Origin of the sequence: Subtercola vilae, assembly GCF_004923255.1 — a bacterium.
GTDB classification, from domain to species: domain Bacteria; phylum Actinomycetota; class Actinomycetes; order Actinomycetales; family Microbacteriaceae; genus Subtercola; species Subtercola vilae.
This window is the reverse complement of the sequence record NZ_QYRT01000025.1, coordinates 1-54436: the sequence shown is the minus strand read 5'-3', so window position 1 is coordinate 54436 and position 54436 is coordinate 1. Positions and strand designations below refer to the sequence as shown.

Here is a 54436-nt window from a genome sequence, read left to right as displayed (position 1 = left end):
GGATGGCGGGGGAGGGTCTCAGGCGGAGGGCCAGGCGGCGCGCTCGTACTGGGCGGGCCAGTAGTCGAGGGTGACGCCGAGTTCGTGCGCGGCGCGCAGCACGAAGTGCGGGTCGCGCAGAAACTCGCGCGCCATCATGACGGCGTCGGCACGGCCCGACTCAAGCACCGATGCGGCTTCGGCCGAGGTCGTGATGAGCCCCACGGCGCTGACGGGCAGCCCGGTGGTCGCCTTGATCTCGGCGGCGAGCTCCACCTGGTACAGCGGCCCGACGGGAATGTGCACCCCTGTAACGTTTCCACCGCTCGACACGTCGAAGAAGTCGGCCCCGGCATCGTGCGCCCACTGGGCCACCTCAGCCGTCTGCTCCACGTTCCACTCGTTTGTCGGCGACCAGTCGGTGGCCGAGAAGCGAACGAAGATCGGGATGCCCGCCCCCACCTCCTCGCGCAACGCCGCCACCACGCGCAGGGTCAGCCGCGCCCGGTTCTCGAGGCTGCCGCCGTACTCGTCGGTGCGGTCGTTGCTGAGCGGGGAGAGAAACTGGTGCAGAAGGTATCCGTGTGCTGCGTGCACCTCGATCACGTCGAACCCGGCGTCGACCGCCCGCCGGCCCGCGGCGCGAAAGTCGGCCACAACGTCGTCGATGCCGGCGAGCGTCAGCTCGACGGGGGCCTCGTAGCCGGGAAAGGGCACGGGCGACGGACCCACGGTCATCCAGCCCCCCTCGCTCACAGGAACGGTACCGCGCTGCCCTGCCCACGGTTTGAATGTCGAGGCCTTGCGGCCCGCGTGCGCCAGCTGGATGCCAGCCACCGCCCCCTGCGCGTGCAGCATCGCTGTGATGCGGGCGAAGGCAGCCTGCTGCTCGTCGGTGTACAACCCGAGGTCTTCGGGCGAGATGCGGCCCTCGGGGCTCACTGCGGTGGCCTCGGTGATGACGAGCCCCGCGCCGCCGACCGCGAACGCGGTGAGGTGGGCGAAGTGCCAGTCGGTGGCAACGCCGTCGCGCTTGACGGCCGAGTACTGGCACATCGGCGCCACCCACAGTCGGTTGCGAAAGACGGTGTCGCGCAGGGTGAACGGGTCGAACAGTGTTGGAGAGGTCACGTGGGGTCGAAGCCGCGCGGGCGGTGAGTTATTCCGGGCGGCGCGCGAAAGACATCTCTCGCCGAGCGCGAAAGACCCCGCCGCGGGGCCTACGCACGACCTATCGTGGAGTCATGCCCCAGAACGATATCCCCGTGACCTGGCACGACTTCGGCGCCACGGATGCCCGGCAGTACGTCTCGCCCCCGAAGCCTGACGACGACAAATACTCCCGCGGCGTGCTCGGCATCATGACGGGCAGCCCGAGCTTCCCGGGCGCCGCGGTTCTGGGCGTCGAGGGGGCGAGCCGCACGGGGGTGGGCATGATCCGTTACCTCGGGCCGGGGCGCGCGACCCGCCTGGTCATGCAACGCCGACCAGAGATCGTCACCGCCGAGGGGCGCGTTCAGGCGTGGCTGGTCGGCTCGGGAATCGACGCCGCGTCGCGGGAACCCGCCGTCACGGCGGCGTTGATCGAGGTGCTGGGGCAGGGGCATCCGGTGATCATCGACGCCGGAGCCCTCGACCTCATCGCCCACGCCACCGGCCCCGCCATCATCACCCCGCACGCCGGCGAGCTGCAGAAACTGCTCGGCGACCGCGGCGTCACCGTCTCCCGCGCCGACATCAGTCGCGATCCTGCCCTGTGGGCCGCCCAGGCCGCCCGGATGCTCGGCGTCGCCGTTCTGCTGAAGGGACACGTCACGCACACCATCGCTGCCCCTGGCCCTGCTCGGGCCTTTGGCTCTGCACCTGCTCGTGGCGCCTCGGGCGATTCAGAGCGCGCCCCCGAATCCACTCGCGCCCGAGAAGCTGGCCCTGCCGTCATCCAGGTGCCTGTGCCCGCAGACCCCGCCGCTGTCGTCGCATCTGTCGGGCTGGAGGCGATCGCTTTTCGCACAGTGTCGCCGACCACCGAGCTCGCGACCGCTGGCTCGGGAGACGTGCTGGCGGGCATCCTCGGTGCGCTGCTCGCCGCCCACGCCGATGAGGTACTCAGCAACCCCTCCGCCCTGGCGCGCATCGCCGCCGCTGCTGACGTTCTGCATGGCCTCGCGGGTGCCCGCGCCTCGAACGGCGGCCCCATCACTGCCCTCGACATCGCCGAGGCCCTGCCCGCCACCATCGCGCACCTGCGCAGCCTCCCGTAGCCCACGCAGCCTCCCGTAGCCTACGCAGCCTCCCGCCTTAGCCCCGCGCGCAGCCTTAGCCCCGCGCCCTTCCCTGCCTAACCCGCGCCCCCCTTCGTCGCCCAGCGGCGGTCTCGCCCTCGCTGAGTTGCGCCTTCGCGTTGTTTGTTGCTCTCAGAGTGACCACTCGAAGTGGGTGATGAGGTGCGTGGGGCGTGGGGCGCGGCGCATGGTGCGAACGAGCGAACAGCGCACCTGGACGACCCGCTGGGAGGCCCCGGCGAGCGAGGTGTGTTTCGGCTGCCCGAGTGCCGCTTCGCGTTGTCACAGCACTGCCGCATATGATTGCGGGGTGCGTCGACTGGCAAGAAACCCCCTAGTGCTCTGGTCAGCCTTTGTACTCATCCACCTGTGGCTCGCCTATGTGGGCCTCACCGCGCCCACTCTGCCCTGGGGCGATGTGACCATCGTGTACAGCACGTGGATCCATCACGCCATCGGCGGCTACTGGGTCGGTATCGACGGCCCGTGGGTGTATCCGCTGCTCGCGCTGGTACCCATGATCGCTGCCATGGGGCTCGGCAGTTTGCTCTACGGAGTGGGCTGGTTTCTCCTGGTACTCGTGGCGAACGGCGCTGTCTTCGCGTTCATCCTGAACTCCCGCACCACCTCAGAGCCGGTCACGCCGGCTCCGGATGCCCGCCCTGCCCCACTCGGCAACCCGCTGCGTTTCGTGGCTGCGTGGTGGTGGCTCGCATTTCTGCTGTTGCTCGGGCCCGTTGCCCTTGGCCGCATCGACAGCTTCACCGTGGCCCTGGTCATCGTGGGCCTGTTATTCGCCATTCGTCGCCCGGCTGCCGCCGGGCTCATGCTCGCCCTGGCGACCTGGGTGAAGGTCTGGCCCGTGGCGCTGGTGGTGGCGGTCATCATCGCGGCGCGCCGCCGCGTCACGGTGGCCGTTGCTGCAGCGGTGACAGCCGTCGCCGTCGCTGTCGTGGGGTTGCTGCTCGGCGCCGGCGCGAACCTGTTCAGTTTCGTCACACAGCAGACGAGCCGCGGCCTGCAGGTCGAAGCGCCGGTGAGCATCCCGTGGATGTGGATGGCGTACTTCAAGGTGCCGGGTTCGCGCGTGTACTACGACCAGAACATTCTCACCTTCCAGGTGAAGGGCAGCGGCGGCACGGTGGCCGACTTCCTCACTACGCCTCTGCTCGCGGTCGCGGTTCTCGTGGTGCTGCTGCTCGGTGTCTTTGTCGTTCGAAGCGGCGCGTCGGTCACCCAGGTGCTCCCGGCCCTCTCGCTGGCCCTGGTCATGGCGCTCATCGTCTTCAACAAGGTGGGGTCGCCGCAGTTCATGCTGTGGATCACCGCCCCGGTCATTCTCGGCCTCATCTGGCAGGGCCGAGCGTTCAAGACCTTTGCCATCATCGCGGCGGTTCTGGCCGCGCTCACCCAGCTGATGTACCCGTATCTGTACGACTGGCTGCTGTCGCTCGACCCGCTCATGCTGCTGGTGCTGACCGCGCGCAACGGGCTCGAGGTGGTGCTGTTCGGCCTGGCGCTGCGAGCCCTCTTCACGAGCCGGGTTCGCGCGCTCGGCCCCGTGTTCGTCGAATCTGTGAAGGTGGCGGTCTGATGCTCGTAGCGTTCTCTGTTGCACCCTCCGGGGGCGAAGGCCCCGACGCCTCGGTTCATGACGCGGTTGCCGCCGCGGTGAAGATCGTGCGGGAATCCGGCCTGCCGAACCACACCGATTCGATGTTCACCACCATCGAGGGCGAGTGGGCCGAGGTGTTCGACGTGATCAGGCGCGCCACAGAGGCGGTGGGTGCGTACGGCACCCGTGTCTCGCTGGTTCTGAAGGCCGACATTCGCCCGGGTTACAGCGGCGAGCTCACCGCCAAGCTCGACCGTCTCGAAGAGGCACTCGGCGACTGACCGTCGACCGGCCGCACACCGGCTACCGGCTACCGGCTAGCTCGGCGATCGACCGGAGCCCGCAGACCGGTCGCCCCGGCTCGCGTGAACATCTCGTTACAAACCATCGAATCGATTCGATTTCACGTCCCCACCTGATTTACCATGGGGCAGTGACTACTTTTCTCACTATGCCGAGCGCGCTTTCGCCGACCCGCATTCGCCTTGCGCTTCTGGCCCTGACTCTCGGCGGGTTCGGAATCGGTTGCTCTGAGTTCGTCGCTATGGGGCTGCTGCCGAACCTCGCTCGCGACCTGCTACCGAACGTGTTCGCGGTCTCGAGCGAGCAGGCGAACGGCCAGGCCGGCCTGCTGGTGACCGCCTATGCCGCCGGTGTGGTTGTCGGTGCGCCGACCGTGGCGGCGGCAGTGGCCCGTTGGCCACGCAAGATCGTGCTGCTCTGGCTTCTGGTGGCCATCATTCTCGGCACGGTTGCGTCTGCACTGCTGCCGAGCTTTGGGCTCATTCTGCTGGCCCGATTCATCTCCGCGCTTCCGCACGGGGCCTACTTCGGTATTGCGGCGCTCGTGGCGGGTTCGCTGATGGGCCCGGGCAAGCGCGGCAGGGGAGTGGCGCTCGTGCTGGGCGGCCTCACCGTGGCCAACGTCATCGGCGTTCCGTTTGTCACGTTCATCGGCCAGCAGACCAGTTGGCGCGTGTCGTACCTCATCGTGGCTGGCATCTTCGTAGTGGCGCTCGTGGCGGTTCTCGTGACGGTGCCGAACCTGCCCGGAGACCGCTCGGCCACCATGCGCAAAGAACTCACCGCGTTCCGTCGGCCCCAGGTCTGGCTCACCGTGGCCATCGGGGCGATTGGGTTCGGCGGCTTCTTCTGTACCTACACGTACGTCTCGCCCATCGTCACGACAGTCACCGGTTTGACGGTCGGCTTCGTTCCGTGGGCCCTGGCGACAGTGGGCCTCGGTATGACGTTCGGCAACCTCATCGGTGGCTGGGCATCCGATCACGCCTTGAAGCGCTCGATGATCTTCTTCTTCGTGCTGCTGATCGCCGCGCTGGTCGAACTGTTGATTCTGGTCAGCAACCCGGTCGGGCTCTTCGCCGGGCTGTTCGTTCTCGGGCTCGCGAGCTCTGCGCTGTCACCGATCATCCAGTCACGGCTGATGGATGTTGCGGGCGAGAGCCAGTCGATCGCCGCGGCCCTGAACCACTCAGCCCTGAATTTCGGCAACGCACTCGGGCCGATTTTCGGAGGTCTCGCGCTGGCGGCCGGACTCGGTTACATCGCGCCCATCTGGGTGGGCATCGTTCTCAGCCTGTTCGGTATCGCGCTGGCCGTGACCGCTTTCGCGGTCGAGAGGCGCACGCGCCGGCGCCACGCACAGCACGGCGGCCCTTCGATCGACCCGGAGCCGGTTTCGGGCGTCGAGCCAGGCCCGAAAGGCTACTCGGCAGCCGTCGCCGGAGACTCGGGCGCCTCGCTCGTCAGGTAGTCGTCGTGCAGCAGCAGGCCGTCGTGAATCGCACGCTTGCGAAGCGCAACCTTGGTGCCCACGTCGATGCCCAGAACCCGGTACTTCTCGCGGATGCGCTTGAGGTAGCTCTTCGCCGTCTCTTCTGAGATGCTGAGCTGCTCAGCCACCTGTTTGACCGGCTCGCCGCCACCGTAGAGGGCCATCACCCGACGCTCCTGCGCGCTGAGCTTGGGTGAGCTGCCGCCCGACTCTTCGGTGCTGAGGGCCAGGTCGAGCTCGCTCGAGATGAACGGTTCGCCTTTCGCCGCTGCGCGGATGGCCTCGACGATCATGTCGGCCTCCTCGCTCTTCACCAGGTAACCGAGGGCGCCGGCCGCCAGTGCCTCGCGAATGACCACCGGTTCTGAATAGGTGCTCATCAGCACGGTCTTCACCCCCGCCGACTTCAGGGCACGGAGTTTCACCGAGATGGGCAGGTTGTCTTTGAGGTCGAGGTCGAGAAGCACCACATCGACAGGAAACTCGACGTGCGTCAGCAGGTCGGGCCAGGTCGTGACGGCGGCGACCATGGTGATGTCGCTGGCGGCACCCCGAATCCACTCGGTGAGTGCACCGAGCAGCATGCGGTGATCATCGACGATCGCCAGTCTGATGTTTTCGTGTGACGTACTCATGGTGAGGCCCTTCTGAGGTGGTGATTCTATGACTCGGGAGTATCGACGTGCACAGAGATGACGATTCGCAACGAACCGTGCCTACCGCTCTCTGAATGTTGGCCCACGCGGTCGAGTGCTCCCCAGATGGTGGTGTCGATGCGCCGACGCGCAATGCCATCGATCGCAATGTCGATGGGAAACGCCATGGTGGCGCTCGAACTGGGAAGAGGTGGGGCGGCCTGCGGGCCGACGGTGATGGTGATGGCCGGAGCAAGACGCGCCGCCGATGCAGCCATCAGCCAGACCGCTGACAGCAGGCCCTCACGCTGCTCGGGTTCGAGGTAGCCGGCGAGACCGGTGCTGTCGAACAGGGCGACGGTGGGCCGCAGAACGTCGGAATCGTCGATGGCGTGTTGCAGCCAGGTCTGCCGCCGACCCGCGACGAGCTGCAGTCTCAGGTCGTTCGCCAGAGTGGCTGCTGCGGCTGACTGTTCTGCGTTCAGCGGCAGCGAGAGGCGGCCGGTGGCGACATCGGAGAGCAGTTCTTCGGCGCGCTGGTCGAGCCGGGCGAGCTCGTCGCTGCCGAGAATGCCCACCGCGAAGTGCGGCGATGAGATGGTCGAAGAGATGAGGGTACGGTCGAGCTCGCGCTCGATGAACCGGCTGAAGGCCTTCACGATGAGAATGCCGATGAGCGTGGGGGCGATGGCCACCACGATCACCTCGATCTGCGGGCGGGCCGTGTCTGGCAACTGGCTGATGCCGCTGATGGCCACGGCCAGCAGAAAAGCGGCAAGCAGCAGGGTGGCCAGAATCAGCTGGTTGAGGGGGCGATAGGCCACGAGCGCGAGCAGCGTTGCGCCGGCGCCCACGATCACGGTGACCTCGGGCGTACTCGGTGAGAAACCGTCTGACGAGATGAGGTCGGCGACCACCGCCGCGGCGAGCAGGCCGAGCACGGCGACGAACGCCGGTGTGGGCAGTCGGCTGCCGCGTGAGCTGGCCAACAGGCACGCACCGGTCATGGTGAGCGCCACGACGATCCACGCCGCAAGGGTCAGCCAGGGGGAGTCGTAGGCATTCCAGTTGATGATGAAGATGGCGAGGCCGCGCACACTCAGAATGGTGGCCGCGACGATCGCGCCGATTCCGAGGTAGCCGATTCCGATTCGCGAGTCTGACGCCACGTCGTTTCGCAGCGCTTCGAGTGCTTCGGGGCCGAGTGTGCGCGCCCGCACCAGGCGGGTCAGCAGGCCGTTGCCCGGCTCCTCGGTGTCGGCCCGTGCCGTACCCGGCATCGGGGCCTTCGGTGCGATCGTCATCGCGGCACCTCGAGAACAACGGTGGTACCTGCGCCGGGCGCCGAGAAGATGCGCGCGTTGCCACCCACGTCTCTGATGCGCGCGACCACCGACTCCGCAATACCGAGGCGGCCACGTTCGACGTCGTCGGTATCGAACCCCACACCCGAATCGGTGACCATCGCACGCACACCGGCCGCGTCTTGCGAGATCGTCACATCGGCCGAGTCGACGCCCGAGTGCCGCCGCACGTTCTCGAGGCATTCGCCGAGCGAGAGCAGAAAGGCACTCCGAACCGTCTGCGGCAGGGTGATGTCGCCGTCGCCGTGCCAGTGCACGGTGAGACCCCGTCGTTGAAAACGTTGCTGCAGCGACCGGATGCTCTGCCCCACCACGGCGACCTCATCGGGTTGCATCGTGTAGCCGCCAGACGAGCGGGGCGACGGCGTCTCACCGAGTCGCAACTGCCGCAGCAGAACGGCGTCTTCACCGGCCTGCACCCGCAGGGCATCCGGATCTGCCCCCACACCGGAGTGCGCCAGCAGCGTGAGCGTCGCCAGAACTGTGTCGTGCAGCAGCCGGGCGCTCTGCCGGCGCTGCGCCTCGAGCTCGCTGGCGCTGCGTTCGGCCTGATGCGCCGTGCCGAGGCGGGCGATGCGGTTGCGGGCTCGGCGCACGCTGTCGGTGATCCAGATGCCCACCGTGACGTTGACCGACCAGCTGACGATGAAGATGGTGAGGGCCTGGGCGGCGCCATCGACGCTCATCGCCGGCAGGGTGATGACTATGTTGAGCACGAAGATGGCCACGAGGTAGTACCGCCCGGCGCGGGAGCTCTGCAGCACGATGGCCATGGCACCGATGCCGCCGCCGCACAGCAGGAGCAGGGCACCGATGTTCGACGGGTTCGCCGTTATGGCGAGGCTGAGCAGTGCACTGATGCTGAAACCCACGACGGTCGTGACAATGAGCCAGAGCACCGCCGACGAGCGGCCCATCATGAAGTAGCTCACCAGCATCACGAAGTAGAGCGGAATAACGCTGACGAGTGCGAAGAGGGGGATGTCACCGGAGATCGCGAAGCACGCCAGAGACGACACGGTGAAAACCGCGCCTTCCAGCCAGGCCGCTGTGCGGAGCAGCGGTTCGATGTGCCTCTTCACACTGCTGATGCTAACGGCAAGGAGTGACCCTCAAGAGAGGGGTCTGGCTCCCTGAGCCAATCCTGAGCTAAAGCTGAGCCGGCCCTGAGGTGGGGGCCTATGCGGCGAACAGTCGCCGTATCTCGCGGCCCACCGTGTCGTATTCGATGAGGAAGCCGTCGTGCCCGAACCGTGAGCTGATGACGGAGGCCTCGGTGCCATCGATGTTGCCGGGAGCGTGCAGGGCGATCAGCTGCTGGTCGGGCACCGGAAACAGGCGATCGCTGTCGATACCGACGATCAGTGTCTTGGCCGTGACCCGCCGCAGCGCTTCGACGATGCCGCCGCGACCACGACCGACGTCGTGCGAATTCATCGCTTCGACCAGCGTGATGTAGCTGTTGGCGTCGAAGCGCCGGGTGAACTTGTTGCCGTGAAAATCGAGGTACGACTCCACGGCGAAGCGGCCGCCGCTGCCGAGCGGGCTGATTCCGCTCTGCCAGCTGCGTTCGAACCGGTCATTCAGCTCGGTGTGGCTGCGGTAGTTGAGCAGAGCCATGCGTCGGGCCAACGCAAGCCCCGAATGGGGGCCCTCGCCGATCTTCGCGTCGTAGTAGTCGCCGTGGCGAAAAAGCGGGTCGGCGCGAATCGCCTCGATCTGAACCGAGTTGAGCGCAATCTGGTCGGCGCTCGAGATGGCCGGGGCTGCAATGATGGCCAGTCGTTCGGCGGCTCCCGGATGCTCGACTCCCCATTCGAGTACCTGCATGCCGCCCATCGACCCGCCCACAATGGCGGCCCACTTCTCGATGCCGAGGGTGCCCATCAGGCGGTGTTGCGCCTGAACCTGGTCTCGAATGCTGGTGAAGGGGAATCGCGCCCCCCACTCCTGCCCGTCGGGAGCCACCGAGGCCGGCCCGGTGGAGCCCTGGCAGCTGCCGAGCATGTTCGGAGCAACAACGTAGTAGCGGTCGGTGTCGAGCGCGAGCCCGGGCCCGACGAGCGGGCTCCACCAGCCGGCTGTCGGATGCCCGGGCCCCGCCAGCCCCGCGACGTGGGAGTCGCCCGTCAGGGCGTGCGCCACCAGTATCGCGTTGTCGCCTTGTTCGTTCAGAGTGCCGAAGGTCTCGTAGGCGAGACGCACATCGGCGACCTGGCCTCCGTTTTCGAAGGTGAGGTCGCCGATGTGGGCGAACTGGCGATTGCCCACGGGGTCGCCGTCGCGCCAGGCGCCGGTCGCTTTCGGCTTGCCGAGGATCGACCGAATCTGCGCGTCGGTGATGAAATCGCTCGGAACGGTGTCTTCAGATATCTGCCAGTCCATTGTTCTTCTATTCTGACGAACTTCTGGCGGCTGCTCGACAGTGTTACGCGCGACCGACGTCGTGGGCGCTCTACGCTGCGTTGGCGCGCGCGACCTCTCGCGCTGCATCAAGGCCGGCCGCGAGGTCGGCCTTGATGTCGGCGATGTTCTCAAGCCCCACCGACAGACGAACGAGCCCGGGCGTGACGCCGGAGGTCAGCTGCTGCTCGGGGGTGAGCTGCGAGTGGGTGGTGGAGGCGGGGTGAATCACGAGGCTGCGAACGTCTCCGATGTTGGCGAGGTGGGAGAACAGGCTGAGTGTGTTGACCAGCGCACGCCCGGCATCCACCCCGCCCTTCAGCTCGAACGACAGCACCGCACCGACACCCTTGGGTGCGTAGCGGTTGGCCGCCTCGTACCAGGGGCTCGTCGGCAGGCCGGCGTAGTACACGGTGGCGACGTCGTCGTGGTTGTCAAGCCACTCGGCGACCTCCTGGGCGTTCTGAACATGGCGCTCGATGCGCAGGCTCAGCGTCTCGATGCCCTGGATGAGCTGCCATGCACTGGCGGGGGCGATGGATGCGCCGAGGTCGCGCAGCAACTGCACGCGGGCCTTGATGATGTACGCGATGCCGTCGCCCAGTGCCTCGGTGTACGTGACGCCGTGATACGACGGGTCGGGAGTGGTGAGACCCGGGAACTTCTCCGAGTTCTCACTCCACTTGAACCGGCCGCCGTCGACGATGATGCCGCCGATGACAGTGCCGTGGCCGCCCAGAAACTTCGTGGCCGAGTGCACCACGATGTCGGCGCCGTGCTCGAACGGGCGAATCAGGTACGGGGTCGCAATCGTGTTGTCGACGATCAGCGGCACGCCGTTCTCGTGCGCCACATCGGCGACGAGGCGAATGTCGAGAATGTTGATCTTCGGGTTGCCGATGGTCTCGGCGAAGAACAGCTTGGTGTTCGGGCGAACGGCGCGCTGCCACTCGTCAGCATCGTCTTGGTTCTCCACGAACGTGGTCTCGATACCGAGCTTCGCGAGGGTGTACTTGAAGAGGTTGTAGGTGCCGCCGTAGATCGACGCGCTCGACACGATGTGGTCACCGGCCTGGGCGATGTTCAGCACGGCGAAGGTCTCCGCCGCCTGGCCCGAGGCGACCAGCAGCGCTGCTGTTCCGCCTTCGAGAGCCGCGACGCGCTCTTCGACAACGTTCTGGGTGGGGTTCTGAATACGCGTGTAGATGTTGCCGAATTCGGCCAGCGCGAACAGGTTCTTCGCGTGCTCCGCGTTGTTGAAGACGTACGACGTCGTCTGGTAGATCGGCGTCGCACGGGCGTTGGTGACGGGGTCGGGCGCGGCACCCGAGTGGATCTGCTTGGTCTCGAACTGCCAATCGGCGGAGTTGTCGGTCATCGTTGATTCCTTAGCTTGTGGGTGGAGCCTCAGTGGTAACAGTAGATAGCGCGCCCAGCAAGGTCAACGAGGCTCGCAACACGGGGTAACGAGAACGAAATGTTATTGCGGATACCGTTGTAACCACACCGAAACCACTGAAGAAAGCAGCAAGCCTTGGCAAACACCATTCGTCGTGCCGTCGTCACCGGAGCCAGCTCGGGAATCGGGGCAGCCACCGTGCGTGCGCTCCGTGAGCACGACTGGGATGTCGTGGCTGTTGCCCGGCGCGAAGACCGTCTGAAGGCGCTCGCCGACGAGACCGGCGCGACCTATTTCGTTGCCGATCTCACAGAACAGACCGACGTGGATGCCCTGGCCACGCACCTCGCCGAGACGGGTGGTGTCAGCACCCTCATCAACAATGCCGGGGGAGCGGCCGGCCTCGATTCGGTCGAGCACGGCTCGGTCGATGACTGGGCGTGGATGTACGAGATCAACGTGCTCGCCGTGAAGCGAGTGGTGTCTGCTCTTCTGCCACTGCTGCGCGCCTCGGTCGCGGGCGCCCCGACGGGCGAGGCGGTCGCCGACATCCTCACTGTGTCGTCGATCGCGGGCCACATCGCGTACGAGGGCGGCGGCGGATACAACGCGGCCAAGTTCGCGGTGTCGTCGATGATCGACGTGCTGCGCCTCGAGCTGAGCGGCGAACCCATCCGCGTGCTCGAGATCGCTCCTGGAATGGTGCACACCGAGGAGTTCTCGCTGGTGCGTTTCAAGGGAGACAAGGCGAGGGCCGACGCGGTGTACGCCAGCGTGCCGAACCCGTTGAGTGCCGGCGACGTGGGCGCGACCATCCGCACCATGGTCGAACTGGCGCCGCACATCAGCCTCGACCTCGTGGTCATCAAGCCGGTGGCGCAGTCTGCGGCCTACAAGGTGCACCGCGGGCCGCTGGCCGTCAAAGAGGGCTGAACGGGCAGCCGAGATACCGGTACCGTTGAACAATGGCTGAAAGCACTGAAACACCCGTACGTGTCACCGGCGAACCACAGGCGCCCGAGCGGGAGGTGCTGGGCTGGCTCGAGTTCGGTGAGGCATCCCGGGTGCTCGCCACGAGCGTGCTCGAGAGCGGGTTCGTGCCCGACTTCGTGATCGCCATCGCCCGCGGCGGCCTGCTGCCGGCCGGGGCGCTCGCCTACGCCACCGGCACCAAGAGCTGCGGCAGCCTGAACGTGGAGTTCTACTCCGACATCGAGACCACGTTGCCCGAGCCGGTCATTCTGCCGCCGATGCTCGACAACACCGCGCTGATCGGCAAGAACATCCTGCTCGTCGATGACGTTGCCGACTCGGGCCGAACCCTCGCGCTCGTCGTCGACATGCTGACGAAGATCGGTGTCACGGTGAAGAGCGCCACGCTGTACGCGAAGCCGCGATCGGTGATCGAGCCCGACTTCTACTGGAAGAAGACCGATCGCTGGATCGTCTTTCCGTGGTCGGCTCACCCGCCGGTGAGCGTCTGATGGGCATCCATCTGGTGGGTGGCGGCTGGCCGCCTGAAGACGACGGAGACGTCTACCGGGAGTTTCTCTCTGAGGCAGCCGAGCGTGCGTTGCAGGCCGGGCGCCTCGAGGGCCCGCGTGTCGCGCTGGTTCTCGTTCGCGACGGAGACGGCCCGGAGAAGTTCGCGGCCGTCGCGGCGGCGCTGCAGCTGGTGGCAGAACTGGTGCCGGTTGCCATTCTCGCCACCGAAGGCGCGCCGATCAACGCCGCCCTGCTCGCCGATGTCGACGGCATTCTGGTGTGGGGCGGGCTGACCCCCGCCTACCGCGACAGCATCGAGCCGGCGTTCGGCGAGATCCGCCGGCAGATCTCCGGCGGAGTGCCCTATCTCGGGTTCTCGGCCGGGGCGGCCATCGCCTCCGACCGCGCGCTCATCGGAGGCTGGAAGATCGGCGACGTCGAAGTCTCGCCGAGCGAGGCAGCCGAAGACCTCGACGAGGTGAGCATCGGTGAGGGTATCGGGCTGATCGACCTCGCTGTCGAGGTGCACGCGGCCCAGTGGGGAACGCTGTCTCGCCTGGTGGCTGCTACCGAGGCTGGCCTCGTAGAAAGCGGCATCGCCATCGACGAGCACACGGCACTCATTATCGGCGAGGGCCCGCTGCGGGTCGTCGGGCGCGGCAGCGTCTGGACCGTCACCAGTGAGAACGGCGGGGTTCGCGTGGCCACGATGGGCGCGAGCTGAACGCGAAGACGCTCACCCAGCTGGCGGCCGAGGGCCAGATCGACGCGGGATGGGCCGAAGCGCTCGAACCCGTCGCCGACACCATTCGGTCGATGGGTGAGTTTCTGCGCGAAGAGACCGCGAGCGGGCGGGGCTACCTGCCGGCAGGGGGCGACGTGCTGCGGGCCTTTCGCTACCCGCTGGCCGACGTTCGCGTGCTGATCGTGGGGCAAGACCCCTACCCGACCCCCGGGCATCCGATCGGCCTGTCATTCGCCACCTCACGTGACGTCAGACCGCTGCCCCGAAGCCTCAGCAACATCTACCGGGAGCTTCAGGATGATCTGGGCATCGCCCCTGCGCCCCACGGCGACCTCACAGGCTGGGCTGAACACGGGGTCATGCTGCTGAACCGCGTGCTCACCGTTCAGCCGGGCGTCGCTGGGTCGCACCGCAAGAAGGGCTGGGAGGCGGTCACTGAACTCGCGATCAAGACCGTCGTGGCGCGCAACACTGCCTTGGTCGCCATTCTGTGGGGGCGTGACGCGGCGACCCTCGCGCCGTGGTTCGGGTCGGTGCCGGTCATCGAGTCGGCGCATCCGAGCCCGTTGTCGGCGAGCCGCGGCTTCTTCGGTTCGAAACCATTCAGCCGCGCAAACGCGGCCCTTGCGGTGCAGGGCAGTGCGCCGATCGAGTGGAACGTGCTCCAACACGATTAGGCTTGATTTCATGCTTGAAGAGGAATACCAGCCCCGACGCAAACTGCCGGCGAACCTGCGCCCGCCGGCCCCGCCGGAAGAGACCTTCGAGTACACGATCAGAGATGCCGTGGCGGCCGACATGCCCTACGTGCGGGAGATCTACAACCACTACGTGGCCAACAGCGTGGTCACCTTCGACGAAGATGCCATGACGCTGGCCGAGTGGAAGACGAAGTTCGAGTGGGTCAGCAAGCTCGACATGCCCTTCATCGTTGCGGTGGGGGCGAGTGGGCAGGTCATCGGGTTCGCGTATGTGTCGCCGTGGAAGCAGAAGGCGGCCTACCGCAGAACGGTGGAAGACTCGATCTACCTCGGGCCTGCCGCCACCGGCAAGGGCCTCGGCAAGGTACTGCTGAAAGAGTTGCTCGCGAAGGCCAAGGCCGCGGGCATCAAAGAGGTACTGGCCGTCATCGTCGACAAGGGGGCCGAAGGGTCGATCCGGCTGCACGAGAACTTCGGTTTTGTCGAGGTGGGCCGCCTCGGCAAGGTCGGCTTCAAGTTCAACCGTTGGCTCGGCACTGTGCTGCTGCAGAAGCACCTGAAGTAGCGCCGGGTGAGCGACGCTGTCGGCCCGGCTGGCCCGGCTGGTGGTGGTGCTGGTGGGGCTGGTGGTGCTGGCAATGCTGGGCCGCCCAGCCCTGCAGCCCGGTTGCGCCGTGTGCTCGAGAACGAGTCGTCGTCGGTGAGGCTGCAGGGCGCGCTCGCCGCCGGTACCACTCCCGATGCGTCGTTCGTCGATGTGCTGGTGAGGCGTAGTGCCGTCGAGCCTGATTTCTTCGTGCGCGAGATGCTCACCTGGGCGCTGATGCGGCATCCGTCATCGGCGACCGTTCGGCGCCTGGTCTACGAGGTGGGAGCCGACGAGTCGCAGGCGCGCAGCCAGGCGCTGCACACGCTGTCGAAGATCGGTGACCCGGCCGGGTGGGCGGCGATCACGCCCGAGCTTCTTCGCGACCCCGATGACGGAGTGGCACGAGCCGCCTGGCGCACGGCGGCCGGTGTTGTGCCCGCGGGGCAGGAGCCCGAGCTCGCCGAGCACCTGTGTTCGCAGCTTGCGCGTGGTACTCACGAGACCGAGCGCAGCCTGAGCCGCGCTCTCGCGATGCTCGGTGCGGCAGCGCTGGCACCGCTCGAGGCCCGTCGTGGTGACGCGAGCGGTCGCGTGCGCGTGCATGCGGCCGCCACCGAACGGCTGGTCGCTGATCCCGACGCCGATCTCGACGAACTCTTCGGCGACGCCCAGCGGGCCGAGGATGCCCGCCGGGCCGGGCAGGGCCCGCTGCCTGACGCGACGGAGACGGCGACCGCGAACGGCCCGGCGTAGGCTCGGAGCATGTCAGAGCTGCACGATCTCACTGCCCTCGAACAGTACGCGCTCCTACAGACGGGCGAGGTGGGCGTTCTCGAACTGACCGACCACTACCTGGCACGCATCGAACGGCTGAATCCCCAGCTGGGCGCCTTTCACGAGGTCACGGCCGAGAAGGCCCGCGAGCGGGCGCGGTACGTCGAAGACGAAGTTCCTCGCAGCAGCACTCTCTGGGGTTTGCCGTTCGGTGACAAAGACCTCGTGCGCCGGGCGGGGGTTCGCACCACCTTCGGTTCGCGGCTGTTCGAGAATTTTGTTCCAGACGAATCCGACGAGATCGCCGAGGTGCTCGACGCGGCCGGCGGGGTGAGCCTCGGCAAGACGGCCACGCCCGAGTTCGGCCTGCCGAGTTACACCGAGAACCTCGTGGCGCCGCCCGCTCGTAACCCCTACGACCCCACGCTCGGCCCGGGTGGTTCCAGTGGCGGAGCAGCGGTGGCCGTGGCCTCCGGCATGCTGCCGTTCGCGCCGGGCAGCGACGGCGGCGGCTCCATTCGCATTCCCGCCGCAGCCACCGGGCTCGTGGGCGTGAAACCCACGCGTGGCCTGGTTCCCTCGACGTCGGGCATCGGCGCGCTGGCCGGGCTGCCCGTCGGAGGCCCGCTGGCCAGAACGGTGTCGGATGCCGCACTGCTGCTTGACGGCATGATCAGCCCGAACGGCTCCCGCCCCCGGCACCACTTCAGCCTGCGCGCCCCCGAGAACTCCGACGGGCAGTACCTCGGGGCGGCCATCCGCGGCGAAGGCCGCTTTCAGCTGGGCAGCCTGCTCGAGTCGCCGTGGGACACCGCCTACGAGATCACCATCGACTCCGAGGTGCGGCAGACCTACGAGCAGACGCTGGGGCTGCTCGCCTCGCTCGGCCACGGGCTCGAACAGGTGTCGCTGCCGCCGAGCGAGCAGTACGCCCCCGCTTTTCGCACCATCTGGCAGGCCGGTGCGGCACTGCTGCCCGCCGATGACTCGAACGAGCACCTGCTCGAACCGCTGACGCGCTGGCTGATGCACCGCGGGCGTGAACTGAGTGCGGCCGACCTCGCGCAGGCACTGTCGACGCTCTCGGCCTACGAACGCTCAGTCATCGAACAGTTCGCGAGCTTCGACGCGATCGTCACACCGACCCTGGCGCTGCCACCGCGACCCGTGGGCTGGTTCGACGCGGTCGACGGCGAGCACAACTTCGCGCAGCAAGTGCAGTACACGCCCTTCACGTCGTTCGTGAATGTCACAGGCCTGCCGGCCATCACACTGCCCGTGGGGACAACCGCCGCCGGGTTGCCGCTCGGCGTGCAGCTCATCGGGCGGCCGGGCGGCGAGGCGACCCTGTTCGCCATCGGGCGTCAGCTCGAACGCCGTCTCCGCTGGGACCTCGTGCACCCGCCCGTCTGGAACGCCCGCGGCTGATCACGCAACCGTCGGCGGGCCCGTTCACGTGGTTTTCGCAGCATCAGGCGCTTGCGTTGTTAGGTAAGGCAAGCCTATGCTTGAATCACAATGAGTGTAGTGATGAATGGCCTAGTGACGGCCACCGAGGGCACCAGTCGGGTACTTCTGGCGGGCACCACATCGTCGATTGCGACCCTGCAGCACCTCGCCAGCGGTTTGGGTGAGCGGGTACGCGGGCAGGTCTTCGTCGAGGTTGCCAGCGCGGCAGAGATCGTGCCATTCGAGACCCCCGAACTCATCACCGTGGCGTGGCTCGTGCGCGAGACCCGCTCGGGAGAGCCCGGCACCTGCGAGACATGCCGGCCGGGCCAAGCCTTGGGGCGCGCGGTTCGTGCCTGGGTCAGCGAGATGTCGACCGGTGACCTCGAGGTCGACGGCGGCGAACTGGTCGTCTTCATCGACGGCACGGATGCCCTAGTCCACGAACTGCGTCTCGACATGGTCGATCGCATCGGCAGCAGCACCGGCTCCGGCACCTTCGTTCGCTGACAGACTTCGCCCAGCGGTGGCGGTTGGCATCGGGCCAGTGATCAGGCCGTGGGCGGTGCGCTCCAGCCGACCGCACGCTCTGACGCTGCCCAGAAGGCCGACGCCAGCGCCGCGTCACCCGCCTGCCGGGCGGTGTGCCCGTTCGGCTTCAGCTGGCTGAAGTAGGTTCCGCTGGGGGAGCCCACGTTGGGTACCGAAGCGAGCTGCACGAGTGGCACCGCGCCCGCTTCGGGGCTCAGCCCGAGCCGCCCGCCGCCGACCGTGTTGGCGAACTTCAGCAGGGCGGTGTCGGCCCCGAATGACGTCGCAACGAACCCAGGGTGAAAGCTGTACGCCTCAATACCGCTGCCCGCCGTTCGCCGGGCGAGCTCTTCGGTGAAGACGATGTTGGCCAGCTTCGCCTGCCCATAGGCGCTCCAGCCCGCGAGCCAGCGCCTGTGGCGCAGATCGAGGTCGTCGAGCCGCAGCCGGCCGAATGAGTTAGCGCTGCTGGCCGTCGCGATGATGCGCACCGGCGCCTCGGCGGCGTTCTGCCGCAGCCGGGGCAACAGCAGGTTGGTCAGCAGGAACGGCGCGAAATGGTTGCTCTGAATCGTGCGCTCGTGGCCATCGACGGTGTCAGCCCGCTTCGAGATGAGGCCGCCGGCGTTGTTCGCCAGCACGTCGATTCGTGCGAAGCGGGTGAGTAGGGCATCCGCGAGCCTGCGCACGTCGTCGAGCCGGTCGAAGTCGGCGAGAAATGCTTCGCCGCCGATCTCGTCGGCAACCTGGTGCGTGCGTTCGGGGTTGCGACCCACCACCGCCACGCGGGCGCCGTCAGCGGCCAGCGCGCGAGCGGCCGCACGGCCGATGCCCGAGCTCCCGCCCGTGATGACGACGGTCTTGCCCGACATGCCTGTCGACCCTGTCGACCCTGTCGACCCTGTCGCCCCTGACCTGCCGGTGTCATCTGGCATACCGTTCACCGGTAACCACCCTTCTCGAGGCCTGCCTCGATCTCGAACCTGTTTGTGAGCGGGTCGGTTCCGGCCCGAAAGTACAGCAGAGGAAAGAGCAGGCCGTACCGCATCCACTGCTCGCGGTGCACGGCCTCGTGCTCGAGCACGGTAGCCGCGGCGTTCGTGTCGGTGAGGTAGACCCCACCGATGCACGACCCGCCGCGCGAGAACGCCCATTGCGGAACACCGGTGAACACGAACAAGCCGTTCACGCGGCGAATGCGACCGGTGCTGAGCACGGCACCCCACACGACACCCACAAGCGTCGCGTACAGAAACCCGGCCCGCGCGAGCGGAGGGGCGATGAGGGCCGATTTCAGTGCCGGCACCGCGTAAGCGCGGCCCAGCGCCTTCAGGGTCTGGATGCCCACAGCTTAGAAGCTCGACGCATCGCGGCCGTAGGTCTCGAGCAGTCGCAACCACACCTCGCTGATCGTCGGGTACGACGGCACCGCGTGCCACAGACGGGAGAGCGGAACCTCACCCACCACCGCCACCGTGGCGGAGTGCAGCAGCTCAGCGACCTCTTGGCCGACAAAGGTGACACCGAGAACGACCTGACGGTCTTCGTCGACCACCATGCGGGCCTGGCCCGTGTAGCCGTCGGCCGTGACAGACGCCCCGGCCACCCAGCCGATGTTGTAGTCGACGACCTTCGTGCGGTAGCCGGCCTTCTCTGCCGCCGCTGCCGTGAGACCGACGGAGGCGACCTCGGGGTCGGTGAAGGTCACCTGCGGCACGGCTTCGTGGTCTGCTGTGGCGACGTGGGCGCCCCAGGGGCCGGTCGACAGGGGCTTGCCGAGGGCGCGGGCGGCGATGACGTCTCCGGCTGCCCGGGCCTGGTACTTGCCCTGGTGAGTGAGGAGTGCGCGGTGGTTGACGTCGCCGGTGGCGTAGAGCCACTCACCCTCGAGGGGCTTTTGATCGGCATCCTGAACCAGAAGCGTGTCGTCGGTGTTCAGCCAGCTGTTCGGCTCGAGACCGATGCTCGACAGCCCCAGGTCGCCGGTGTTCGGCGTGCGGCCGACGGCCACAAGCAGTTCGTCGACGACGAGCTGACTGCCGTCATCGAGGGTGAGCGTGACTTCGCCACCAGCGCCGTTACGGCTGACCGCGGTGACGTTGACGCCGATCTTCACGTCGGCGCCCAGCTCGATGAGCGCGTCGCGCACCATCTCACCGGCGAACGGTTCTTGGTTGCCGAGCAGGCCGCTGCGGGAGAGCAGGGTGACCTGCGATCCGAGTGAGGCGTAGGCCGTGGCCATCTCGGCACCGACAACCCCGCCGCCCATGATGGCGAGTCGCGCCGGAACGACCTTTGACGAGGTGGCTTCGCGGCTGCTCCACGGGCTCGCGTCGCGAAGGCCCGGAATGTCGGGCAGCAGAGCGGCAGAACCGGTGGAGACGACGACAGCGTGGCGAGCGGTGAGGGTGCTGATCGTGCCGTCGGGCGCGGTGACCTCGATCGTCTTGACCCCGGTGAAGCGGGCGTGGCCGCGAACGAGTTCGAGCCCGGCACCCTTCACCCAGTCGGCCTGGCTGGAGTCGTCGAAGTTGTTCACCGTGGAGTTGCGCCGCTTCAGCACGGCCTGCACGTCGATGCTGCCGGTGACGGCCTCACGCGCGCCGCCCACCTTCTGCGCCGCACGAACGACCGCGCCGCTTCGGAGCAACGCCTTCGACGGCATGCAGGCCCAGTACGAGCACTCGCCGCCCACCAGTTCGGCTTCGACGAGGGCGACACTCAAGCCGCCCTGCTTTGCGCGGTCTGCAACGTTCTCGCCCACGGCGCCGGCGCCGATGACGATGACGTCGAATGTGCTGCCAGAGTCTGGTGTGGCCACGGTGTTCCTCTCGACGGCCGGGCGCGGGGTGCGCCGGCAGCGGGTTTCGTCTCACACTAGCGCCGGGGTGTGACAGGCGTCTGAATGGCGTGCGACGCTTGCCAGCGTGGGCCCGGGGGAGTAGAGCCGAGTGCCGGCACGAGCGTGCGGGTCGGAGTGCCCTGGTCAGGGTGCGCCGGTCAGCGTATGGGTCAGAGTGCGCGGGTCAGCGCCGAGATGATGCGCAGCACCGCTGACAGGTCGTCGGACGCGGCATCGGGGCTCGAAGGGGCGAATTGGGTGATGCCGGCACCGACCAGCGCGAACGCCCGGCGCACGGCGGTGATGTTCTCGACGAGGGCTGCAACGGTGACGCCGAACGGCTCAGGAAAACTGATGCCCGCAATCTCGGCGGGGTCGAGCACATCGAGGTCGACGTGCAGGTAGACGCTGTCGGCACCGGTGGCCCGAATCGCCTCGACGAGAGCATCGCCCCGCTCCAGTTCTTCGCTCTGCGAGAGAGCGTCGACGTCGACAAGGGTGATGCTGTGCTTCCGGATGTACTCCTCTTCGGCATCGTCGAAGGAGCGCACCCCGGCCAGTACCACGTGCGACGGCTCGAGGCGCTGCCCCGGTGCCGCAACGAGCAGCTCTGAGCCCTCGCCGAGCAGGGTGCGAAGCGTCATACCTGAGAAGGCTCCGGTGTCGGAGGTTTCGGGGGTGAGCAGGTCGGCGTGGGCATCCAGCCAGACCACGGCCAGCTTCGGGTGGGTGCGCTTTGCGGCCGTGATGGGGGCGAGTTCGACTCCACAGTCGCCGCCGATGGTGACGACGATGTCGGCGCGCGGGCGGGGGATGCTCGCGGGATCGGGATCGGGATCGGGATCGGGATCGGGATCGGCAGTGGCGTTGACGGCATCGATCGCGGCAGCGGCCGCCAGCTGGTCGAGCGCCTGCGCCACCGCGTCGCGCACCGTGTGCAGCGCACTGATGCGACTCACCCCGGTACCGAGGCTCTCACCCGAACCGAGGGGAACGCTCACACGCCGGGTCACGGCCGCGGGGAGGTCGCCCGCAATGGCGTCGGCACCGTCGATGAGCTGCATGGCGCGGCTCGAACCGGAGCCCTGCCACTCGGGGACAACAAGAAACGTAGCTGGCACGATCTCAGTCTGGCACGGCGCCGGCCCGCGCGGCCGGGGCGCTTCAGAAGTCGTTTCTGCGGCAGAAGCGCGACGCAGAAGTGTGACACCGCGTTACGCGCCCGGTGGCGGGCGGGGCGACGGCAGCGTTGACTGTAGGAACACGTGCGGGCGTCGAGCCTGCTGAGCACCGTTGATGCACGAGGAGGGCGCAGCATGACACTCACATCGGCTGCCCCTGGCGCTGTCTTCGGTTCTATCACCCGCACGCCGGAAGCTCGGGCCGAGCACCTCGAACGCCGCCGACTGGTCGTGGTCGAGGTTTCTGCGCATCGCCCGACCCGACCCGAATACCACTCGTACGTCGACGTGCTCAACTCGCGTGTGGTGCGCGAGGCGACCGAACTCGGCTTCGAGGTGACCCGGCTGGCCGCGGCCGACCTCGGCCCACGAGCGCTTCTTGCGCTCACCGACGACGCCGACGCCGTGGTGATCATGGGCGGCGAAGACGTTGACCCGCGATTCTATGGTGGGGCATCCGGATACCCGGCCGAAGGCGCACATTCGACCGAGGCCGATCTCGGCCAGATCGCGCTCGTTCGGCGTGCGGTCGAACGAAAGACACCGCTTCTCGGCATCTGCCGGGGGCACCAGATCATCAATGTGGCGCTCGGCGGCACCCTCACGCAGCATCTCGACGAGACCGGGCTGCACCGGCGTACGGGCGTCGCAGTGTCGGCGACCATGTCGTCTCACGCGGTCGAACTGGATGCGGCCAGCACTCTCGCGGCGCGTTTCGGCAGCACCGGCATCCGGGTGCAGAGCGCGCACCACCAAGCCGTGTCGACTCTTGGCGAGGGCCTCATGGTCGCTGCCGTGGCACCCGACGGAACAGCCGAGGCGCTCGAGCACATCACCGCGCCGGTCTTGGGCGTGCAGTGGCACCCCGAAGACCCAGGAGCGCCAGCCGGTCAGCTGCGCGTACTGCTCACCGCGCTGGTGGCAGCCCGCGTCTGAGTCGCTCTCAGCGCGTGATCACAACCGCGTTCAGCGCGGGATGGTACCGACGGTACCCGTCGGCTGTGAGCGCTGCAGCTCGGCCCGTTCGGCTAAGCGCGGGATGCGACCGATGATAAGCGCAACCGGCAGCGACACAATCACCCACACTGTGACAATGATTAAGACGAGGGCCAACGTCATTGTGTGCTCCTGGTTTCTTATCGAACGGTGAGGCGACCCGTCGAAGAGCGTGAGGAGCTGTGGCCCGACGCTGGGTCATGGGGGTGTTACTGGGGGTCAATTGCTGCTGTCAGCGTAGCGTCTACCGCGATCAGACCCGCGCAAACACGGCGTTTGAGCCGCAATTTGTGCAGAACTCGGCTGCCCTTGACATTTCGTGGCCCAAACCGTTACATTCGCCCACCCCAGCGCGCATCACACCCCGACGGTCAGGGCGGCTGTGAACCCCGCGTCAACCGACCCCGACACCGTGGCGATCTGGTGGATGGCCCCGTCGTCGCTGAATACGTTGTCGGTGCTGAGGCTCACGCTCGCCAGGTTCTTCACACTCTGCGCGTACCCACTGGTTGCGTAAACCACGTCGCAGGTCTCTTTGGGCATCGCGATCTGCGACGTCTTGACGATCGGGCCCGAAGCCACCGCCGTCGCTACATTTGCGTACACCTCGAAGTGGATGTGCGGCCACCGACCCGAGTAACAGGCCGGAAAGATCGAAGTGAATGTGACGATTCCCGATGCATCGACCGCCTGTACCCCGCGCAGATAGTTCTCTGACGTGATGCCTTTGCTGTAGAGCGAATACGCTCCATCACGGTCGCAGTGCCACAGATAGACCGCGGCACCCGTGAGTGCTGCTCCCGTCGACGCATCGCGCACACCGAGTTGAATGGTCAACGGCACCCCCGGCGCGGTCGTCGTCGACGACCCGAAACTCGACCGGATGTCACTGCGCACGATGCCGGAGTCGCCGAGCACATCGACCCCGTTCGATCCGTCGCCCGGGTAAGGGCCGGCCGTCTCGTCTGGCACCTCGGTCACGTCGCCGGCGGTCGTTGCGGTTGCCGATGCAGTGGCCGCCGCCGTGGCGCTCGCTGTTGCTGAAGCGTTCGCGCTGGCCGTCGCTCCGCTCGCCGCGGATGTCGGCGTCGAGCAGGCCGCCAGAAGCGACGCCGTAGCGATGCCGCCGAACAGCCCGAGCACGTTGCGGCGGTTCACCAGGGTGCGAACGTCGTAGACGAGCCCCCGGTCTTCTTCGTCGATGGGGTCGCCCTGGGCATCCAGCCACTGACGGTCGGTCGTGTTCTCTGTCATGCGCTCATCGTGAGGTTTCATGAGAGCTATCACATCTGACCGGCCTTGATGGATGCTCTGCTCTCTCTTTGCGCTTGCTATGAGACCGCGGCCGCTGCCGTCGCGGGCGTCACGTGAAGACGCACCCCGCGGCCAGTGCTAACCTAGACATCGCACTCCGGGCCCCATAGCTCAGGGGATAGAGCACTGCCCTCCGGAGGCAGGGGCGGCAGTTCGAATCTGCCTGGGGCCACCAGCGGTACTTTCTCACCAGCGGCATTTCCGCATCAGCGGCTCGTCTTCCGAGCAGTGCAGTCGCGATTCCGGGCGGAACTCTCGCGCGAGCGCCTGCGTCGAAGCGCGGTTCTTGTTTACCGCCGCCAGCTCGCTGAGACGCGGATGCTCGGCCCCACGCCCCGGCTACCAGTAGACTCAGCGGCCTCGCCACCGTGCGTTTCAGCTCACGCACAACCGGCGATTCTCTGGGGGAAAACTATGACGTGGATGCGACCGAACGACGACGCTGGCGGAGCCTCGAGAGGCCACCATGTACGCAAGAGAGCCGGTGGGCCCGCGGAGCGGAGCCTGATCCGCCGGGTGCTGACGGTGATCACCATCCTCGGCATTGTCATGACAGCAGCGATCGGGGGAGTCGCGGCGGTCGCCTCAGCCGCCACGACGACGAGCTGTGCGCCATTCCAGCAGCCGTACTCGGGCGACCCTGCCTATGCCAAGGGCGACAAGGTGACCTTCAGCGGCAAGGCGTACGTGTCGACGTTCGCCCCGAACTGGTGGTCGCCGAGCACTGCGCCTCAGTACTGGAGCGAGACGACCTGCGACACCACTACGCCGACTGCGACGCCGAGCCCGACGGTCACCCCTACGCCCACACCCACACCTACGCCGATACCCACGGCCTGCCGGCCGTTCGCTCAGCCCTACTCCGGCGATCCTGCGTACGCGAAGGGCGACAAGGTGACGTTCAACGGCAAGGCATACGTGTCGACGTTCGCGCCGAACTGGTGGTCGCCGAGCGCTGCGCCGCAGTACTGGAGCGAGACGACCTGCGACGGCAGCACCAGTACGCCGACGCCGACCCCAACTCCGACTCCCAGCCCCACCCCGCCCGTCACCGGCACGCCCAGCGGGCTGGTCTTCAGCCCGTACAAAGACATTGCCCAGGCCATGTTCTGGAGCACCGGCTACACCATGGGAACCACAGCGGTCAATGGATCGCCGACCCCACTCGTCGGCAGCGGCACGACCCTGCAGTCGACACTGCCCCAGCTGAACGCAATCACGCTGGCGTTCGCCACGGGTGACTGCGGCACAGAGAACTGGGCGGGCGTCTCTGCAGCGGCCTTCGCCGATGCCAACATCGCCGGACTCGACGCGGCCAACTATGACTACATCGTCAGCGCTGGTGGCGCGGCAGGCAGCTTCACCTGCTCGTCTGCCGCCGGCATGCGCACGTTCATCGATCGCTACGCGAGTAGCAACCTCATCGGTGTCGACTTCGACATCGAGCGTGGGCAGTCGGAAGCCGACATCCGCAATCTGGTGACGGCGGTGGCCGCTGTTCAGAGCAGCTACCCGAACCTGCGCTTCTCCTTCACCGTCGCCACACTCGGCGCCTCTGACGGCAGCTACGGCGGGGTGAATTCGACCGGTGACACGGTGATCAAAACGGTGCTTGCGTCGGGGATCCGCAACTACACCATCAACCTCATGGTGATGGACTACGGCCCGGCCTCGGCTTCAGTCTGCGTGATGGGCGGTTCCGTCTGCGATATGGGCCTCTCGGCCGTGCAGGCCGTGACGAACCTCCGTCACACCTACCCGACCGTTCCTCTGACACAGATCGAACTCACCCCGATGATCGCCCTCAACGACATCTCCGACGAGGTGTTCACGTTGCAGGACATCGACGAGATGACGGCGTACGCCGTGCAGAACAAATTGGCCGGGCTGCACTACTGGTCGCTCGATCGCGACGTGCCCTGCGGTCAGACTGCCCTCTCGAACACCTGCAACTCCACGCCCCCCATCCCGGCTCTCGCGTACACCAAGCGCTTCCTCACCGCACTCGGCCGCCTCTGAGCGGGTGGGTCGTGATGCACGGGGTCAACCGAGCCAGCTCCGACGGCTCCGCGCACGAGTGACTATGACGTTCCGGTCGATGTCGCTCAGGTACCGAGCGCGTTCTGCGAGCTTCGTGACCTCGATGCGGCAGAAGAAGTACTCACTGACTTCTACCCGGGTGTCGGGCTGCCCGACAAGGCCCTGCGTGCACGAATCGGGGTGCCAGAATCGCCCGAAATTCGTGGCAGGATCGTGATCATGAAGCGAACGGTCAGCGCACACATCGAATGTGACATCGACGCCCCCGCAAACCTTGTTTTCTCCATAGCCGTAGCTGCTGGGCTTGCCACGCAGAAGGAGTCGATCGAGTACCTGTACAACGGGCATCCGATCACGCCGGTCGAGATTCTCGACGTGCACGGAACCCGATTGCACGAGTTCGACGCCGGAGCCGGGCACCTGAGCCTCAACTACTGGGCAGAAGTCGACGGCCTCGAGACCGCGGTTCCGGTGACGAAGAACGACCTCATCACGTACCTGCGACCGAGCCGCTACTGCGAGTCAGACATGCTGCTGCCGACGGCGCGCTCCGAATTTCGGGGGCTCGAAGGGCGCATACTGCTCGATTGCGTCTCGTCGTGGGTGGGCGAGAAGCTCAGCTATGTTCCCGGGTCGAGCCTGCCCACCGACGGAGCCGTACGCACTCTGCTGAGCCGCCAGGGCGTGTGCCGCGACTATGCCCACCTGGTGATCACGCTGCTGCGCGGCCTCGACGTGCCGGCGCGGCTGGTGTCGGTGTACGCGCCGGGCCTTCGCCCCATGGATTTCCACGCGGTTGCCGAGGCCTACATCGACGGCGAATGGTTCATCGTCGATGCCACGGCGCTCGCACCCCGTCAGAGCCTTGTTCGCATCGCCACGGGTCGCGATGCTGCCGATACGGCCTTTCTCACCAACCACGGGGGCTGGCTCACCCTTACGGCTCTCGAAGTGACGGCCACAGCGGATGCCCTGCCCCACGATGACACCCGCGAGCTCGTTCAGCTGCACTGACCGGCTGCACTGACCCACTGCACTGACCGGCTGCACTGACGCACGGTGTCTCGGGGCCCCACGCGGCGCCGAGATAGACTCGTAGACCGTGACTCCCGAAGATCTTTCCAGCGCTCTGTTCGACATTGTGACCGCCCGCCTCGACGGCTCGGCCTCCATCACAGCGGCTGACGTGCTGCTCGAGCGCCCGCGCAACCGCGACCACGGCGACTGGACCTCGAACATCGCCATGAAGCTGGCAAAGAGCCTCGGCACCAACCCGCGCGCGTTCGCCGCCGAGCTTGTGCCCGAGATCTCCGCCATCGCCGGTGTGTCGAAGGTGGATGTCGCGGGTCCCGGCTTCATCAACATCACTCTCGACACCGCTGCCGCAGGCGAGATCGCCCGCTCCATTCTCGTCGCCGGTGACAGCTACGGCCACAACCACCAGCTCGACGGCCTGAGCGTCAACATGGAGTTCGTCTCGGCCAACCCCACCGGCCCGCTGCACCTCGGCCACACGAGGTGGGCGGCCCTCGGCGACGCCATCGCGCGGGTGCTCAGCGCATCGGGTGCGGAGGTCACGACCGAGTACTACATCAACGACGCCGGCAACCAGATGGACAATTTCGGGGCATCCATTCTCGCCGCCGCGAAGGGCGAGCCCACGCCCGAGAAGGGCTACCCCGGCGAGTACATCCAGCAGCTCGCCGCGAAGGTTCTCGAGCAGGTTCCGAACCTCGCCGAGCTGCCGCACGACGAGGCCGTGGGCGTTGCCCGCGACATCGGCTACCGCCAGCAGCTCGAAGAGATCAAAACCTCGCTTGAGAGCTTCAACGTGCACTTCGACGTGTTCTTCTCCGAACTCAGCCTGCACGAGACCGACCCCGAGACGGGCCTCAGCCTCATCGACCAGGCCGCCGTGCGCCTGCGCGAGCAGGGCCACGTGTACGAGAAAGACGACGCGGTGTGGGTGAAGACCACCGACTTCGGCGATGACAAAGACCGCGTGCTCACCCGCGGCAATGGCATCACGACGTACTTCGCGGCCGACGCGGCGTACTACCTGAACAAGAAAGACCGCGGCTTCACCGAGAAGATCTACCTGCTCGGTGCAGACCACCACGGGTACGTGGGCCGATTGAAGGCGCTCGCAGCGGCGGCCGGCGACGACCCCGACGTGAACATCTCGGTGCTCATCGGCCAGCTGGTCAACCTGAACGGTGCCAAGCTCTCGAAGCGCGCCGGCAACATCATCGAGCTCGACGACCTGGTGGCCTGGGTCGGCGCGGATGCCCTGCGGTACTGGCTCGCCCGCTACCCGGCCGATTCGCCGCTGTCGCTCGACGGCGAGGTGCTGCGCTCGCGCACCAACGACAACCCCGTGTTCTACGTGCAGTACGCGCACTCGCGCACTCGCTCGGTGGCGAAGAACGCGGCGGCGGCCGGCGTCGACCGCAGTGTGTTCGAGCCGTCGCTGCTCAGCCACGAGGCCGAGACCGAGCTGCTCGGGTCGCTTCAGGAACTGCCGCGTATCGTGGCACAGTCGGCCGAGCTGCGGGAGCCGCACCGCGTTGCCCGCTACCTCGAAGAGGTTGCCGGGCACTACCACCGCTGGTATTCGGTGTGCCGGGTGCTTCCGCTCGGAGACGAGCCGGTCACCGACCTGCACCGCACGCGTCTGTGGCTGAACGACGCCACCGGCCAGGTCATTCGCAACGGCCTCGAGCTGCTCGGCGTCTCTGCGCCCGACCGCATGTGAGGCGAGCGATGAGACGCCGAAGCAGGGTGCTGACCGGAGTCGCGATCGCCGTGGTGGTCGTGGCGGGTGGGCTGGTCGTGGCCGATGTGGGCCTGAGATCGTTCGCCGAGGGGCAGGTCAGACGGGCGATGCTCGACAGGCTGCCGTCGAACGTCACGGGTGACGTGACGGTTCAGATTGGCGGATGGTCGTTTCTCGAGCAGTACGCCAGCGGAACGTTCGACGAGGTCACCCTCACCGGTGCCGGGCTGGCGGTCGACGGAACGCCGCTGCAGGCGAAGGTCGTGGCCAACGGTGTGTCGACCGACCAGTCGAAGCCCGTACCGCGGATCGCGGCGACTCTCACCCTCGATGAAGCGGCCGTGAACCGGTTTCTGTCGATTCCGGGCTCGAACTCGATCACGCTCGGCGACGGCACGGTGGGGTATCAGGGTTCGGTGAGTGTGCTCGGCCTGTCGTTCGGGTACGACGCGACGGCGACGGCGACCCCCTCGGGTGCCGACGTTCTTCTGACTCCCGTGAACGCGAAGCTGTCGGCGGGTTCTGCGAGTTTCGACGTGAGCGGGGCGCTGAAAGCCGTGGTGGCGAAGCCGATCAGCATCTGTGTGGCGAAGTACCTGCCGCCGAGAGTCGAGATCACGGGCATCACGCCCTCGCCAGGGCAGGTGACGGTCGACGCGACCGCGACGAACCTGGTCTTGAGTGCCGCCTCGCTGAGCGCCACGGGCAGCTGCGGCTGAACACCCCACTCACTTCGGCTGGTCGGCGACCTTGATGTCGATGTGGTAGTCGCTGCCTTTCACGTTGCTGATGGTGACCGCCGTGTCGTAGTGCACGCCGGGGGAGTCGTCGGCCGTGAGGTCGCAGTGCACTACGGAGTCGTTGACGAGGGCGATGGGGTCGCTGCCGCAGTCGACGGTGGGAGACGGGGTACCGGCGGCGACCTGCTTCACGAGGGTGTTCGTGACCCCGGTGGCGAATTCGCTGGCCGGCACGGTGAGGGAGGCACTCGCCGAGCACCCGGAGACCGCGAACGACAGCGCGAGCGAGAACGAGACCGCGAGCGTCGCGACGAGCGGCCCACGACGGGCCCGCCGACGTGTGGCATGCTGCGCACCGAACCGTGCGGGCGTGTTTCGAGCGGTGGTGGTCATTCGGCCTCCTTCATCGATGAATTCTCACCAAGTATAGAGAATTCATCAGGTTCGCGTGTAACACGATTCGAGCCACTCACGGATTCCGCTAGAATTGCCTTATTGACGGCTTCAGGGACCAATCCGGGTTCGCTCGCCCCCAGCTGCCCTGAGCCCGCCGACCACCGCCGGGCCCCGCTCGATGTGCCAGAGGTTCACCCGATGACTGCCAATCCGCTCGCGCCGTCGTGGCTCACGCTGCCCGCCGACGCCAATGATCTCCCTCCCGCCGTCTGGCCCGGTTCTGCCACGCGCACGAGCACCGGCGAACTCTCGCTCGGTGGCGTTGCCGCCTCGGAGCTCGTGGCCCGCTTCGGCACTCCGCTCTATGTGGTCGACGAGGCAGACGCCCGGGGCCGCGCGCGCCACTTCCGCGCATCGTTCGAGGGTGCGTTCGCGCGCATCGGCACCGACGTCACTGTCTACTACGCCGCCAAGGCGTTTCTCTCCTCTGCCGTCGCCGAATGGATGACCGGCGAAGGCCTCAGCATCGACGTGTGCAGCGCGGGCGAGTTCGCCGTGGCCATCGGCGCCGGCGTCTCACCCGAACACATCGGGTACCACGGCAATAACAAGTCGCTCGCCGAGATCGACGAGGCCGTCGAGTACGGCGTGGGCGCCATCGTGATCGACAGTCCCATCGAGGTCGAGCGCGTTGCTGCCGCAGCGCTTCGCCACGGCCGCGTGCAGGCCGTGCGCCTGCGGGTGAACAGCGGCGTGCACGCTCACACCCACGACTTTCTCGCCACAGCGCACGACGACCAGAAGTTCGGCACCGCACTTAGCGACGCTCCCGAGCTGGTGGCGGCCATCCGGTCGCACAGCAGCCTGCGCTTTCTCGGCCTGCACTGCCACATCGGTTCGCAGATCTTCGGCAGCGACGGTTTCAGCGAGTCGGCGGCGCGCCTGCTCGACGTGCACGCGGCGCTGCTCGAGGGCGGCGAGATTCCCGAGCTGAACCTCGGCGGTGGGTTCGGCATCGCCTACACGCGCGCCGACGACCCGACGCCGGTGGGGCAGCTTGCAGAGCAGTTGGCCGACATCGTCGGTTCGGAGTGCGCTCGCCTCGGCATCCCGGTGCCGCACGTTGCGTTCGAGCCGGGCCGCGTGCTCATCGGCCCGTCGACGGCGACGCTCTATACCGTGGGAACAGTGAAGCCCGTGAGCGTGGGCGTCGAGGCCAGTGCAAAGGCCAGTGCAGATGCCAGTGCAGATGCCAGTGCAGATGCCAATGCAGAGGGCAAGGCAGAGGGCGGCGCAGACGGAAGCGCCGAGAATGGTGCCGACACCGCCGTGCGCACCTACGTGAGCGTCGACGGCGGCATGAGCGACAACGCCCGCCCAGCGCTCTACGGTGCCGACTACAGCGTGCGCATCGCCGGCCGCGTGTCGACGGCCGAGCCCCTGCTGGTGCGCATTGCCGGCAAGCACTGCGAGAGCGGTGACATCGTGGTCTACGCCGACTACCTGCCGGCAGACGTGACCCCCGGTGACACCGTGGCCGTGGCCGCCACCGGCGCCTACTGCTGGTCGCTCTCGAGCAACTACAACTATCTGGGGCGCCCGCCCGTAGTAGTAGTGCAGGGCGGCTCGGCTCGGCTCATCATGCGCGGCGAGAGCGTCGACGACCTGCTCGCCCGTGACCCGGGGCTGGCGCGCTCCACCCGCACCGCCACGACGGCCGCATCCGCAGCCGCGGGGTCATCCGCCACCACGGGGACATCCGCCACCACGGCCGCATCCGTAGCCGCGGGGACATCCGCCACCACGGCCACCACTGCCCCGAACCACGCCCCGGCACGCGCCGCGTCAGAGCCCCGGAAAGCATCATGATCGAATACCGCAACCTGAAGATCGCGCTGCTCGGCGCCGGCAACGTGGGTGCCCGCGTGGCGCAGCTGCTCATCGAGCACAGCGACGAACTCGCCTCACGAGTGGGTGCCGGGCTCGAGCTCGTCGGCATCGCCGTGCGCAACGTCGACGCCGAGCGCAGTGTCGACCTGCCGCAGGAGCTCTACACGACCGACGCCGAATCGCTCATTCTCTCGGCCGACATCGTCATCGAGTTGATGGGCGGCATCGAGCCGGCGCGCAGCTACATTCTGCAGGCGCTGCACTCCGGTGCCGACGTGGTCACGGGCAACAAGGCGCTGCTTGCGCTGCACGGCAACGAGTTGTTCGAGGCGGCAGAGCAAGTGGGCGCGCAGCTGTACTACGAGGCTGCTGCCGGGGGAGCGATTCCCATCATCCGGCCGCTGCGCGACAGCCTCGCGGGTGACCGGGTCAAGCGCATCCTCGGCATCGTGAACGGCACCACCAACTACATCCTCGACCGCATGGATGTCGACGGAGACACGATGGAGGCCGCCCTGGCCGCCGCCACCGAGCTGGGTTACGCCGAGGCAGACCCCACCGCCGACATCGAGGGGTATGACGCCGCGCAGAAGGCGGCCATCCTCGCGCGCCTCGCCTTTCACACGGCGGTTCCCGTCGATGCTGTCTACCGGGAGGGAATCACCGGCGTCACCTCCACGATGGTCGACCAGGCCCGTCGTTCGGGCTATGTGGTGAAGCTGCTCGCCATCTGCGAGCGGGTGGTCGACCCCGAGACCGGCGCCGAGGGCGTGTCGGCGCGGGTGCACCCCGCGCTGGTGTCGAGACTGCATCCGCTCGCTGCCGTTCACGGTGCGAAGAACGCGGTGTTCGTCGAGGCCGAGGCGGCCGGCGACCTCATGTTCTACGGTGCCGGGGCGGGAGGGCTGGAGACAGCATCCGCGGTGCTCGGCGACCTGGTTTCGGCAGCGAGGCGACATGTTGCGGGCGGGCCCGGGGTGGGTGAGGTCTTCACCTCGTTCTTGCCCATTCTGCCCATCGGCACCGTGCTCACCCGCTACCAGATCACCCTCGAGGTTGTCGACGAGCCCGGCGTTCTGGCGCGCATCGCCAGCATCTTCAGCGAGCACTCCGTCTCCGTCGAAGCGGTGCAGCAGTCTGTCGGGTCGCGTTCGGAGTCTGAGCGCTCCACCGCTACCCTTGTCATTGTCACGCACCAGTCGACCGACGCGGCCCTGTCTGCCACGGTCGACGCGGTGGCCCGGCACGAGGCCGTGACATGCGTGAAATCTGTCTTGAGAGTTGAAGGAGCCTAATGGCCACCGAAAGCCCCCGTATCCCGTCGCGGCAGTGGAGAGGCGTGCTGCACGAGTACGCCGACCGCCTGAACATCAGCGACGCGACGCCCATCATCACGCTGGGCGAGGGTGGTACCCCGCTGATTCCCGCGCCGGCTCTGTCGGCCCGCACGGGTGCCCAGGTCTGGGTGAAGTTCGAGGGCATGAACCCCACGGGTTCGTTCAAAGACCGCGGAATGACCATGGCCATCTCGAAGGCCGTCGAGCACGGTGCCAAGGCGGTCATCTGCGCCTCCACCGGCAACACCTCGGCCTCGGCTGCGGCGTACGCCACCCACGCGGGCATCAAGGCCGCCGTGCTTGTTCCCGAGGGCAAGATCGCCATGGGCAAGCTCAGCCAGGCCATCGCACACGACGCCGAGCTTCTGCAGGTTCAGGGCAACTTCGACGACTGTCTCGACATTGCCCGCGAGCTCGCTGCCAACTACCCGGTGCACCTCGTGAACTCGGTCAACCCCGACCGCATCGAGGGCCAGAAGACGGCCGCCTTCGAGGTCGTCGAGGTGCTGCAGGATGCGCCCGACTTCCACATCGTGCCCGTCGGCAATGCGGGTAACTACACTGCCTACTTCCGCGGCTACAGCGAAGAGCTCGAGCGGGGCGTCACCACGAAGCTGCCGCGCATGTTCGGCTTCCAGGCTTCAGGCAGTGCGCCCCTCGTGCTCGGTCACGTGGTGAAGAATCCCGAGACCATTGCCAGCGCCATCCGCATCGGCAATCCTGCTTCGTGGGGCTTCGCACTCGAGGCGCGTGAGAAGAGCGACGGCTACTTCGGCGCCATCGACGACGCCAAGATTCTCGAGGCGTACCGCATTCTCTCGGCCGAGGTCGGCATCTTCGTCGAACCAGCGTCTGCCATCAGCGTGGCCGGCCTGCTCGAGCGCGCAGAAGCGGGCCAGATCCCGCGCGGCTCCACGGTCGTTCTCACGGTCACAGGCCACGGGCTGAAAGACCCGCAGTGGGCGCTTCGTACCGCCAACGGCGGCGACATCACGCCCACCGTCGTTCCCGTCGATGCGGCTGAGATCGCCGGTGTGCTCGGCCTGTCGAAGGCCACCGCGTGAGCTTGGCTGGTCGCTCGGTCACCGTTCGGGTACCCGCGACGTCGGCGAACCTCGGCCCGGGCTTCGACACGCTCGGCCTGTCGCTGTCCCTCTACGACGAGCTGACGGTCACCGTTCGCGACGAGCGCGGTGCCACAGTGGATGTTCGGGGTGTCGGTGCCGGCGAGGTACCCACTGACGAAACCAACCTGGTCGTGCGCTCCATCGCGCACACGTTCGCCCACTACGGCCAGAGCATGCCGGGGCTCGACCTCATCGCTCGCAACAGCATTCCGCACGGTCGCGGGCTCGGTTCGTCTGGCGCGGCCATCGTGAGCGGCATCATGGCCGCGAAAGGTCTGCTCGAGGGCGTGGTCGAGATCGACGCGCTGGGGCTGCTCGCTCTCGCGACCGAGCTGGAAGGGCATCCCGACAACGTGGCGCCCGCCCTGTTCGGGTGCCTCACCATCGCGTGGGTCACGCCTGAGGGCCCCCAGTTCAAGAAGCTGAACGTGCACCGCGGGGTCTCGCCGCTCGTTCTGGTGCCGCAGGCGACGATGTCGACGGCCTTGGCTCGCAGCCTGCAGCCGGCGACGGTGCCGCACGAAGACGCCATCTTCAACGTCTCGCGCTCGACACTTCTCATTGCGGCGCTCATCCAGAGCCCCGAACTGCTGTTCGCCGCCACTGAAGACAAGCTGCACCAGAGCTATCGTGCTGCCGCGATGCCCGAGACCGACCGCCTCATCAGGCTGCTTCGTGCCCAGGGCTTTCCGGCCGTCGTTTCTGGTGCGGGGCCGAGCATTCTGGTGCTCTGCAGCGACCCGGGTCAGCGCCTGGCGGCTGCCGAACTGGTGGCAGCAGAGTCGGCGACACCCTGGAGCTCACTCGTTCTGGCTGTCGACTTCAAAGGTGCTACAGTAATAGCGCACCCGGTCGACGTCGAGTAGCTCTCAAAAGCTGGCGGCGTACGGTTTTGGCTCATCTGCCAACCCGTGGGGCCCGGTCGCACATCCTCTAATTATCGCTGACGCTTGTTGTGCCGCTGAGAGCCACAGTTCGTAGCCTCCGCCAACGCATTCAAGCGCGTACAGCTCTTCTGCCGCAATTCATAAGCCGGCAGAGGAAGGAAATCACCTTAGTGTCTGACACCGATCTCCACGCCCCGAGCGCGCAACGCTCCGATCTCGCAACTCTGAAAGTCTCAGAGCTGCAGACCCTGGCCTCCGCGCTCGGCATCGCCGGCGCCTCGAAGCTCCGCAAGGGCGACCTCGTCGCCGCCATCGCCGGGGCGCAGGCCGAAGCTCCCTCGGCTGACCTCGCGCCTGCCGCCGACGCAGCCTCCGCTGCGGTCGACGGTGCAACCGACGCTCTGACGCAGTCGACGACGGCTCCGGATGCACAGGCCAGCGCCGCGCCTGACGCCACCGCACCGGCGGCTCCGGTTGCTGCCGCGGGCACTGACGCCCCGAACTCCACCGCCCCGAACGCCACCGCGCCGAGCGCATCTGATTCGAGCGCCACCGCTTCGAGTGCCACCGCTTCGAGCGCCACTGACGAGCCGACCGCTGCCGCCCTGGCTGCGGCCGGTATCGCCGAGCCGACGGCAGAGGTCGTCGCACCGGCGAGCACGGGCCGTCGTCGCGCCTCTCGCCGCGTCACCAACTCCGAGCCGACCAGTGCCCCCGCAGCCGAGCGTCGCTCGGCCGTACAGCACGTGAACGCTTCGGCAGACGAGCTCGCTGCTCTGGTTCCCACCGGTGCCGACACTGAAGCTGGCGCCGACACTGACGCCGGTGCCGACACCGCCGCCGCCACCAGCGCGCGCGATGACTCGAACAGCTTCGCCCTCGACGCTGTCGCCAGCTCTGCCGCTGCCGCCTCTTCTGAGACCGCCGTCGCCGAGCCGGGCACCGCCTCGTTCGAGATCACGCTTCCCGAGGGTCCGCAGGGCGGCCCCGCACGCTCCGAGCGTCAGGCTCGCACCCCGCGCCTCACCCGGGCCCAGCGCGCAGCGCAGGCTGCCCGTGACGCCGGCGAGGCTCCGGCCGAAGCGCCCACGTTCGAGCGTTCCCGTACCGACTCCATTCTTCCCGACCTGCCGATCGTCGACAGTTCCGACACCGAGTCCGACGTTTCGGCGCGTGGCGAGCAGTCCGAGCAGGGTGAGGGTCGCCAGGGCGGCCGCAACCGCAACCGTCGCGACCGCAACGCCGATCGTTCAGCGAACGGTGGCGCCGCGGGCGGCCAGAACGCCCAGCAGGGTAACGACCGGGCTGCGAATACCGGGGAGCGTGCATCCGGTGACCGCACCGAGGCTGTCGCCGACCGTGCCGCGAACGATCGTGCAGCCAACGACCGTGCCGCCAACGACCGCAACACCACCGACCGCGCTGCGAACGACCGCGCCGAGGGGCGGAGCAACGCCGACCGCACCAACAGCGACCGTTTGAACAACCAGCGCGGCGCCGCCGGTACCCGTGGCCAGCGCAACGACCGCACCGATCGTGACCGCACCGACCGCGACCGCGACGATCAGAGCTTCGACGAGCAGCAGCTCGACGAGCTCAACGACCGCGGTGGCCGTCAAGACCCGAACGATCGCAATGACCGCAGCGCGCGCAACCGCTACCGCGACCGCAAGCGCCGCGGCCAGGGCCAGGGCGATGACCTCGAGCCCGAGATCAGCGAAGACGACGTGCTCATCCCGGTGGCGGGCATCCTCGACATTCTCGACAACTACGCGTTCGTTCGCACCAGCGGTTACCTGCCGGGCAACAGCGACGTGTACGTCTCGCTCGGCCAGGTCAAGAAGTACAATCTGCGCAAGGGCGATGCCGTCGTCGGTTCCATTCGCCAGCCGCGAGAGGGCGACAGCAACGGTCGCCAGAAGTACAACGCCATCGTCAAGGTCGAGTCGATCAACGGCCTGCCCGTCGAAGAGGCCGCAAACCGCGTCGAATTCTCGAAGCTCACCCCCCTCTACCCGCAGGAGCGCCTGCGCCTCGAGACCGAGCCCGGCAAACTGACGCAGCGCATCATCGACCTGGTTGCCCCCATCGGCAAGGGCCAGCGCGGCCTCATCGTTGCGCCCCCCAAGGCAGGCAAGACCATCGTCATGCAGCAGATCGCCAACGCGATCTCGACCAACAACCCCGAGGTTCACCTCATGGTCGTTCTGGTCGACGAGCGGCCCGAAGAGGTCACCGACATGCAGCGCACGGTCAAGGGTGAGGTCATCGCCTCCACCTTCGACCGCCCCGCCGAAGACCACACCACGGTCGCCGAACTCGCCATCGAGCGTGCGAAGCGCCTCGTCGAGCTGGGCCACGACGTGGTCGTGCTGCTCGACTCGATCACCCGCCTCGGGCGCGCGTACAACCTGGCGGCCCCGCCGTCGGGTCGCATTCTCTCTGGTGGAGTGGATGCCGCAGCCCTGTACCCGCCGAAGCGTTTCTTCGGCGCCGCCCGCAACATCGAGAACGGTGGCTCGCTCACCATTCTCGCCTCGGCTCTCGTCGAGACCGGGTCGAAGATGGACGAAGTCATCTTCGAAGAGTTCAAGGGCACGGGCAACATGGAACTGCGTCTGTCGCGCCAGCTGGCCGACAAGCGCATCTTCCCCGCGGTCGATGTGAACGCATCCGGAACCCGCCGCGAAGAACTGCTGATGGGCGTCGACGAGACGAAGATCACCTGGAAGCTGCGCCGTGCCCTCGCCGGGCTCGACCAGCAGCAGGCGCTCGAGATCGTGCTGGGCCGGTTGAAAGACACCACCAGCAACGTAGAGTTTCTGATGCAAGTGCAGAAGTCGATGCCGGAGAACCGCGCCGCGGCCGGCCACACGAACCACAACCACAAAGAGGATTAGGCAGTCATGTTCGAATCAGTGGAAACCCTGCTGATCGAGCATGACGAGCTGCAGGAGCAGCTCGCTGATCCAGCGCTTCACTCGGATCCTGCTCGATCCAAAAAGGTCAACCGTCGCTACGCCGAGTTGAGCCGCATCATCGCGGCGTGGCGCGAGTGGCAGCAGTTGACCGACGACGTCGAAGCCGCCACCGAGATGGCGGCCGAAGACGCGTCGTTCGCCGCCGAGCTGCCCGGTATGACCGAAGAGCTCGAGGTCTCGACCGAGAAGCTGCGGCGCCTGCTCATTCCCCGTGACCCCAATGATGGCCGAGACGTCATCATGGAGATCAAGATGGGGGAGGGCGGTGCCGAGAGCGCGCTGTTCGCCGCCGATCTGCTTCGCATGTACCTGCACTACGCAGAGTCGAAGAAGTGGAAGACCGAGATCATCGAGCAGACCTCGAGTGACTTGGGCGGCATCAAAGACGTGCAACTCGGCATCAAGGGCAAGTCGACTGACCCCGCCGAGGGCGTCTGGGCGCACCTGAAATACGAGGGTGGCGTGCACCGCGTGCAGCGGGTGCCGGCCACTGAGTCGCAAGGCCGTATTCACACCTCCGCCGCCGGCGTGCTCGTCTATCCCGAGGTCGACGAGCCCGAAGAGGTCGAGATCAGCCAGAACGACCTCAAAATCGATGTCTACCGCTCGAGTGGCCCCGGTGGCCAGTCGGTGAACACGACCGACTCCGCCGTTCGCATCACCCACCTCCCCACGGGAATCGTGGTGGCGATGCAGAATGAGAAGAGCCAGCTGCAGAACCGGGAGGCCGGTATGCGGGTTCTGCGTGCCCGAGTGCTCGCGAAGCAGCAGGAGGAGATCGACGAGGCCGCGTCTGCCGTTCGTAAGAGCCAGATTCGCACCATGGACCGCTCTGAGCGCATTCGCACCTACAACTTTCCCGAGAACCGCATTGCCGACCACCGCACGGGCTACAAGGCCTACAACCTCGACGCCGTCATGAACGGTGCCCTGGAGCCGGTCGTCGACTCCTGCATCGCGGCAGACGAAGAAGCCCGGCTCGCAGAGCTGGGCACTCAGGCTGAGTGAGACGCGTGGCCCGGCCATGAGTGTGATTCAGATCGACAGGCCCATCACGGTTCGCGTGCTGCTCGAGCACGCGGTCGGGGTACTTCGGCGCGCCGGTGTGCCTGATCCCGACGTCGACGCGCTGCTGCTGCTCGGCCACGTGCTCGGTGCCACGCGCGGCCAGGTTCAGGCGCTGACCTACACCGATTCGCCGGTGACGGTCGACGACGCAGTCATGATCACCGAGGCGGTCGAGCGCCGCGCCGCGCGCGAACCGCTACAGCACATCACGGGTTCGGCGGGCTTTCGTACCATCGAACTCGCGGTCGGCCCCGGCGTGTTCGTGCCGCGGCCCGAGACCGAGTTCGTCGCCGGGCTCGCCATCGATTCCCTGCGCTCGATGGCCGATGAGTCGCCCATCGGGGTAGACCTCGGCACCGGTAGTGGCGCGATTGCGCTCTCGATGGCTGTCGAGGTGCCGCACGCCCAGGTGGTCGCGGTCGAGAACTCGACGGCCGCCTTCGTGTGGGCGAAACAGAATTTCCACGCAGTGGATGCCCCCAATGCCCGGCTCGTCTTCATCGACCTTGCCGACGCGCTGCACGAACTCGACGGTCTCGTGTCGGTCGTCATCTCGAACCCGCCCTACATTCCCACCGACGCCATTCCGCGCGACCCCGAGGTGCGGCTGTACGATCCGGAGCACGCGTTGTACGGCGGCGCCGATGGCCTCGACGTAGTGCGCCAGGTGTCGCTCACGGCTCTGCGCCTGCTGCGGCCGGGCGGTGCGCTCGTGATGGAGCACGGCGAGCTTCAGGCAGCGGCCATCCGGAGCCTGCTGCAGGCCGACGGCTGGAATGCAACTGCGTCGCACCGCGACCTGACCGGTCGCGACCGCGCCACCACTGCGCTCCGCTGATTCGCCCCGCTGGCCCTCAGCGAACGCGGAGCGGCGGGGCCGGTCAGGCCGCAGCGAACGCGTCGATCGCAGCGCGCATGGCTGCGCCGTCGGGCAGGTGGTCGACCGAGGGCACGTGAAATGCCCGGATGCCGAACTTCTGGGCTGCAGAGACGTTGCGCGCGTTGTCGTCGAGAAAGAGTGCGTCGCCTTTGGCCGCATCGAAGCGCTCGATGGCCAGTTCGAAGATGAGCGGGTCGGGCTTGGTGACGCCGAGGTCGGCCGAGACCAGGTCGTGGTCGCCGAGAATCTCGGCCACGTCGGGCGCCAACACGGGCAGCGAGGTGCGGAACAGCACGTTGTTGTTCGAAAGCAGTGAAGCGGTGCCGATGCTGGTGGCGTGCCGCAGGGCATCCACGGCCGTCTCGCTGCGTGTCATAGCGGCCTTACGTGATGTCTGCCACTTCTCGAGCGTCAGAACCGTACCGGTCACCTCGTGCCACGCCTCGAGGTACGACTCGACCGTGGGGTACCCACCGCTGTCGGCCTTCTCTTCGTGCCCGCCGACCCACCAGGTCTTGGCGAGGTGGTACTGGGTCGAGCCGGTGAGCTCGGCCAGGGCAGGCAGCCGCTTGTGGAAGTCGTACGCGTAGAGCGTCTGGTCGAAGTCGAACAGATAGAGTTTGGTCACCTATCGAGTATCCCAGTGCTCACCCCGCGCGTTCTGCATCGGTGCACACACGTGCAGCGGCTATCATTGTCTGCGACATGGCTGCCATCTACGACTGCACGGTTCCGGCCGAACTCCTTGCCGGAATGCGCCTCGCTCGGGCCGCTCTCTCCCGGGGCGAGCTCGTCGTGATCCCCACCGACACCGTCTACGGCATCGCCGCCGACGCGTTCAACGCGCGCGCGGTTCAGCGCCTGCTCGACGCGAAGGGGCGCACCCGGCAGTCTCCGCCTCCTGTGCTCATTCCCGACCTCCGTACGCTCGATGCCCTCGCCGAGACCGTGAGCGAGCCGGTTCGGCTGCTGACCGCGAAGTTCTGGCCGGGCGGGCTCACCGTGGTGGTGCCGGCGCGCGCCTCCCTCCTGTGGGATCTGGGTGAGACCGAAGGCACCGTCGCCCTCCGCATGCCCGCCGACCCGCTCGCACTCGAGCTGTTGGCCGAGACGGGCCCGCTCGCCGTGTCGTCGGCGAACCTCACGGGGCTGCCGGCCGCTCTCACTGCGCACGAGGCTGAGCGGATGCTCGGCGACAGCATCAGCGTCTACCTCGACGCCGAGCACGCCGACGTCACTCCGGTCGGTCTCTCGTCGACGATTCTCGACGCGACCAACCACGACACCGTGCGGGTCATCCGAGTGGGCGCGGTATCGCTCGAGGAGATTCGCGCCGTGATCGGTGACGCGCTCGTCACCGACGAGACCCCGGCCGACGCCGACCCGGCGGGCTGAGCACGTGCGCTTCTACCTGCTCATCGCGGGCCTGTCTGCCGTGGTCACCTTCGGGCTGGCCATCCTCGTCTACAAGCTCAGTACCAAGTACCGGCTGTACCCGAAGATCCGCGAACGCGACGTGCACACACGCCCCACACCGCGGCTCGGCGGCGTGGCCATGTTCTTCGGAATCGTGGTGGCGATCGGCATCGCCTCCCAGATCAGCTGGTTCGGGCTGGTGTTCACCAACCCCGGGCCCATTCTCGCCATCCTCGGTGCCGCGCTCATCGTGGTTCTCATCGGCGTGGCCGACGACATCTGGGATCTCGACTGGTTCACCAAGCTCGCCGGCCAGATCATCGCGGCTCTGCTGTTGGCGTGGCAGGGCGTGCAGATCGTCTCGCTTCCCATCGGCGGCCTGACCATCGGCTCGAGCGGCATGTCGCTTCTCATCACGGTTCTCGCGATCGTTCTGGTGATGAACGCCATCAACTTCATCGACGGGCTCGATGGTCTCGTCGCGGGCGTGGCCATCATCGCCAACGGCACCTTCTTTCTGTACAGCTACCTGCTGGTGAAAGAGACCTCGCCGAGCGATTACTTCAACCTGGCTTCGCTCATCACGGCCGTGCTCATCGGCGCGTGCGCCGGCTTCCTGCCGCTCAACTGGCACCCGGCCCGCCTCTTCATGGGCGACGCCGGTTCGATGCTCGTCGGTCTTCTCATGGCCACCAGCGCCATCGCGGTGACCGGCCAGATCGATCCCGGGACCCTCGGCCGCTCGCAGTTGCTGCCCGCGTTCATGCCCATCCTGCTGCCGTTCGCCATTCTCATCCTGCCGTTGCTCGACTTCGGTCTCGCCATCATCAGGCGCCTGCGTGCGGGCAAGAGCCCGTTCAGCGCCGACCGCAAACACCTGCACCACCGTCTGCTCGATATGGGCCACTCGCACTTTCATGCCGTGCTCATCTTCTACGCGTGGACGGCCGTCGCCTCCGTCGGCTGCCTCCTCTTCTTCGTACTGAACCCGTACTGGTACGCCTTCGTCTTCCTCGGGGTCGGGATGCTCGTCTGCACCGTTCTCACCCTCGCCCCGCTGACGCGGCGCAAGGCCGTCGAAGCCGCCATCCAGCTCGCCCCCGCCGAGAGCATCCTCTCAACTGAAGCCGCTGTACTCGACCCGCTCGATATGGCCAGCGACGAAAAGGAAATCTGATACCCGTGTCTACCGCCCCCCGCCCCCAGCCGGTCACGCTGAGTTCGACACCCATCCTCATCCGCGCACTGAAGGTCGCTGCGATCGTGACGGTGGCACTGATCGTCGTTGGGGGAGTCGCCGGGTACTTCATCGACTCATGGGTGGGCGTGACCAGCGCGGTCATCGGCTCAGCTATGGCGTTCGTGTTCCTGGCGATCACGGCAGCGAGCATCCTCATTGCCAACCGGTCATACGCGTCACCGCTGTTCACTGTGATGTTCTTCTCCATCGTGCTGGGTGCCTGGCTCCTCAAGTTCGTGCTCTTCATCGTGGTGGCGCTGCTGTTGCGCGACGAGCCGTGGATCAACAAGGTGGTGCTGTTCGGATTTCTGATCGTGGGGGTGATCGGCACGCTCGTGGTCGACGTCGTGGTCGTTTCGCGTACCCGCATGCCGTACGTCAGCGACGCCGGCCTACCGAAACCGCAGCAAGTTCTACCGAATGTCGAAATTGCGGCCGAAAACCAGCCGAAACTGCGGAATTCAGGCGAAGAGGATTCGTCAAGGGGCCCCAAAGCTTGATAGGCTTCACATGTTGGTTCAGCTGCGCCGGCCGTATTTCGCCTAGTTTGCAGCACCAAGCAATACCCCCGAATATTCGTCGACGCGAGAGCAGAGCTCCACGCCCCGATACAGGAGAAAGCGCTGCTATCTAACGCTGTAAACCTGCTAGCCCCGTTAGCAACCGATGAAGGTGGCTTTACGGGTCCCTCCATCAATGAATTTTTTCCTGATGTGCTGCTCTTCGCCGGTTCGCCGTTCGAGATCAACCGCATCATGCTCATCAGATTCATCGCGGTGTTGGCCATTGTCCTCATTTTCTGGCTCGGTACGCGAAAGATGCGTATCGTGCCCCGCCGATTCCAGAGCCTGGTCGAGATGGGGCTCGACTTCGTTCGCGTCAACATCGCCGAAGACCTGCTGGGCAAGAAAGACGGCCGGCGTTTCCTGCCGATTCTGACCACCATCTTCTTCATGGTGTTGTTCATGAACCTCACCGGCATAATCCCGCTCCTGAACATCGCGGGTACGTCGGTCATCGGTGTGCCGCTCGTTCTGGCCGTGGTGTCGTATGTCACGTTCATCTATGCCGGTGTTCGAAAGCACCCGGGTGCGTTCTTCAAGAACTCTCTGTTCCCGCCCGGCGTGCCGAAGCCCATCTACATCATCGTGGCGCCCATCGAGCTCGTCTCGACGTTCGTGCTCCGGCCCATCACGCTCACGCTCCGACTTCTCATGAACATGGTCGTCGGGCACCTCCTGCTGGTGCTGTTCTTCTCGGCGACCTCGTTCTTCCTGTTCACGGCCGGCGGGTGGTTCTCGCTGTTCGGCATCGGCACCCTCGCCTTCGGTTTCGTCTTCACCCTCTTCGAAATTCTCGTCGCGGTGCTGCAGGCATACGTCTTCTCGCTGCTGACCGCCGTGTACATCCAGCTCGCGCTGGCAGAAGAGCACTAAAACTACAACCCACAAACGAAGTGAGCCCGGCACCTGCCGACTCACTCCTACGAAAGGAAATACCCGTGGCAGACATCTCCGTACTTGCGGCCCTGAACGGCAACATCGCAACCGTCGGCTATGGCCTCGCAGCCATCGGCCCGGCAATCGGTGTAGGCATCGTCGTCGGCAAGACCATCGAGGGCGTTGCGCGCCAGCCCGAACTTGCTGGCCGCCTGCAGGTTCTGATGTACATCGGTATCGCGTTCACCGAGGCCCTGGCCTTCATCGGTATCGCCACCGGCTTCATCTTCACCTGAATCCGCGCCAATCCTCGACAAGCTATTCACCTTCACAGTTAGAAAGGAGGCACGATGTTACAAGCACTCTCCACTTCGGTGATCGCGGCTGAAGCGACTCACAATCCGATTGCCCCTGAAACCCCCGACCTCGTCTGGGGTGCGGTGTGTTTCGTCGTTCTGCTGGTGTTCTTCTGGCGCGCGATTCTGCCCCGCATGAAGAAGCTGCTCGATGAGCGCGGCGAGGCCATCGAAGGCAACATCGAAAAGGCCGATGTCGCCCAGCGCGAAGCCGAAGCCGTACTCGAGCAGTACACCGCTCAGCTTGCCGACGCTCGCGTCGAAGCAGGCACTATTCGTGACCAGGCCCGTACCGACGGCCAGCGCATTCTCGCTGAGCTGAAAGAACAGGCCACCACAGAGGCAGCCCGCATTGCAGCCAACGCACAGTCTCAGATCGAAGCGGAGCGTCAGGCAGCTGTCGTCTCACTGCGGTCTGAGGTCGGTTCACTGGCCATCGACCTCGCATCCGGCGTCATCGGCGAGAGCCTCACTGACGACACGCGTTCGGCGGCCATCGTCGACCGTTTCCTGCACGATCTCGAAGCCCGCGATCTCGAAGCCAGCGACTCCAAGGCGGTGTCTTCGTAAGCATGGGTAGCGCAACCAGAGAAGCCCTGGCTTCGTCGAAGAAAGCACTCGCTGCTGTTCCCGCTGGCTCGTTGACGCTGTCGATCGGTGAAGATCTCTTCGCCGCCGGTCGAATCATCGGGGGGTCAGCACAGTTTCGTGGTCTTCTCGCTGACCCGTCAACTGAGGCTGCCGAGAAGTCAGCCCTCATCGACCGTGTTTTCAGAAACGATTTGGGTGCAGATGCGTTGTCACTGCTGACCGCGATCACGTCTGCCCACTGGTCGACTCCGGATGAACTGCTCGGCGGTATCGAAGAGATCGCGCTTCGCGTCATCGCCTCCTCTGCTCCCGCGGGTTCGTCGATCGAGAGCGAGCTGTTCGAGTTCGGAGAAGCTGTCTCCAGCGATTCCGGCCTCGAACTCGCCATCGGCTCGAACCTCGGTTCGCCCGAGGCGAAGGTCACTCTGATCAACACCCTGCTTCAGGGTAAGGCGTCAGAGCAGGCGGTTGTGATCGTGCGCCACCTGGTGCAGCAGCCGCGCGGCCGCCGAATCGCCGAGTTGCTGAGATCGGCCGCGACCATCGTGGCCGACGAGGGTAACCAGTCGATCGCGACCGTCACCTCTGCCACCCCCATCGCTCCAGCGCAGCTTGACCGGCTGCGTTCGGCTCTCGGTCGTTCATACGGCCGCGAGTTGACCATCAACCAGGTCGTCGACCCGTCTGTTCTCGGCGGGCTGCGCGTTCAGATCGGCGACGATGTGATCGACGGCAGCATAGAGAGCCGCCTCAACGATCTTCGGCACAAACTCGCCGGCTAAGAACTACGCTTCACTAAACACACAAAAGGATTGGCAATGGCAGAACTAACGATCAGCCCCGACGAGATCCGCAACGCTCTTCAAGATTTCGTCAAGTCGTACGAACCGACCGCCGCGAGTGCTGTCGAGGTCGGTTACGTCATCGACGCGGCTGACGGCATCGCCCACGTGCAGGGTCTGCCGGGCGTGATGGCCAACGAGCTCATCACGTTTGCCGATGGCACGCTGGGCCTCGCCCAGAACCTCGAACAAGATGAGATCGGTGTCATTGTTCTCGGTGAGTTCAGCGGCATTGTCGAAGGCATGCAGGTTCAGCGCACCGGTGAAGTGCTCTCGGTTCCCGTCGGTGACGGCTACCTCGGCCGCGTCGTCGACCCCCTGGGCAACCCCATCGACGGTCTCGGCGAGATCGCGTCGACCGGTCGCCGTGCCCTCGAGCTGCAGGCTCCGGGCGTCATGAGCCGCAAGAGTGTACACGAGCCCATGCAGACGGGCATCAAGGCCATCGACGCCATGATTCCCATCGGCCGCGGCCAGCGCCAGCTGATCATCGGTGACCGCCAGACCGGTAAGACGGCCATTGCGATCGACACCATCATCAACCAGAAGGCCAACTGGGAGTCGGGCGACACCAACAAGCAGGTGCGCTGCATCTACGTGGCCATTGGCCAGAAGGGCTCCACCATCGCTTCGGTGAAGGGTGCCCTCGAAGACGCCGGAGCAATGGAGTACACGACGATCGTCGCGTCTCCCGCCTCCGACCCCGCCGGCTTCAAGTACCTTGCTCCCTACACCGGCTCGGCCATCGGCCAGCACTGGATGTACGACAGCAAGCACGTTCTCATCATCTTCGACGACCTGTCGAAGCAGGCCGAGGCGTACCGCGCGGTCTCGCTGCTGCTGCGTCGCCCGCCGGGACGCGAGGCGTACCCCGGTGACGTGTTCTACCTGCACTCCCGTCTGCTCGAGCGTTGTGCCAAGCTCTCCGACGAGCTGGGTGCCGGCTCGATGACGGGGCTTCCCATCATCGAAACGAAGGCCAACGACGTCTCGGCCTACATCCCGACCAACGTGATCTCGATCACCGACGGGCAGATCTTCCTGCAGAGCGACCTGTTCAACGCGAACCAGCGCCCCGCAGTAGACGTCGGCATCTCGGTGTCGCGCGTCGGTGGTGACGCCCAGGTGAAGAGCATCAAGAAGGTTTCAGGAACACTGAAGCTCGAGCTCGCCCAGTACCGTTCGCTCGAGGCGTTCGCCATGTTCGCTTCCGACCTCGACGCGGCTTCGCGTCGCCAGTTGGCTCGTGGTGCTCGTCTGACCGAGCTGCTCAAGCAGCCGCAGTACTCGCCGTACCCCGTCGAAGACCAGGTCGTCTCGATCTGGGCCGGTACGAACGGCAAACTCGACGAGGTTCCGGTCGAAGACATCCTGCGCTTCGAGCGCGAGATGCTTGACTACTTCGCTCGCAACACCGACGTTCTCACCAAGCTTCGCGAGACCAACGTGCTGTCTGACGACATCACCGCGGCTCTCGTCTCGGGTGTCGACGCGTTCAAGAAGGAGTTCCAGACGGGCGAGGGCAAGCCTCTCGCGTCGGTTGGCAGCGAGAAGTTCGCGTCGCTCCCGAAAGAAGATGTGAACCAAGAGAAGATCGTCAAGGGTCGTCGCTAACCGATGGCTGCTCAGCTCAGGGTCTACCGACAGAAGATCAAGTCTGCCCAGACGACCAAGAAGATCACGCGGGCGATGGAACTCATCTCCGCGTCGCGCATTCAGAAGGCGCAGGCTCGGGTGGCAGCATCCGGGCCCTACGCCCGCGCTGTCACGCGAGCAGTGTCGGCTGTCGCCACGTACTCCAACGTCGACCACATCCTCACCACCGAGCCCGAGAAGATCGAGCGCGCACTTGTCGTGATCTTCGCGTCAGACCGCGGGCTCGCCGGCGCTTTCAGCTCGAACGTGCTGAAAGAGTCTGAGCACCTCACGTCGCTTCTGCGGAGTGAGGGTAAAGACGTCGCCTACTTTGTTGTGGGTCGGAAGGCCGCCGCGTACTTCTCGTTTCGGAAGCGCGAAGCTGCCAAGACGTGGACGGGTGGCACAGACCAGCCGGCGTTCGAGGTTGCGAAGGAGATCAGCGACTCACTTGTCGAGATCTTCCTGCAGGAGGCCTCGGCCGGCGGAGTCGACGAGATCCACATCGTCTACAACCGTTTCGTGAACATGGTCTCGCAGGTTCCCGAGGTGACGCGTCTGCTGCCCCTCGAGGTCGTCGACGGCATCGAAGCGCCGGCCGACAACGAGGTGCTGCCGCTCTACGAGTTCGAGCCCGAGGTGGGCGACGTTCTTGATGCTCTGCTGCCCGTCTACATCGAGAGCCGCATCTACAACGCCATGCTGCAGAGCGCCGCTTCAGAACACGCTGCTCGCCAGCGTGCGATGAAGTCGGCCAGCGACAACGCCGACAAGCTGATTCGCGATTACACCCGACTGGCCAACAACGCCCGCCAGTCGGAGATCACCCAGCAGATTTCTGAGATCGTGGGCGGCGCCGACGCGCTGACCCCGGCTCGCTAGTTTGAGAAGAGAGAAGTTATGACACCGACAGCAACAGACACTTCGCCCGCTGCCGCCGACGTTAAGGTCGGAGGCATTGGGCGCATCGCCCGCGTCACCGGGCCGGTTGTCGACATCGAGTTTCCGCACGATGCCATCCCCGGTATCTACCACGCACTGAAGTCAACGGTCACCATCGATGGCGTCACCACGCCCATCACGTTCGAGGTCGCCCAGCACCTCGGTGACGACCTGGTTCGCGCCATCTCACTGAACCCGACCGATGGCCTGGTTCGTGGCCAGGAGGTCACCGACACGGGTGCGCCCATCTCGGTGCCCGTTGGTGAAGTCACCAAGGGCAAGGTCTTCAACGTCATCGGTGAGGTGCTGAACGCTGACGCTGACGGCACCATCAACGGCGAGAAGATCGAGATCACCGAGCGCTGGCCCATTCACCGCAAGCCCCCGGCGTTCGACCAGCTCGAGTCGAAGACGACTCTGTTCGAAACCGGCATCAAGGTCATCGACCTCCTCACCCCGTACGTTCAGGGTGGCAAGATCGGTCTGTTCGGTGGAGCCGGTGTCGGCAAGACCGTTCTCATCCAGGAGATGATCCAGCGCGTCGCGCAAGACCACGGTGGCGTCTCGGTGTTCGCCGGTGTCGGCGAGCGTACCCGTGAGGGCAACGACCTCATCGCTGAAATGGAAGAGGCGGGTGTCTTCGACAAGACGGCCCTCGTATTCGGCCAGATGGACGAGCCGCCGGGAACGCGCCTTCGCGTTGCGCTGTCGGCCCTCACCATGGCGGAGTACTTCCGTGATGTGCAGAAGCAAGACGTTCTGCTCTTCATCGACAACATCTTCCGCTTCACGCAGGCCGGCTCAGAGGTTTCAACGCTTCTCGGTCGTATGCCGTCGGCCGTGGGCTACCAGCCGAACCTCGCCGACGAGATGGGCGTTCTGCAAGAGCGCATCACCTCGACGCGTGGGCACTCGATCACGTCGCTTCAGGCCATCTACGTTCCGGCTGACGACTACACCGACCCCGCTCCGGCGACGACCTTCGCGCACCTCGATGCAACGACCGAGCTCTCGCGCGAGATCGCATCGCGTGGACTCTACCCGGCAGTCGACCCGCTCACCTCGACCAGCCGCATCCTCGACCCCCGTTACCTGGGCGAAGACCACTACAACACGGCTGTTCGCATCAAGGCCATTCTGCAGAAGAACAAAGAGCTGCAGGAGATCATCGCCATTCTCGGTGTCGACGAGCTCTCTGAAGAAGACAAGATCACGGTTTCGCGTGCACGTCGTATTCAGCAGTTCTTGTCACAGAACACGTACATGGCCAAGAAGTTCACCGGTGTCGAGGGTTCGACTGTTCCGCTGAAAGACACGATCGAGTCGTTCTCGGCCATCGCGAACGGTGAGTTCGACCACGTGGCTGAGCAGGCCTTCTTCAACGTCGGTGGTATCAACGACGTCGAAGAGAAGTGGGCTCAGATTCAGAAGGAAGACAACTAGCCATGGCTGATGTCACCGGCGCGGGCGCTGCCCCGCTGCAGGTCAGTGTCGTGTCGGCCGACCACGAAGTGTGGTCGGGCGGCGCAACGCAGGTCATCGCGAAGACCACTGAGGGCGAGATCGGCATTCTGCGGGGCCACGAACCGCTGCTGGCCATCCTTGCCGAGGGTGAAGTGCGTGTCACTCTGCCCGACGGAAAGCGCATCACCGCGCAGGCCGATGAGGGTTTTCTCTCGGTTGAGAACGACCGCGTGACCATTGTGGCGCGCGCGGCCGAACTCGTTTCTTAGGGTTCGCGGTAGTTCTTCTCTCTTGCTCGTACTTCTGCCACCGTCTGAGACCAAGCGTGACGGTGGTGCACTCGATCGGCTCGACCTGTCTTCGCTCAGCTTCGCTGGGCTGAAGACGCGTCGGGCCGAACTTGTTCGTGCCGTGCGGCTGCTTGCCCGCGACGCCGATGCCACCATCGCTGCGCTGAAACTCGGTCGCACCCTCGGCGCGGTCGAGGTGGAGCGCAATCGTCGTCTCACGCTGTCGCCGACCATGCCGGCGCTCGACCGGTACACGGGAGTGGTGTTCGACGCGCTCTCTGCAGAGAGCCTTCCCGTCGCTGCTCGCCAGTTCGCTGGGGCACACGTGGCCGTGCACTCGGCGCTGTTCGGGCCCATCCGCGTGGGTGACTCGATTCCGGCGTATCGGTTGTCGCACGACTCACGGGTACCGGGGTTGCCGCTGAAGAAGCATTGGGCAGCCGCTGCCTCTGCTGTGCTGGCGCGGGAGCCAGGGCTGTTGCTCGACTTCCGGTCAGAAGGATACGTTGCACTCGGGCCGGTGGATGCCCGTCCGAACACGCACTTTCTGAGGGTGTTCTCCGTGGGCACCGACGGCAAGCGCCGTGCCCTGAACCACTTCAACAAGAAAGCCAAGGGTGAGCTCACGCGGGCCTTGGTGCTGGCGGGGGTGGACTTCGCCTCGGTTGACGAGTTGCTGGCCTGGGCGCCTGGTGCAGGCTTCGATCTGCGGCTCACGCCTGACGGCGATCTTGCGCTGATGGTCTGAGCGCTGTCGCGCTGTCGCACTGTCGTTGTGTCGCGCGGTCGCTCTGACGGTATCGATGGTCGAAACTGACCACGAGACGCACCTCAAGCGGGTGACTCGTCGGGTTGGTACATTGTGGGGGTGTATTCCACTCATTCAGTTGGGCCCCTGTTCGCTTTCGTCGTTGTCGTCGTGATTCTTTTGACGGTATTGGTGGCGGTCGCGGTGTACGTGGTCGACGCATGGTTCATGTCGCTCGTGCTGAAGAAGATGGGCGATGCGCCATGGAAGGCGTGGGTTCCCGTCTACAGCAAGTGGGTGTTTCTCGAACACGGCGGGCAGCCCGGATGGTGGGCGCTGCTGTCGCTTGTTCCGATAGCGAACTACGCTGCGCTGGTGCTGGAAGCGATCGCTGCCTACAATCTGGGCGCGCGATTCGCAAAGGTGACCGTCGGCTGGGTCGTGTTGTACGTGTTCGTGCCGTACGTATGGCTCGCAATGGTTGCCTTCGATGACAAGGCCTACGACCCGTCAGTGCCGTTTCGCGTCGCTCCCATTGCCCCCATTGGCGGTCTGTCTTCCGCGATCTAGTGCCGTTGCGCGACCTCATCCCGTTGCCGAGAACGCACGCTCAATCGCGTACAGAGGGTGCGCAGCGTCTCGAGCGTGCGAAACTACGGCCGAGGTCGACTCAGTGTGGCCCGCTACGAACTGTTCGCCTCCATCGGCGCTCCCCATCGACGAGCGTTGCCGTCAGAGTGAGCCCGAGCTTCGCTGCGAATCCCATCGGCGTGCCGGTCAATCGATCAGCGATGACCCAATTGAACCAGCGTTCCATGCCGTCGGGGGAGTGGCCGAGGGTCTGTCGCTGATAGCGCGCTGTCAGCTCGTCGCGCGTGGGCGGCTTGCCTCCGGTATGGCGATACAACTGGGGATCGGCGAGCACCACCACCATCGGTTCGGCATGATCGACGGCCAGTGGGTCGAGTCGGAGTCGCTCGGTGATCAGCTCTCGCGCCAACGGTACTGGCAGCACCGCCGCCGAAGAAGCTGGTGTTGTGCGGGGAGGGGAATGGCTCGAGCGGTGATGGCCGGTCTCACTCATCGGCGGCCAGAAAGCACCCGGCGACGTGGTCATCGACCAGGCCGCCTGACTGCATGAGGGCGTACATGGTGGTGGGGCCCACGAACACGAAGCCGAGCGCACGAAGAGCTTTGCTCAGGGCGATGGAGTCGGGGGTGGTCGCGACGATGTCGGCGAATGTTCGAGGCCGAGGTCGCGAAGATGCGGGGGCGAAACTCCAGACCAGGCGATCGAGGGCGCCGACGGAGGAGTCGGCGATGAGCTTCTGCGTGATGCGGGCGTTAGTGATGACGGCGTTGATTTTTGCGCGATGCCGGATAATGCTGGCGTCGGTGACGAGGCGTTCGACGTCGGCGTCAGTGAAAGCTGCAACGGTGTCGATGTCGAAGTCGTGGAACGCCGCACGGAACGCTTCTCGGCGACGCAGGATGGTGATCCATGAGAGGCCGGCCTGGAAGCCCTCGAGGCTGATCTTCTCGAACAGCGCACGGTCGGAGTGGAGGGGTTTGCCCCACTCGGTGTCGTGATACGCGATGTAGAGCTCGTCTGTTCCCGCCCAGGCGCACCGCGTTATGCCATCGGCCCCCTGCACGATGGCGCTCATGCGTGACCGATGCTCTCGTGGTCGAGCAGCCAGACTTTGGTGGGAATGCCATTGCCCGCGCTGTAGCCGGTGATCTTGCGGTTCGACGCGAGTACACGGTGGCAGCCGACAATGATGGGAACCGGGTTCGAACCGACGGCACCGCCGACCGCCCGTGCTGATCCCGGTTTGCCGGCCAGCGCGCCGAGCTCACCGTACGACACGAACTCACCCCAGCCGAGACGCGCCAGCTGCAGCCAGACCGCGGTTTGGAATGGCGTGCCCTCGAGCTTCACGGGGAGGTCGAACTCGGTGCGGTCACCCGCGAAGTACTCGGATAGCTGGCGCGAGGCTTCGTCGAGGACGTCGTTGGAGTTCTCGGGCAGGTTCTCGTAGGTGAGAAGGCCGGCGCGCTCGATTTCGAGCGTGAGAATGGAGTCGTCGTCGGCCGTCAGTTCGAGCCGGCCGAGCGGACTCTCGACGCGGAGGAGGTGGGTTGGAGCTGTCATGATTCGACAGTAGTGCCGTGGCCCGACGTCGATCGCAGCTCCCGCTGAACTGTGGACAACTGTGTGATCCTCATCAATGTGCAGGAGCCGTGTACTCCGCAGGGCCGGGTCGAGCCGGGCTTCAGGCACCCGATCACGCTCTCAGCGGGCGACTGCCCGCTCGCACCGCCGCCGCGGGATCGATCGAGTGGCCCCACATCGTCGGTTGGTGCGGCCGGTGGCGACGTTCTGGGGAAAGTCGATGGGCGTGGGCATGGGTCAGAGGCGCCAGCTCAGGTCGCGCGGTGGCAGCTCGGTTCGGTTGAGGGTCTCGAACCAGATTCGGTCGAAGTGGGGGCGCTCGGCGGGCAGGAGCGCTTGGCGGGCCCGCTGCACGTTGAGCGAGAACTCCGTCTGGGGAGGCTCTTCAGACGGGGTGCACGTGCTTGCAGAGAGGTCGGCGCTCGGGGTGAGGGCTGGCGTGGGAGGGCGGCCGGTGGGTGAGCGGGGCGGCGGAGTCGGGGCATGGGCGTGGGGCGAGCATCCGGCGGCCAGGTTCGGGTAGTTCTCGGGGGCGTACCACTCGTTCCACTCGTCTTCTTCGGCTTCGGCGGCAAGCCAGTGGTCGATCACCTCGGTCAGGTGCGCGCGAGCGCGCCCTTCGTCGGGCGGGAGGCCGCGACGGCCCGACAGGAGTGCGAGCGCGAGCTCGAGGTGGATCTCGGCTAACACAGGGTCGCCGTGGTCGCCCCACCAGGTGGGTTCGCGCTCGTCGAACTCGGCGACGAGGTCGTCGGCGTCACGGTGGCCGAACATGCTGGCGACGTACGCCCAACGGTAGACGACGGGTTCTGCTTCATCGCCGTCGAGCCCACGAGTGACGGTGGCGAGCAGGGTGTTCAGTCTGCCGGCGCGAGCCAGCGCGACAAGGCGGGGGTCGAATGAGGCGGGAGTTGTCATGGGCGGGGCCCTTTCGGTGAGGGGTGGTGTCGATCAGAGGGCTGAGAGCGCGCCAGTGAGCCGGAGCGCCACAGTCAAAGCGAGCATAACTCGACCCTCTGACATGCGACCCTCCGACATTCGACCTCCGACATTCGACCCCCTCCGGCATTCGACCCACCCCCCGATATTCCACCCA

The 54436-nt window shown here is 66.2% G+C and carries 55 protein-coding genes and 1 tRNA gene; 38 read left to right on the top strand and 18 right to left on the bottom strand.

The annotated features are described in order from the left end of the window. Positions 1-18: 18 nt before the first annotated feature. Positions 19-1110 (bottom strand): NADH:flavin oxidoreductase/NADH oxidase, encoded by a 1092-nt coding sequence (locus D4765_RS12800; RefSeq protein ID WP_136642687.1) that lies wholly within the window; start codon positions 1108-1110, stop codon positions 19-21. Positions 1111-1223: 113 nt separating this feature from the next. On the opposite strand from D4765_RS12800, the gene D4765_RS12795 reads away from it, so the two are divergent. The 4 genes from D4765_RS12795 (at position 1224) to D4765_RS12780 (ending at position 5650) form a co-directional block, all read left to right on the top strand. After that, positions 1224-2240, top strand: coding sequence for an ADP-dependent NAD(P)H-hydrate dehydratase (locus tag D4765_RS12795; RefSeq protein WP_237280416.1), 1017 nt, complete (start codon positions 1224-1226; stop codon positions 2238-2240). A gap of 358 nt (positions 2241-2598) precedes the next feature. Next, a complete protein-coding gene (locus tag D4765_RS12790; RefSeq protein WP_161580441.1) occupies positions 2599-3855 on the top strand; it encodes a glycosyltransferase 87 family protein in 1257 nt (418 codons plus the stop codon). Further along, the gene (locus D4765_RS12785) at positions 3855-4157 is read left to right on the top strand and encodes a thiamine-binding protein (protein WP_136642685.1); all 303 of its coding nucleotides are present in this window, start codon (positions 3855-3857) and stop codon (positions 4155-4157) included. Before D4765_RS12790 ends, D4765_RS12785 begins: the two co-directional genes overlap by 1 nt. A gap of 152 nt (positions 4158-4309) precedes the next feature. Continuing rightward, positions 4310-5650 carry an MFS transporter gene (locus D4765_RS12780; RefSeq protein ID WP_420824536.1) on the top strand — a complete coding sequence of 447 codons (1341 nt, stop codon included), beginning with the start codon at positions 4310-4312 and terminating at the stop codon, positions 5648-5650. Here D4765_RS12780 and D4765_RS12775 read toward each other — a convergent pair. From D4765_RS12775 to D4765_RS12755, 5 genes are all read right to left on the bottom strand, one after another. After that, complete coding sequence (locus tag D4765_RS12775; RefSeq protein WP_136642684.1) at positions 5602-6306, bottom strand: response regulator transcription factor; 705 nt, start codon at positions 6304-6306, stop codon at positions 5602-5604. The genes D4765_RS12780 and D4765_RS12775 overlap by 49 nt on opposite strands. Before the next feature lie 26 nt (positions 6307-6332). Further along, positions 6333-7610 (bottom strand): hypothetical protein, encoded by a 1278-nt coding sequence (locus D4765_RS12770; protein ID WP_136642683.1) that lies wholly within the window; start codon positions 7608-7610, stop codon positions 6333-6335. Beyond that, complete coding sequence (locus D4765_RS12765; protein ID WP_237280415.1) at positions 7607-8752, bottom strand: sensor histidine kinase; 1146 nt, start codon at positions 8750-8752, stop codon at positions 7607-7609. Before D4765_RS12765 ends, D4765_RS12770 begins: the two co-directional genes overlap by 4 nt. Positions 8753-8849: 97 nt before the next feature. After that, a complete protein-coding gene (gene metX, locus D4765_RS12760) occupies positions 8850-10055 on the bottom strand; it encodes a homoserine O-acetyltransferase MetX (protein ID WP_136642681.1) in 1206 nt (401 codons plus the stop codon). A gap of 70 nt (positions 10056-10125) precedes the next feature. Further along, positions 10126-11451, bottom strand: a complete 1326-nt coding sequence (locus D4765_RS12755) for a bifunctional o-acetylhomoserine/o-acetylserine sulfhydrylase (RefSeq protein WP_136642680.1) — start codon at positions 11449-11451, stop codon at positions 10126-10128. Between the two features lie 156 nt (positions 11452-11607). On the opposite strand from D4765_RS12755, the gene D4765_RS12750 reads away from it, so the two are divergent. From D4765_RS12750 to D4765_RS12715, 8 genes are all read left to right on the top strand, one after another. Continuing rightward, a complete protein-coding gene (locus tag D4765_RS12750; RefSeq protein WP_201799313.1) occupies positions 11608-12405 on the top strand; it encodes an SDR family oxidoreductase in 798 nt (265 codons plus the stop codon). 32 nt (positions 12406-12437) lie between these two features. Further along, a complete protein-coding gene (locus D4765_RS12745; RefSeq protein WP_136642679.1) occupies positions 12438-12956 on the top strand; it encodes a phosphoribosyltransferase in 519 nt (172 codons plus the stop codon). Further along, a complete protein-coding gene (locus tag D4765_RS12740) occupies positions 12926-13681 on the top strand; it encodes a type 1 glutamine amidotransferase family protein (RefSeq protein ID WP_237280414.1) in 756 nt (251 codons plus the stop codon). The genes D4765_RS12745 and D4765_RS12740 overlap by 31 nt, the downstream gene beginning before the upstream one ends. Next, entirely contained in the window at positions 13678-14379 is a 702-nt protein-coding gene (locus D4765_RS12735) for a uracil-DNA glycosylase (RefSeq protein ID WP_201799314.1), read from the top strand. The genes D4765_RS12740 and D4765_RS12735 overlap by 4 nt, the downstream gene beginning before the upstream one ends. A 10-nt stretch (positions 14380-14389) precedes the next feature. Beyond that, positions 14390-14968 carry a GNAT family N-acetyltransferase gene (locus D4765_RS12730; protein WP_136642677.1) on the top strand — a complete coding sequence of 193 codons (579 nt, stop codon included), beginning with the start codon at positions 14390-14392 and terminating at the stop codon, positions 14966-14968. A 6-nt stretch (positions 14969-14974) separates the two neighbouring features. Further along, positions 14975-15745, top strand: coding sequence for a HEAT repeat domain-containing protein (locus tag D4765_RS12725; protein ID WP_201799312.1), 771 nt, complete (start codon positions 14975-14977; stop codon positions 15743-15745). A 9-nt stretch (positions 15746-15754) separates the two neighbouring features. After that, the gene (locus D4765_RS12720; RefSeq protein ID WP_136642676.1) at positions 15755-17194 is read left to right on the top strand and encodes an amidase; all 1440 of its coding nucleotides are present in this window, start codon (positions 15755-15757) and stop codon (positions 17192-17194) included. Positions 17195-17296: 102 nt separating this feature from the next. Then, a complete protein-coding gene (locus D4765_RS12715; protein WP_161580440.1) occupies positions 17297-17725 on the top strand; it encodes an SIP domain-containing protein in 429 nt (142 codons plus the stop codon). A 41-nt stretch (positions 17726-17766) separates the two neighbouring features. Here the strand turns inward: D4765_RS12715 and D4765_RS12710 are convergent, their stop codons facing one another. The 4 genes from D4765_RS12710 to D4765_RS12695 form a co-directional block, all read right to left on the bottom strand. Continuing rightward, positions 17767-18681, bottom strand: coding sequence for an SDR family NAD(P)-dependent oxidoreductase (locus tag D4765_RS12710; protein WP_272898624.1), 915 nt, complete (start codon positions 18679-18681; stop codon positions 17767-17769). Between the two features lie 5 nt (positions 18682-18686). Then, a complete protein-coding gene (locus tag D4765_RS12705) occupies positions 18687-19070 on the bottom strand; it encodes a Fe-S oxidoreductase (protein WP_416351971.1) in 384 nt (127 codons plus the stop codon). A 27-nt stretch (positions 19071-19097) separates the two neighbouring features. Next, positions 19098-20567 (bottom strand): dihydrolipoyl dehydrogenase family protein, encoded by a 1470-nt coding sequence (locus D4765_RS12700; RefSeq protein WP_136642674.1) that lies wholly within the window; start codon positions 20565-20567, stop codon positions 19098-19100. Between the two features lie 191 nt (positions 20568-20758). Next, the gene (locus D4765_RS12695) at positions 20759-21709 is read right to left on the bottom strand and encodes an arginase family protein (RefSeq protein WP_237280412.1); all 951 of its coding nucleotides are present in this window, start codon (positions 21707-21709) and stop codon (positions 20759-20761) included. A 195-nt stretch (positions 21710-21904) separates the two neighbouring features. Between D4765_RS12695 and D4765_RS12690 the strand changes: the two genes are divergently transcribed. After that, entirely contained in the window at positions 21905-22705 is an 801-nt protein-coding gene (locus tag D4765_RS12690) for a gamma-glutamyl-gamma-aminobutyrate hydrolase family protein (protein ID WP_136642673.1), read from the top strand. Between the two features lie 30 nt (positions 22706-22735). Here D4765_RS12690 and D4765_RS19240 read toward each other — a convergent pair whose 3' ends face one another. Both D4765_RS19240 and D4765_RS12685 read right to left on the bottom strand, forming a co-directional pair. After that, positions 22736-22888 (bottom strand): hypothetical protein, encoded by a 153-nt coding sequence (locus D4765_RS19240; RefSeq protein ID WP_161580439.1) that lies wholly within the window; start codon positions 22886-22888, stop codon positions 22736-22738. A 234-nt stretch (positions 22889-23122) separates the two neighbouring features. After that, a complete protein-coding gene (locus D4765_RS12685; protein WP_136642672.1) occupies positions 23123-24019 on the bottom strand; it encodes an intradiol ring-cleavage dioxygenase in 897 nt (298 codons plus the stop codon). A 160-nt stretch (positions 24020-24179) separates the two neighbouring features. Between D4765_RS12685 and D4765_RS12680 the strand changes: the two genes are divergently transcribed. The 5 genes from D4765_RS12680 to D4765_RS12655 all read left to right on the top strand — a co-directional run bounded on the left by D4765_RS12680 (position 24180) and on the right by D4765_RS12655 (position 29614). Further along, a tRNA-Arg gene (locus D4765_RS12680) sits at positions 24180-24254 on the top strand. 239 nt (positions 24255-24493) lie between these two features. Next, positions 24494-26098, top strand: coding sequence for a carbohydrate-binding protein (locus D4765_RS19235; protein WP_161580438.1), 1605 nt, complete (start codon positions 24494-24496; stop codon positions 26096-26098). 240 nt (positions 26099-26338) lie between these two features. Next, entirely contained in the window at positions 26339-27133 is a 795-nt protein-coding gene (locus tag D4765_RS12665; RefSeq protein WP_136642669.1) for a transglutaminase-like domain-containing protein, read from the top strand. Positions 27134-27221: 88 nt separating this feature from the next. Continuing rightward, positions 27222-28874 (top strand): arginine--tRNA ligase, encoded by a 1653-nt coding sequence (gene argS, locus D4765_RS12660; RefSeq protein ID WP_136642668.1) that lies wholly within the window; start codon positions 27222-27224, stop codon positions 28872-28874. Between the two features lie 8 nt (positions 28875-28882). Continuing rightward, positions 28883-29614, top strand: coding sequence for an LmeA family phospholipid-binding protein (locus tag D4765_RS12655; protein ID WP_136642667.1), 732 nt, complete (start codon positions 28883-28885; stop codon positions 29612-29614). A 9-nt stretch (positions 29615-29623) separates the two neighbouring features. Here the strand turns inward: D4765_RS12655 and D4765_RS12650 are convergent, their stop codons facing one another. Continuing rightward, on the bottom strand, positions 29624-30028 hold the full coding sequence (locus tag D4765_RS12650) for a hypothetical protein (protein ID WP_136642666.1): 405 nt from the start codon (positions 30026-30028) through the stop codon (positions 29624-29626). 201 nt (positions 30029-30229) lie between these two features. Here D4765_RS12650 and D4765_RS12645 point away from each other — a divergent pair, with 201 nt between their 5' ends. The 7 genes from D4765_RS12645 (at position 30230) to prmC (ending at position 40159) form a co-directional block, all read left to right on the top strand. After that, the gene (locus D4765_RS12645) at positions 30230-31900 is read left to right on the top strand and encodes a diaminopimelate decarboxylase family protein (RefSeq protein WP_136642665.1); all 1671 of its coding nucleotides are present in this window, start codon (positions 30230-30232) and stop codon (positions 31898-31900) included. After that, a complete protein-coding gene (locus tag D4765_RS12640; protein ID WP_136642664.1) occupies positions 31897-33216 on the top strand; it encodes a homoserine dehydrogenase in 1320 nt (439 codons plus the stop codon). The genes D4765_RS12645 and D4765_RS12640 overlap by 4 nt, the downstream gene beginning before the upstream one ends. After that, the gene (gene thrC / locus D4765_RS12635) at positions 33216-34322 is read left to right on the top strand and encodes a threonine synthase (protein ID WP_136642663.1); all 1107 of its coding nucleotides are present in this window, start codon (positions 33216-33218) and stop codon (positions 34320-34322) included. The genes D4765_RS12640 and thrC overlap by 1 nt, the downstream gene beginning before the upstream one ends. Then, complete coding sequence (gene thrB / locus D4765_RS12630; RefSeq protein WP_136642662.1) at positions 34319-35251, top strand: homoserine kinase; 933 nt, start codon at positions 34319-34321, stop codon at positions 35249-35251. Before thrC ends, thrB begins: the two co-directional genes overlap by 4 nt. A 191-nt stretch (positions 35252-35442) precedes the next feature. Then, complete coding sequence (gene rho, locus D4765_RS12625; RefSeq protein WP_136642661.1) at positions 35443-38172, top strand: transcription termination factor Rho; 2730 nt, start codon at positions 35443-35445, stop codon at positions 38170-38172. Between the two features lie 6 nt (positions 38173-38178). Then, positions 38179-39261: a peptide chain release factor 1 gene (gene prfA / locus D4765_RS12620; protein WP_136642660.1), complete on the top strand. Its 1083-nt coding sequence runs from the start codon at positions 38179-38181 to the stop codon at positions 39259-39261. Positions 39262-39277: 16 nt separating this feature from the next. Beyond that, entirely contained in the window at positions 39278-40159 is an 882-nt protein-coding gene (gene prmC / locus D4765_RS12615) for a peptide chain release factor N(5)-glutamine methyltransferase (protein ID WP_136642659.1), read from the top strand. Between the two features lie 43 nt (positions 40160-40202). Here prmC and D4765_RS12610 read toward each other — a convergent pair whose 3' ends face one another. Continuing rightward, the gene (locus D4765_RS12610; protein ID WP_136642658.1) at positions 40203-40829 is read right to left on the bottom strand and encodes an HAD-IA family hydrolase; all 627 of its coding nucleotides are present in this window, start codon (positions 40827-40829) and stop codon (positions 40203-40205) included. A 77-nt stretch (positions 40830-40906) separates the two neighbouring features. On the opposite strand from D4765_RS12610, the gene D4765_RS12605 reads away from it, so the two are divergent. The 13 genes from D4765_RS12605 (at position 40907) to D4765_RS12545 (ending at position 51734) form a co-directional block, all read left to right on the top strand. Continuing rightward, on the top strand, positions 40907-41596 hold the full coding sequence (locus D4765_RS12605) for an L-threonylcarbamoyladenylate synthase (RefSeq protein WP_136642657.1): 690 nt from the start codon (positions 40907-40909) through the stop codon (positions 41594-41596). Between the two features lie 4 nt (positions 41597-41600). Then, entirely contained in the window at positions 41601-42794 is a 1194-nt protein-coding gene (locus tag D4765_RS12600) for an MraY family glycosyltransferase (RefSeq protein ID WP_136642656.1), read from the top strand. 5 nt (positions 42795-42799) lie between these two features. Further along, complete coding sequence (locus D4765_RS12595) at positions 42800-43357, top strand: Cg1360 family ATP-synthase-associated protein (protein WP_201799311.1); 558 nt, start codon at positions 42800-42802, stop codon at positions 43355-43357. 144 nt (positions 43358-43501) lie between these two features. After that, a complete protein-coding gene (gene atpB, locus D4765_RS12590) occupies positions 43502-44293 on the top strand; it encodes a F0F1 ATP synthase subunit A (RefSeq protein WP_272898625.1) in 792 nt (263 codons plus the stop codon). 74 nt (positions 44294-44367) lie between these two features. After that, complete coding sequence (gene atpE, locus D4765_RS12585) at positions 44368-44592, top strand: ATP synthase F0 subunit C (RefSeq protein WP_416351970.1); 225 nt, start codon at positions 44368-44370, stop codon at positions 44590-44592. 54 nt (positions 44593-44646) lie between these two features. Then, positions 44647-45222, top strand: a complete 576-nt coding sequence (locus D4765_RS12580) for a F0F1 ATP synthase subunit B (RefSeq protein WP_136642653.1) — start codon at positions 44647-44649, stop codon at positions 45220-45222. A gap of 2 nt (positions 45223-45224) precedes the next feature. Then, the gene (locus D4765_RS12575) at positions 45225-46025 is read left to right on the top strand and encodes a F0F1 ATP synthase subunit delta (protein WP_136642652.1); all 801 of its coding nucleotides are present in this window, start codon (positions 45225-45227) and stop codon (positions 46023-46025) included. Positions 46026-46061: 36 nt separating this feature from the next. Continuing rightward, positions 46062-47699 carry a F0F1 ATP synthase subunit alpha gene (atpA, locus tag D4765_RS12570; RefSeq protein ID WP_136642651.1) on the top strand — a complete coding sequence of 546 codons (1638 nt, stop codon included), beginning with the start codon at positions 46062-46064 and terminating at the stop codon, positions 47697-47699. Between the two features lie 3 nt (positions 47700-47702). Beyond that, entirely contained in the window at positions 47703-48602 is a 900-nt protein-coding gene (locus D4765_RS12565; protein ID WP_136642650.1) for a F0F1 ATP synthase subunit gamma, read from the top strand. A gap of 18 nt (positions 48603-48620) precedes the next feature. Then, positions 48621-50105, top strand: coding sequence for a F0F1 ATP synthase subunit beta (gene atpD, locus D4765_RS12560; protein WP_136642649.1), 1485 nt, complete (start codon positions 48621-48623; stop codon positions 50103-50105). A gap of 2 nt (positions 50106-50107) precedes the next feature. Next, on the top strand, positions 50108-50395 hold the full coding sequence (locus tag D4765_RS12555; RefSeq protein WP_136642648.1) for a F0F1 ATP synthase subunit epsilon: 288 nt from the start codon (positions 50108-50110) through the stop codon (positions 50393-50395). 22 nt (positions 50396-50417) lie between these two features. Further along, positions 50418-51164: a YaaA family protein gene (locus D4765_RS12550; RefSeq protein ID WP_136642647.1), complete on the top strand. Its 747-nt coding sequence runs from the start codon at positions 50418-50420 to the stop codon at positions 51162-51164. Positions 51165-51284: 120 nt separating this feature from the next. Continuing rightward, positions 51285-51734 (top strand): DUF5684 domain-containing protein, encoded by a 450-nt coding sequence (locus D4765_RS12545; protein WP_136642646.1) that lies wholly within the window; start codon positions 51285-51287, stop codon positions 51732-51734. Between the two features lie 100 nt (positions 51735-51834). Here D4765_RS12545 and D4765_RS12540 read toward each other — a convergent pair whose 3' ends face one another. The 4 genes from D4765_RS12540 to D4765_RS12525 all read right to left on the bottom strand — a co-directional run bounded on the left by D4765_RS12540 (position 51835) and on the right by D4765_RS12525 (position 54258). Then, positions 51835-52248, bottom strand: coding sequence for a GNAT family N-acetyltransferase (locus D4765_RS12540; RefSeq protein ID WP_237280410.1), 414 nt, complete (start codon positions 52246-52248; stop codon positions 51835-51837). After that, complete coding sequence (locus D4765_RS12535; protein ID WP_136642645.1) at positions 52241-52831, bottom strand: DNA-3-methyladenine glycosylase I; 591 nt, start codon at positions 52829-52831, stop codon at positions 52241-52243. The genes D4765_RS12540 and D4765_RS12535 overlap by 8 nt, the downstream gene beginning before the upstream one ends. Beyond that, on the bottom strand, positions 52828-53319 hold the full coding sequence (locus tag D4765_RS12530) for a methylated-DNA--[protein]-cysteine S-methyltransferase (protein WP_237280409.1): 492 nt from the start codon (positions 53317-53319) through the stop codon (positions 52828-52830). Before D4765_RS12530 ends, D4765_RS12535 begins: the two co-directional genes overlap by 4 nt. Before the next feature lie 258 nt (positions 53320-53577). Beyond that, entirely contained in the window at positions 53578-54258 is a 681-nt protein-coding gene (locus D4765_RS12525; protein WP_136642644.1) for a hypothetical protein, read from the bottom strand. Positions 54259-54436: the final 178 nt, after the last annotated feature.

Coding starts and splice junctions, on each gene's coding strand:
- D4765_RS12715 (WP_161580440.1), top strand. CDS start 17,297: ATGAATGGCCTAGTGACGGCCACCGAGGGCACCAGTCGGGTACTTCTG.
- atpA (WP_136642651.1), top strand. CDS start 46,062: ATGGCAGAACTAACGATCAGCCCCGACGAGATCCGCAACGCTCTTCAA.
- D4765_RS12555 (WP_136642648.1), top strand. CDS start 50,108: ATGGCTGATGTCACCGGCGCGGGCGCTGCCCCGCTGCAGGTCAGTGTC.
- D4765_RS12540 (WP_237280410.1), bottom strand. CDS start 52,248: ATGAGTGAGACCGGCCATCACCGCTCGAGCCATTCCCCTCCCCGCACA.
- D4765_RS12640 (WP_136642664.1), top strand. CDS start 31,897: ATGATCGAATACCGCAACCTGAAGATCGCGCTGCTCGGCGCCGGCAAC.
- D4765_RS12575 (WP_136642652.1), top strand. CDS start 45,225: ATGGGTAGCGCAACCAGAGAAGCCCTGGCTTCGTCGAAGAAAGCACTC.
- D4765_RS12710 (WP_272898624.1), bottom strand. CDS start 18,681: ATGCCAGATGACACCGGCAGGTCAGGGGCGACAGGGTCGACAGGGTCG.
- D4765_RS12650 (WP_136642666.1), bottom strand. CDS start 30,028: ATGACCACCACCGCTCGAAACACGCCCGCACGGTTCGGTGCGCAGCAT.
- D4765_RS12530 (WP_237280409.1), bottom strand. CDS start 53,319: ATGACAGCTCCAACCCACCTCCTCCGCGTCGAGAGTCCGCTCGGCCGG.
- D4765_RS12755 (WP_136642680.1), bottom strand. CDS start 11,451: ATGACCGACAACTCCGCCGATTGGCAGTTCGAGACCAAGCAGATCCAC.
- D4765_RS12605 (WP_136642657.1), top strand. CDS start 40,907: ATGGCTGCCATCTACGACTGCACGGTTCCGGCCGAACTCCTTGCCGGA.
- prmC (WP_136642659.1), top strand. CDS start 39,278: ATGAGTGTGATTCAGATCGACAGGCCCATCACGGTTCGCGTGCTGCTC.
- metX (WP_136642681.1), bottom strand. CDS start 10,055: ATGGACTGGCAGATATCTGAAGACACCGTTCCGAGCGATTTCATCACC.
- D4765_RS12655 (WP_136642667.1), top strand. CDS start 28,883: ATGAGACGCCGAAGCAGGGTGCTGACCGGAGTCGCGATCGCCGTGGTG.
- thrC (WP_136642663.1), top strand. CDS start 33,216: ATGGCCACCGAAAGCCCCCGTATCCCGTCGCGGCAGTGGAGAGGCGTG.
- D4765_RS12690 (WP_136642673.1), top strand. CDS start 21,905: ATGACACTCACATCGGCTGCCCCTGGCGCTGTCTTCGGTTCTATCACC.
- D4765_RS12580 (WP_136642653.1), top strand. CDS start 44,647: ATGTTACAAGCACTCTCCACTTCGGTGATCGCGGCTGAAGCGACTCAC.
- D4765_RS19240 (WP_161580439.1), bottom strand. CDS start 22,888: ATGACGTTGGCCCTCGTCTTAATCATTGTCACAGTGTGGGTGATTGTG.
- D4765_RS12645 (WP_136642665.1), top strand. CDS start 30,230: ATGACTGCCAATCCGCTCGCGCCGTCGTGGCTCACGCTGCCCGCCGAC.
- D4765_RS12685 (WP_136642672.1), bottom strand. CDS start 24,019: ATGACAGAGAACACGACCGACCGTCAGTGGCTGGATGCCCAGGGCGAC.
- D4765_RS12730 (WP_136642677.1), top strand. CDS start 14,390: ATGCTTGAAGAGGAATACCAGCCCCGACGCAAACTGCCGGCGAACCTG.
- D4765_RS12535 (WP_136642645.1), bottom strand. CDS start 52,831: ATGAGCGCCATCGTGCAGGGGGCCGATGGCATAACGCGGTGCGCCTGG.
- D4765_RS12770 (WP_136642683.1), bottom strand. CDS start 7,610: ATGACGATCGCACCGAAGGCCCCGATGCCGGGTACGGCACGGGCCGAC.
- D4765_RS12525 (WP_136642644.1), bottom strand. CDS start 54,258: ATGACAACTCCCGCCTCATTCGACCCCCGCCTTGTCGCGCTGGCTCGC.
- D4765_RS12795 (WP_237280416.1), top strand. CDS start 1,224: ATGCCCCAGAACGATATCCCCGTGACCTGGCACGACTTCGGCGCCACG.
- prfA (WP_136642660.1), top strand. CDS start 38,179: ATGTTCGAATCAGTGGAAACCCTGCTGATCGAGCATGACGAGCTGCAG.
- D4765_RS12775 (WP_136642684.1), bottom strand. CDS start 6,306: ATGAGTACGTCACACGAAAACATCAGACTGGCGATCGTCGATGATCAC.
- D4765_RS12720 (WP_136642676.1), top strand. CDS start 15,755: ATGTCAGAGCTGCACGATCTCACTGCCCTCGAACAGTACGCGCTCCTA.
- D4765_RS19235 (WP_161580438.1), top strand. CDS start 24,494: ATGACGTGGATGCGACCGAACGACGACGCTGGCGGAGCCTCGAGAGGC.
- D4765_RS12565 (WP_136642650.1), top strand. CDS start 47,703: ATGGCTGCTCAGCTCAGGGTCTACCGACAGAAGATCAAGTCTGCCCAG.
- atpD (WP_136642649.1), top strand. CDS start 48,621: ATGACACCGACAGCAACAGACACTTCGCCCGCTGCCGCCGACGTTAAG.
- D4765_RS12785 (WP_136642685.1), top strand. CDS start 3,855: ATGCTCGTAGCGTTCTCTGTTGCACCCTCCGGGGGCGAAGGCCCCGAC.
- D4765_RS12665 (WP_136642669.1), top strand. CDS start 26,339: ATGAAGCGAACGGTCAGCGCACACATCGAATGTGACATCGACGCCCCC.
- D4765_RS12745 (WP_136642679.1), top strand. CDS start 12,438: ATGGCTGAAAGCACTGAAACACCCGTACGTGTCACCGGCGAACCACAG.